At 54.3% G+C, this 50655-nt stretch carries 43 protein-coding genes and 2 tRNA genes (1 of these 45 cut by a window edge); 35 read left to right on the top strand and 10 right to left on the bottom strand.

From position 1 onward, the window contains the following. The 19 genes from Q8902_12430 to ftsZ form a co-directional block, all read left to right on the top strand. Nucleotides 1-400: hypothetical protein (locus tag Q8902_12430; GenBank protein MDP4200361.1), on the top strand; the 400-nt coding region annotated here is incomplete at its 5' end. 159 nt (nucleotides 401-559) lie between these two features. Further along, nucleotides 560-1234: a T9SS type A sorting domain-containing protein gene (locus tag Q8902_12425; GenBank protein MDP4200360.1), complete on the top strand. Its 675-nt coding sequence runs from the start codon at nucleotides 560-562 to the stop codon at nucleotides 1232-1234. 205 nt (nucleotides 1235-1439) lie between these two features. Further along, complete coding sequence (gene mraZ / locus Q8902_12420; GenBank protein MDP4200359.1) at nucleotides 1440-1889, top strand: division/cell wall cluster transcriptional repressor MraZ; 450 nt, start codon at nucleotides 1440-1442, stop codon at nucleotides 1887-1889. A 29-nt stretch (nucleotides 1890-1918) separates the two neighbouring features. Next, nucleotides 1919-2872 (top strand): 16S rRNA (cytosine(1402)-N(4))-methyltransferase RsmH, encoded by a 954-nt coding sequence (gene rsmH, locus Q8902_12415; GenBank protein MDP4200358.1) that lies wholly within the window; start codon nucleotides 1919-1921, stop codon nucleotides 2870-2872. 39 nt (nucleotides 2873-2911) lie between these two features. Continuing rightward, the gene (gene ftsL, locus Q8902_12410) at nucleotides 2912-3373 is read left to right on the top strand and encodes a cell division protein FtsL (GenBank protein MDP4200357.1); all 462 of its coding nucleotides are present in this window, start codon (nucleotides 2912-2914) and stop codon (nucleotides 3371-3373) included. A gap of 16 nt (nucleotides 3374-3389) precedes the next feature. Further along, on the top strand, nucleotides 3390-5771 hold the full coding sequence (locus Q8902_12405; protein ID MDP4200356.1) for a penicillin-binding transpeptidase domain-containing protein: 2382 nt from the start codon (nucleotides 3390-3392) through the stop codon (nucleotides 5769-5771). A 134-nt stretch (nucleotides 5772-5905) separates the two neighbouring features. After that, entirely contained in the window at nucleotides 5906-7423 is a 1518-nt protein-coding gene (locus Q8902_12400; protein ID MDP4200355.1) for a UDP-N-acetylmuramoyl-L-alanyl-D-glutamate--2,6-diaminopimelate ligase, read from the top strand. Between the two features lie 142 nt (nucleotides 7424-7565). Further along, nucleotides 7566-8984 (top strand): UDP-N-acetylmuramoyl-tripeptide--D-alanyl-D-alanine ligase, encoded by a 1419-nt coding sequence (gene murF, locus Q8902_12395; protein MDP4200354.1) that lies wholly within the window; start codon nucleotides 7566-7568, stop codon nucleotides 8982-8984. 15 nt (nucleotides 8985-8999) lie between these two features. Beyond that, nucleotides 9000-10127 (top strand): phospho-N-acetylmuramoyl-pentapeptide-transferase, encoded by a 1128-nt coding sequence (mraY, locus tag Q8902_12390; protein MDP4200353.1) that lies wholly within the window; start codon nucleotides 9000-9002, stop codon nucleotides 10125-10127. A 112-nt stretch (nucleotides 10128-10239) separates the two neighbouring features. Continuing rightward, a complete protein-coding gene (murD, locus tag Q8902_12385; GenBank protein ID MDP4200352.1) occupies nucleotides 10240-11589 on the top strand; it encodes a UDP-N-acetylmuramoyl-L-alanine--D-glutamate ligase in 1350 nt (449 codons plus the stop codon). A gap of 6 nt (nucleotides 11590-11595) precedes the next feature. Further along, entirely contained in the window at nucleotides 11596-12093 is a 498-nt protein-coding gene (locus Q8902_12380; protein ID MDP4200351.1) for a lysozyme inhibitor LprI family protein, read from the top strand. After that, nucleotides 12090-13268 carry a putative peptidoglycan glycosyltransferase FtsW gene (locus Q8902_12375; protein MDP4200350.1) on the top strand — a complete coding sequence of 393 codons (1179 nt, stop codon included), beginning with the start codon at nucleotides 12090-12092 and terminating at the stop codon, nucleotides 13266-13268. The genes Q8902_12380 and Q8902_12375 overlap by 4 nt, the downstream gene beginning before the upstream one ends. A 5-nt stretch (nucleotides 13269-13273) precedes the next feature. Further along, the gene (murG, locus tag Q8902_12370) at nucleotides 13274-14377 is read left to right on the top strand and encodes an undecaprenyldiphospho-muramoylpentapeptide beta-N-acetylglucosaminyltransferase (protein MDP4200349.1); all 1104 of its coding nucleotides are present in this window, start codon (nucleotides 13274-13276) and stop codon (nucleotides 14375-14377) included. Then, entirely contained in the window at nucleotides 14374-14889 is a 516-nt protein-coding gene (locus tag Q8902_12365) for a hypothetical protein (protein MDP4200348.1), read from the top strand. The genes murG and Q8902_12365 overlap by 4 nt, the downstream gene beginning before the upstream one ends. A 12-nt stretch (nucleotides 14890-14901) precedes the next feature. Further along, nucleotides 14902-16332 carry a UDP-N-acetylmuramate--L-alanine ligase gene (gene murC / locus Q8902_12360; protein ID MDP4200347.1) on the top strand — a complete coding sequence of 477 codons (1431 nt, stop codon included), beginning with the start codon at nucleotides 14902-14904 and terminating at the stop codon, nucleotides 16330-16332. Further along, entirely contained in the window at nucleotides 16329-17720 is a 1392-nt protein-coding gene (locus tag Q8902_12355) for a hypothetical protein (protein MDP4200346.1), read from the top strand. The genes murC and Q8902_12355 overlap by 4 nt, the downstream gene beginning before the upstream one ends. 148 nt (nucleotides 17721-17868) lie before the next feature. Beyond that, the gene (locus Q8902_12350; GenBank protein MDP4200345.1) at nucleotides 17869-19149 is read left to right on the top strand and encodes an FtsQ-type POTRA domain-containing protein; all 1281 of its coding nucleotides are present in this window, start codon (nucleotides 17869-17871) and stop codon (nucleotides 19147-19149) included. Next, on the top strand, nucleotides 19131-20558 hold the full coding sequence (gene ftsA / locus Q8902_12345) for a cell division protein FtsA (protein MDP4200344.1): 1428 nt from the start codon (nucleotides 19131-19133) through the stop codon (nucleotides 20556-20558). The genes Q8902_12350 and ftsA overlap by 19 nt, the downstream gene beginning before the upstream one ends. Nucleotides 20559-20648: 90 nt before the next feature. After that, nucleotides 20649-22133, top strand: coding sequence for a cell division protein FtsZ (gene ftsZ, locus Q8902_12340; GenBank protein ID MDP4200343.1), 1485 nt, complete (start codon nucleotides 20649-20651; stop codon nucleotides 22131-22133). Here ftsZ and Q8902_12335 read toward each other — a convergent pair. Beyond that, entirely contained in the window at nucleotides 22130-23536 is a 1407-nt protein-coding gene (locus tag Q8902_12335) for a TlpA disulfide reductase family protein (GenBank protein ID MDP4200342.1), read from the bottom strand. The genes ftsZ and Q8902_12335 overlap by 4 nt on opposite strands. Nucleotides 23537-23596: 60 nt before the next feature. Here Q8902_12335 and Q8902_12330 point away from each other — a divergent pair, with 60 nt between their 5' ends. Further along, the gene (locus Q8902_12330; GenBank protein ID MDP4200341.1) at nucleotides 23597-25132 is read left to right on the top strand and encodes a hypothetical protein; all 1536 of its coding nucleotides are present in this window, start codon (nucleotides 23597-23599) and stop codon (nucleotides 25130-25132) included. Nucleotides 25133-25162: 30 nt separating this feature from the next. Here Q8902_12330 and pyk read toward each other — a convergent pair whose 3' ends face one another. The 3 genes from pyk to Q8902_12315 all read right to left on the bottom strand — a co-directional run bounded on the left by pyk (nucleotide 25163) and on the right by Q8902_12315 (nucleotide 27182). Continuing rightward, the gene (gene pyk, locus Q8902_12325) at nucleotides 25163-26605 is read right to left on the bottom strand and encodes a pyruvate kinase (protein MDP4200340.1); all 1443 of its coding nucleotides are present in this window, start codon (nucleotides 26603-26605) and stop codon (nucleotides 25163-25165) included. Between the two features lie 85 nt (nucleotides 26606-26690). Beyond that, nucleotides 26691-26764: transfer RNA gene (locus Q8902_12320), tRNA-Val, on the bottom strand. A 112-nt stretch (nucleotides 26765-26876) separates the two neighbouring features. Beyond that, nucleotides 26877-27182, bottom strand: a complete 306-nt coding sequence (locus Q8902_12315) for a hypothetical protein (protein MDP4200339.1) — start codon at nucleotides 27180-27182, stop codon at nucleotides 26877-26879. 71 nt (nucleotides 27183-27253) lie between these two features. Here Q8902_12315 and Q8902_12310 point away from each other — a divergent pair, with 71 nt between their 5' ends. Next, on the top strand, nucleotides 27254-29599 hold the full coding sequence (locus Q8902_12310) for a hypothetical protein (GenBank protein ID MDP4200338.1): 2346 nt from the start codon (nucleotides 27254-27256) through the stop codon (nucleotides 29597-29599). On the opposite strand, the gene Q8902_12305 is transcribed toward Q8902_12310, so the two are convergent. Further along, nucleotides 29553-30173 (bottom strand): YigZ family protein, encoded by a 621-nt coding sequence (locus tag Q8902_12305; protein ID MDP4200337.1) that lies wholly within the window; start codon nucleotides 30171-30173, stop codon nucleotides 29553-29555. The genes Q8902_12310 and Q8902_12305 overlap by 47 nt on opposite strands. Before the next feature lie 65 nt (nucleotides 30174-30238). Between Q8902_12305 and bshA the strand changes: the two genes are divergently transcribed. From bshA to Q8902_12285, 4 genes are all read left to right on the top strand, one after another. Continuing rightward, nucleotides 30239-31387: an N-acetyl-alpha-D-glucosaminyl L-malate synthase BshA gene (gene bshA, locus Q8902_12300; protein MDP4200336.1), complete on the top strand. Its 1149-nt coding sequence runs from the start codon at nucleotides 30239-30241 to the stop codon at nucleotides 31385-31387. Between the two features lie 135 nt (nucleotides 31388-31522). After that, nucleotides 31523-32470, top strand: coding sequence for a hypothetical protein (locus Q8902_12295; protein MDP4200335.1), 948 nt, complete (start codon nucleotides 31523-31525; stop codon nucleotides 32468-32470). 15 nt (nucleotides 32471-32485) lie between these two features. Next, the gene (hemC, locus tag Q8902_12290; GenBank protein MDP4200334.1) at nucleotides 32486-33442 is read left to right on the top strand and encodes a hydroxymethylbilane synthase; all 957 of its coding nucleotides are present in this window, start codon (nucleotides 32486-32488) and stop codon (nucleotides 33440-33442) included. A gap of 3 nt (nucleotides 33443-33445) precedes the next feature. Beyond that, nucleotides 33446-34234, top strand: coding sequence for a uroporphyrinogen-III synthase (locus tag Q8902_12285; protein ID MDP4200333.1), 789 nt, complete (start codon nucleotides 33446-33448; stop codon nucleotides 34232-34234). Nucleotides 34235-34253: 19 nt separating this feature from the next. On the opposite strand, the gene Q8902_12280 is transcribed toward Q8902_12285, so the two are convergent. From Q8902_12280 to Q8902_12270, 3 genes are all read right to left on the bottom strand, one after another. After that, nucleotides 34254-35477, bottom strand: a complete 1224-nt coding sequence (locus tag Q8902_12280) for an amidohydrolase family protein (GenBank protein ID MDP4200332.1) — start codon at nucleotides 35475-35477, stop codon at nucleotides 34254-34256. A gap of 126 nt (nucleotides 35478-35603) precedes the next feature. Further along, nucleotides 35604-36350, bottom strand: a complete 747-nt coding sequence (locus Q8902_12275) for a YebC/PmpR family DNA-binding transcriptional regulator (GenBank protein ID MDP4200331.1) — start codon at nucleotides 36348-36350, stop codon at nucleotides 35604-35606. Between the two features lie 112 nt (nucleotides 36351-36462). After that, nucleotides 36463-36999, bottom strand: a complete 537-nt coding sequence (locus Q8902_12270; protein MDP4200330.1) for a lipocalin family protein — start codon at nucleotides 36997-36999, stop codon at nucleotides 36463-36465. A 217-nt stretch (nucleotides 37000-37216) separates the two neighbouring features. Between Q8902_12270 and Q8902_12265 the strand changes: the two genes are divergently transcribed. From Q8902_12265 to Q8902_12230, 8 genes are all read left to right on the top strand, one after another. Further along, nucleotides 37217-39100, top strand: coding sequence for an ABC-F family ATP-binding cassette domain-containing protein (locus Q8902_12265; GenBank protein ID MDP4200329.1), 1884 nt, complete (start codon nucleotides 37217-37219; stop codon nucleotides 39098-39100). A gap of 227 nt (nucleotides 39101-39327) precedes the next feature. After that, nucleotides 39328-40980: an SLBB domain-containing protein gene (locus Q8902_12260; GenBank protein ID MDP4200328.1), complete on the top strand. Its 1653-nt coding sequence runs from the start codon at nucleotides 39328-39330 to the stop codon at nucleotides 40978-40980. A 7-nt stretch (nucleotides 40981-40987) separates the two neighbouring features. After that, nucleotides 40988-42280, top strand: coding sequence for a Wzz/FepE/Etk N-terminal domain-containing protein (locus Q8902_12255; protein MDP4200327.1), 1293 nt, complete (start codon nucleotides 40988-40990; stop codon nucleotides 42278-42280). 17 nt (nucleotides 42281-42297) lie between these two features. Continuing rightward, nucleotides 42298-43488 carry a glycosyltransferase gene (locus tag Q8902_12250; protein ID MDP4200326.1) on the top strand — a complete coding sequence of 397 codons (1191 nt, stop codon included), beginning with the start codon at nucleotides 42298-42300 and terminating at the stop codon, nucleotides 43486-43488. Then, nucleotides 43485-45119, top strand: coding sequence for an oligosaccharide flippase family protein (locus Q8902_12245; GenBank protein ID MDP4200325.1), 1635 nt, complete (start codon nucleotides 43485-43487; stop codon nucleotides 45117-45119). The genes Q8902_12250 and Q8902_12245 overlap by 4 nt, the downstream gene beginning before the upstream one ends. 122 nt (nucleotides 45120-45241) lie before the next feature. Continuing rightward, on the top strand, nucleotides 45242-46285 hold the full coding sequence (locus tag Q8902_12240; protein MDP4200324.1) for a 3-oxoacyl-[acyl-carrier-protein] synthase III C-terminal domain-containing protein: 1044 nt from the start codon (nucleotides 45242-45244) through the stop codon (nucleotides 46283-46285). Next, on the top strand, nucleotides 46285-46797 hold the full coding sequence (locus tag Q8902_12235; protein MDP4200323.1) for an isoprenylcysteine carboxylmethyltransferase family protein: 513 nt from the start codon (nucleotides 46285-46287) through the stop codon (nucleotides 46795-46797). Before Q8902_12240 ends, Q8902_12235 begins: the two co-directional genes overlap by 1 nt. A 132-nt stretch (nucleotides 46798-46929) precedes the next feature. Next, nucleotides 46930-48375, top strand: coding sequence for a hypothetical protein (locus tag Q8902_12230; protein MDP4200322.1), 1446 nt, complete (start codon nucleotides 46930-46932; stop codon nucleotides 48373-48375). 47 nt (nucleotides 48376-48422) lie between these two features. Here Q8902_12230 and tadA read toward each other — a convergent pair whose 3' ends face one another. Then, nucleotides 48423-48890: a tRNA adenosine(34) deaminase TadA gene (gene tadA / locus Q8902_12225; protein MDP4200321.1), complete on the bottom strand. Its 468-nt coding sequence runs from the start codon at nucleotides 48888-48890 to the stop codon at nucleotides 48423-48425. A gap of 131 nt (nucleotides 48891-49021) precedes the next feature. Continuing rightward, nucleotides 49022-49095 (bottom strand) — tRNA-Ile (locus Q8902_12220). A gap of 129 nt (nucleotides 49096-49224) precedes the next feature. Here Q8902_12220 and mtaB point away from each other — a divergent pair. Together mtaB and Q8902_12210 are read left to right on the top strand one after the other, a co-directional pair. Next, nucleotides 49225-50550 (top strand): tRNA (N(6)-L-threonylcarbamoyladenosine(37)-C(2))-methylthiotransferase MtaB, encoded by a 1326-nt coding sequence (mtaB, locus tag Q8902_12215; protein ID MDP4200320.1) that lies wholly within the window; start codon nucleotides 49225-49227, stop codon nucleotides 50548-50550. 1 nt (nucleotide 50551) lies between these two features. Then, nucleotides 50552-50655: the 5' portion of a glycosyltransferase family 39 protein gene (locus Q8902_12210; protein MDP4200319.1), read on the top strand. The gene runs 1162 nt beyond the window's last position; 104 of the gene's 1266 nt are visible here — the first part of the coding sequence; its start codon is at nucleotides 50552-50554; its stop codon lies off the right edge, out of view.

The raw sequence follows: 50655 nt of genomic DNA, 5'->3' as shown, positions 1-50655 counted from the left end.
GTTTCCCCTAATTCGAAATGGGTTCAAAGCCATCTACGACAGTATCGGACCATTCTCGCTTAAGAAGAGAGATCCATCTGATACAGGCGACATTGGCTCACACGGGTTCTATTTGATTTTTCAAAACTACGTGCCGAATGACTCGGTCATTGCCCGGCTCAACGATATTTCTGGCCTCAGGTTTCATCTTGTGTATCATCCTGCCCTGATGTCCATTCCGAATGATAAGGGGCTGCTGGTGGGTTCAACAATCGACCAGATCCTGAAGACAAATCCCGGCGATTTTGTCCACCGAACTTTCATCGTCTCGGTTGGCAATGGAATCTCTATGCCATGCGCTGTCCGATGGCGTGGGAAATCACTCAGGGCGGTCATAAAACAGGCGACACGGAAGTCGTGATAGCTGATGCCGATGAGTGGAGTTCACTGGCTTTGGCATGCACCGATGTCTGGGAACGCACCAGTGCGACACCAGATGGCAATTTTCTTTATCTAACGTCTGGGCATACCGGAACGGGCGACCCCTCAAAATTCTGGAGATCGTAGCAAAATAGTTTCGGTGCCATTTACTGATTCGCACGGCGCTACGGTCATTGCTACGGCCATGGCCAAAGGGGATAACGATAACACGTCCACGACTTTCGCTCCTATGGCTGGGGTTGCGTATAATGCGGCTGGTATCGGCACTGGAGACGGTGCAAGTGGTGCTCTATTACTGGATATAGACGGCAAAATGGATAACGTCTGGACTCGGCCGGTCGTGCTAAACGAATCATACCGCTGGTATAAAGACAATGATAACAAGACTGCAATGAACGATGGGATTGTGGTCGTTGCTAGCGCCGTTAACGCTCGTGTCCAGCGCGCCTTGCTGGCGATGATCGACACGGTTTACGATACCACTGGTGGGGCGCACAATCCGTCGAATCCCTTCGCACATCCTGCCGAAACCATCGCCCAGATTGGCCCCTCCACGGTTCGGGTGCATCCGAATCCGGCAACGGGCAATCAGGTACTGATCTGCGTCGATTCGCTACCGGCGGGCGTGCCGTTCCTTGCGGAGGTCGTGGATGCCACGGGCGCTCACGTCGCAACGCTGTACGAAGCAACCCCCGACGCCGATCTCGGACTCTGCTACCGTTTGGATTGCACTTCGCTTCCGAATGGGACGTATTACGTGAGGGTATCTAACAAGACCCAGGGTGGCACGATGAAGTTCAGCGTGGTCCGGTAGATTGATCGGGTCACGAGCTAAGATTTTACGATTGAGTTAGTGTTGCCCCCTCCTTCGGGAAGGTTTTGTCCCGAGTTGAGTGTCTGGTAGAATGCTATTAATTTCTGCTATTCTTAGGAAATCAGGATGATTGTTCCAATTTTGTAGTTATATTTGTATGAAAGTGGGGAAAAGTGGGTAACCACTTCACCTCTTTAATCATACGATGTCATCCTTTAAAGGTAGCGACACATATACCGTCGATGCGAAGGGTCGCGTGAGCATTCCGTCGAAGATGCGTAAGAACATCGAGCCGGAAGCCCGCCAGACTTTCGTGATCACCCGTGGCCTGGAAAAATGCCTGCATGCATATCCGCTCGATGAGTGGAAGCGGCTCGAAGCAGCGATTCGCTCGTCGACGCAATCGAGCGAGAAGGATCGTTTTTTTGTCCGCATGCTCATGCAATGGAGCGAAGAAGTGCAGCTCGATTCGCAATTCCGGCTACTGATTCCGCGCTCGCTGATGGATTTTGCTCAGATCAAGAAGGAGGTATTTTTCATCGGCGTGCTCGATCACATCGAATTGTGGGATCCGGGGAATTTCAAGCAATATCTCGCATCCAAAAAGGAGACGTACGAAAAGGTAGCCGAGCATCTGATCGGCGGACAGCGATAAATCGTGGGCGTTCATTGAAAACCGATCCTTTGAGCGGTCGAACAACGGTATCTGGCGCATATCATCTGCCAGTCATGCTCGAAGAAGCGCTTCGCGAACTCGCGCTCCGCGAGTCGGGCGTTTATGTCGACGCGACGCTGGGTGGTGGAGGGTATTCGGAAGGGATCCTCGATCGCGCTCCGCACGCTGTTGTCTTTGGGTTCGACACCGACCCGGCGGCGCAGAACTTTGCGGCAGAGCGGCTCGCGAGATTTGGCGAGAGGTTTATCCTCGTGCCGGAGAACTTCGCCGAGCTAAGCAAGTCGCTCGGAGAGCGAGGCATATCCTTCGTGGACGGCATCGTATTCGATCTTGGTGTGAGCAGCCATCAGCTCGATACCGATGCGATTGGACTTAGCTACAGGATCAGCGCGCCGCTCGACATGCGGCTCGATCCGCGGTTGCAGCACTCAGCAGCAGACGTGATCGGAAACTACGATGTTGCTCAGCTTGCCCAAATATTTAGAATGTATGGCGAAGAGCGATTTGCCGGACGCATTGCGAGGAACATCGTGACTTCGAGAGCTCTGGCGCCGATTCGAACGACGACCGATTTAGCGACTATTGTGACGCGAGGAATTCGCGAGGACAAGAAGAATGAAACGCTCTCGCGGATTTTCCAGGCGCTGCGTATTGAAGTGAACGACGAGCTTGGGAATTTGGAGCGTGCGCTCGAGCAGGTCCCGGACGTGCTTGGCGCGGGTGGACGAATCGTGGTCGTGAGCTATCATTCGCTCGAGGATCGGATCGTCAAAGAATTTTTTCGGAGGGAGAGCGCCCCCCAGTTCGAGCCGGGCTCGCTCGGAGGATTGAAAGAGGCGATCGACAAATCGCGCGCGCGATTGCGCGTGCTGACTCGAAGGCCTTTGGCGCCATCGCCGGATGAAATTGCGCGGAACCTGCGTGCACGGAGCGCACGGCTACGCGCAGCCGAGCGTCTTTAGTGTGGGCGAGAATCAGTGATAGATAGGAGGAAGTAGAGTATGGCAACCATTGCAATTTCGGCTGGGACAATACGATCGAGAACCGGAGTATCCCCGGCAGGTAGTGGACTGATCGGTGTGACTGGCAGCGATCATACCCCGCACTCGCAACCTCGCATCGCTCCGGAAATTGCTGGACCGATGGAGCGTCCAAAGCCAATTCGCCAGGAGCCGAGTGAATTTGAGCGTGTCGTCAAGAAGATGCCCACGCTCTATGTCATCGTCTTTTTTGGTGTGATGGTTGGCTGCGCCGTGCTGATCATCTGGAATACGCTACAGGTCAATCGTCTGACTGCGGAGCGAACGAAGCTCGACCAGCAGATTGCACAGACCGAGCAGAGAATCCTGCGCATGCGAGCATCCGAAATGCAGCTTTCGGCTCCGAGCCGAATCGAGGATATTTCAAAAGCAAAACTGGGAATGATCGAGGCAACTGGGGATGACATCGTCATCGTAAAGTAGTCTTAGAGATAATGGTATGAAATGGCGGGAACAGGATGAGCTACCGTTCGGCGAGCCTACGCTGCAGGCCCCGCCGCGCGCGGCGCCGCCCGCAATGTTCGATTTCCGATCGGCGCAACCGCGCACCACCCCGGCCGGACCATCATTCAATGGAATTCGAACGAGCGCTGAACTGACGCCAGAGCAGGATCTGGCCAAATTGGATGAGCCGGAAACGCCGCTGATCAAGCGACTGCTTGCGACTCCCAAGCCCGCCAATGCGTTGACAAGCAATGGCCGTCTGTACGTCGTCCTTGCGTGCTTCATGCTCGCACTGTTCTTGGTTATTGGTAAGCTCTTCAAGCTTCAAGTTCTCGATCATGATGCATTTTCTCGTGAGGCGGCCGAGCAATATAAGACCGTGGCGGCAATTCCGGCGCGGCGCGGGGTGATTCGTGATCGGCACGGGATGATCCTTGCGACCAATGCTTTCGTTGTCAAGTACGCTGTCGATCCCAAGTCCATCCAACACAAGGAACAACTTGCGGCGCTGTTTGCAGAGGTATTTGGACGGCCTGCAAAGGCTTATCTTGCGGCGTTCAATGATACTTCGCGACGGTACATCGTCGTGGAAAAAGAAGTCCCGTTGGAAGTTGCTGCGAGGCTGGATTCCGTCAAGGATCGTGGGCTGATTCGCATGCTTGACTCCCGCCGAAACTATGCGTTCGGCGATCGAGCTTCGCATGTCATTGGTTTCGCGAGCAAAGATGGGCGTGGCCTTGCCGGCATCGAACTTCTGGCAAATCGAGATCTGGCTGGACATGTAGGCACGCAAATCATGCAGAAGGACGGACACGGCGCGCTACGACCCGATGTGGACTATGACCAAACGCCGGCAAAGGATGGCGAAGATCTGACGCTGACCATCGACGAAGGAATACAATCGGCGACAGAATCGGCGCTCAAGGCCGGCGTTGAGAAGGCAGGGGCGGAAGCAGGCATCGCAATCGTAATGCGCCCATCCACCGGCGAGATCCTCGCATTGGCGAACGTACCGGATTTCGATCCGAATCATTTCGGCAATGCCACGAATGATATGCTGCGCAATCGCGCGATCACGGATGCGTACGAGCCGGGTTCGACGATCAAAGTACTGGTGGCATCCGCAGCGTTGGAAGATGGAGCATGGAAACCGGACGACAAGATCGACGCCGAACATGGTCACTGGGCGCCCGAAAAGGGTGTCCGGATTACGGATACGCACGAGTATGGAATTCTCACGTTTCGACAGGCACTCGAAAAATCGAGCAACATTTCGTTCGCCAAGATTTCCGACAAGCTCGACCGGCGCAGGTTCTACAAGTATCTTCGTGATTTTGGGATTGGCAACTACACCGGCATCGATCTGCCCGGGGAAGTAAAGGGCGTTCTTCACACGCCCGCTTCGTGGCAAGCGAATTCAAAACGGTATATGGCCTTTGGATATGAGCTGACCGCAACGCCGATTCAGATGGCGGTTGCATACGCGACCGTTGCGAATTATGGACTTATGATGAAGCCATATATCATCGCAAAGCGAGACGGACCAAGTGGATCGATCGCAACACAACCGCAGGAAATTCGTCGCGTCGTCAGTGAAGCAACGTGCCGCACGCTGATCGGCCTCATGGAAGGCGTCGTCGACTCGGGTACGGCAACACTCGCACAGATTAAGGGTGTCCGCATTGCAGGCAAGACGGGTACAGCCCAGCAACTTGTCGATGGACATTGGTCGAAGCAACATTATACCTCCAGCTTTACAGGTTTTTTCCCGGCTCAAAAGCCTGAGTACCTCATCAGTGTGATTCTGCGATCGCCACATAATGGCTACTATGGCGGCACCGTCAGTGGTCCAATCTTTCGCGAGATTGCCATGCAGATCATGGACATGAATGGTACGCTCCCAGCCGAAGCGCGAACGCAGACTCGGCAGGAGAAGCCGGTTGTCGAGGAGGGCGTAGTGGATATCGATGGAACATTACTGGCGACGCGTTCCGAATCGCGGCAGATGCCGAATGTGCTCGGGCTGTCGGTCGATCAAGGGCGCTCGCTCCTTGCGAGCCAGGGATTTGTCGTGCTTGGAACGTCCTCGAGGGACGCGCAAGACGGCATTATCGATAACGTCGAAAAGTGTGGTGGGGATACAGTTCGTTTTCAGATCGTACGTCCAAATCCAAGGCAAGAAGATCGAGCCATCGTGGTCCCCACACTGGTGGGGCTACCGATGACACGGGCGATCAAATATGCCTCTGCAAAAGGACTGCGCGTGCATGCGAATGGGCTTGGGACCGTCCTGAGACAGGAACCAGGTCCGGGTGCACTGTTGACGCTGGAAGCGAGTGGTAGCCCAACCGTTACGCTCTTTGGTGACGAACAATAAGCATGGATGAATGTTGAGTGCTGAATCATTCAGAACTCATCATCCATCATTGCTGCTGTGATCACACCAGAGGACCATGTCCGAGAACCGCGTCACGACGCATCTCGCGGCACGAAAGCAGCGTTCTTTGAAAAATGAAATTTCGTGAGCTAACGCGGTTGGAGGAGATCGGCCTTCTTGAATACTATGCACCCAATGGGAACGTGCAAGGGGAGGCCGATCTCTCCAGCCCGCGTTATGATTCTCGTGATGTACGGTCCGGCGATGTCTTTTTCGCAATTCGCGGTTTTGAGACGGATGGTCACCGTTATATCCCGCAGGCGCTGGCCCGCGGAGCGCGAACGATCGTGCTCGATGATGCACACGCCTTCTCGAACGAAGATGCCGAGCATGCGGGTGCAACACGAATTCTTGTCGAGAATAGCCGACTCGCGCTTGCCGTGATCTCCGAGGAGGCCTTTGGCTCGCCCAGCGAGAAATTGCGACTCATTGGAGTCACTGGCACGAATGGCAAAACGACGACCACCAGCCTCATTAAGCAATTGCTGGAACAGCGTGGCGAACTTGTCGGACTTATGGGTACCGTCGGGATCCAAATCGCTGGTGTGGAGATCGAAGCGACGCATACGACACCGGAGTCGCGAGACATTTCCGAGCTGCTCGGCCGCATGGTCGCAAGCGGTGTCACAACGTGCGTGATCGAAGTCAGCTCGCATGCCGTTGTACTCGATCGTGTTGCTGCACTGGATTTTGATATCGCAGTCTTTACGAATCTTACGCAGGATCATCTCGACTTTCATCATACGATGGAAGAGTATTTTCTGGCTAAGCAAAAATTCTTCAATGGACTGAAAGATACTGCAATCGCAGTCACAAATGCCGATGATCCATATGGATACCGGATGGTCGAGCGGACCCGAGCAAATGCGCATACGTTTTCTATCGCGAGCGATCACCACTCCGCAGCCGGAGATCTCTTTGCGACGGATCTCGATCTTTCGATTGCCGGAAGCAACTTTCGCGTACAGAAAAGATATTCGGATGAATCGGCGCTGATACATTCCGGACTCGTGGGCGCGTTTAATGTGGAGAACCTGATGTCCGCAATCGGCGCGCTGTATTTCGGCGTCGAAGATTGTTCGCTCGCAACCATAGCGACGCTCACTCCCAGTCTTGGACCGGTGCGCGGCAGATTTGAAACGATATCGCTGGCTGGTGGCGCCACAGCGATCATCGATTATGCGCACACGCCAGACGCATTGGAGCACGTGCTCGATACCATTCGGCAACTCGAGCCGCAGGCACGTATAATCACGGTCTTTGGGTGCGGAGGAGATCGTGATCGGTCGAAACGCCCGCTCATGGGCCAGATTGCAGCGGAGCGATCGGATATCGTGATTATCACTTCCGATAACCCGCGATCGGAGTCACCTCAGGAAATCATTGATGAGATCTTTATCGGTATTCCATCCATTTCCAGAAAGAAAGTCGAAATGGAAATGGATCGGAGTCTGGCAATTAATAAAGCAGTGATCCGTGCGAAATCCGGGGATGTGATTCTTATTGCGGGAAAGGGACATGAACAGTATCAAATCATTGGTCAGGAACGACATCATTTCGACGACCGCGAAGAAGTGCTTCGAATGCGATGAAATACGCGGATTTCGCGAGCTGCGACGGGAGCCGGATCGACTATAGGTGCTGTTATGTCAACGTCCCGAGCGGCCCCGGGCAGTTGGAAGGTCCGCAGCAATCGATTCGCTTTGGCATACTCACCGCACCGGCACCTCGAAATTGAATCTTACCGTTCTTGACTTGCTCTCGGTCCCGTTCGTTCGAGAGATCGGACTCTCCGAACTCGATCCGAATCTGACCTTCCACGATGTCTCGACCGATTCGAGAACTGTGCGGCAGAACGATCTTTTTGTTGCGCTGAGAGGCCCAAATTTCGATGGACATAAGTTCTTGCCGGACGTCCAGCGCGAGCATGCGATCGCGGCAATCGTCTCTGAAGAGTGGTCTCGTGGGCATAAAAGTAAGCCGGGGCTTCCAATGCTTATCGTCAAGGATACGCTCGATGCATTAGGCGCGCTCGCAAATCGGTATCGCAAGAAATTCAATATTCCCGTGTTGGCCATTGCCGGTTCGAACGGCAAAACCACGACAAAGGAATTAGTGGCGCATGTGCTCTCCGATGCGTTCGATGTTCTAAAGACCGAGGCGAATTTCAACAACCAGATTGGCGTGCCACGAATGTTGTTTCAACTTCGCGATGGACACGGTCTGGCGGTGCTCGAAATCGGCACCAATCATCCTGGCGAGATTGCGTGGCTTTGCAGTGTCGCAGAGCCGACACATGTGCTCGTGACGAATATCGGCCGAGAGCATCTCGAATTTTTCAAAGATCTGAAAGGTGTCGCAACTGAGGAGGGGGCGGCATTCGAGCAGGTCAACGCCCGACGCGGCATCGCGTTTGTCAACATGGATGACCGCTACCTTCGGCCCGCCGCAAAAATGTTCGATGATCGGTGTTGGACTTTCGGTACCCACGATGAAGGACGCCCGAAACATGTGTTTGCCGAGAAGATCGCGACGACCAAAGACGGGCGAATGGAGCTCCGCATTGGATCTGGAGGCAAGTCGTTCAAGGTTCGCACGCATCTGATTGCGGATTACGCACCTAACATGGTCGCGGCGGCGATTGCAGTTGCGATGCATTTCGGACTTCGGCGGACCGAGATCAAGACGCAGATCGAACAATTTCGACCACACACAAAACGGCTCGAAGTAGTACATACCCCGGACGGTGTGACGATCCTCAACGATGCATACAATGCGAATCCGGACTCAATGGAAGCCGCACTCCGGACTCTGGAATCCTTTCCGGCAGACGGTCGAAAAATTGCTGTGCTCGGTGATATGTTCGAGCTCGGTGCGACATCGGAACGCGAACATCGTGCGCTTGGCCGATGGGTTGCGAACTGCAAACTCGATGATGTCTTCTTCACTGGGACCGACATGGAACTTGCATGGAAGGCGTATCATACCGCAGGCCGGCAACGAGATGGCGCAGCAGTAGATTCATACTTCAAAACTAAGAAGCAACTCGCTATGGCGCTCCGTGCGATTCTGAAACCTGGGGATGCAGTACTCATTAAAGGGTCGCGCGGCATGAAGATGGAAGAGTTGATCGAGATGCTGCAACGAGCTTAACGATCCATCACAACGATGTTCTATTATCTTTTCAATTGGATCAATCGAACGTTTAGCCCGCCCGGAGGAGACCTTTTCCGATACCTGACGTTCCGGAGTGCGCTGGCGGCAATCACGGCGCTGCTCATTAGTCTCTGGAGCGGTCCGAAGATCATTGCGCGATTGAAGGCATTGCAGATTGGCGAGCAAGGTAAAGTCGAGGCGCCAAAACAGCATCTCGCAAAAGCCGGAACGCCAACGATGGGTGGACTCATCGTTCTAATCTCAATCGTCATTCCGACCCTACTTTGGGCTGAGCTAAGTAACGTATTCATCATTCTGATTCTAGTTTCTACATTACTACTGGGCGGCGTCGGCTTCCTCGATGATTACCTGAAAGTCGTCAAGAAGAAGAAAAAGGGACTCGTTGGTCGATATAAGATCATGGGGCAGGTCGCGGTAGGGCTCATCGTTTCACTGACGATCATGTTCTCGACCAATCTGTTCAAATATGCCGGTGTCGATATTACTACCGCAACGACGGTTCCATTTTTCAAGAACCTCGTTTTCGAGTTCGGGCCGGTACTCTATGTGCTGTTCGTTATTTTCGTCATTACGGCAACCTCGAATGCCGTGAACCTGACGGATGGCTTGGATGGACTCGCTGCGGGAACGGTGGCAATCGCATTCATCCCGATCGCGGCAATCGTATATTTTTCCGGCAATCTGCAACTCAGCGATTACCTGAACATCCCATATCTTCGCGGCGCCGGTGAACTCAGCGTGTTTTCCGCATCGCTCGTCGGAGGGGTGCTTGGCTTCCTATGGTACAATGCGCATCCGGCTGAAGTATTCATGGGCGATACCGGCTCGCTCGCATTGGGCGGAGCGATGGGAACCATGATGGTGCTGTGCAAAAAGGAATTTGTACTTCCCATTGTCGGAGGTATCTTCTTTCTGGAATCGATCTCGGTCATCATGCAGACCGGATATTTCAAGGCGTCCCGCAAGATCTATGGCGAAGGACGGCGAATATTCCGAATGGCACCGCTGCATCATCATTTCGAACTCTGCGGCTGGGCCGAGTCGAAGATCGTGACCCGCGCGTATATCGCGGCGATCATTCTCGCTATCCTCGCGCTGACCACCTTTAAGGTACGGTAAGTAGTGGATAGTTGATAGAGGATAGTTGATAGTTAATTGGATCACCAATCCTCTTCACTATCAACTATCCTCTATCAACTATACCACTCTCCACTATCAACTATTTACCCCCATGCTTGTTCGTGGCAAACGTTTTTCGATCTTAGGAGCCGGGAAGTCCGGCCTCGCGGTCGCGCGCTTGCTCAAGACGCGCAGGGCCAAAGTGTTTCTATCCGAGAGCGGCAACCGGTCGAAGTTTGACGCTGCAGCCTATGAATTGGACGAGATCGGTGTCGAATATGAATTCGATGAGAATACACATCGGGTGCTCGAAGCGGATTATGTGGTGCTTAGTCCTGGCGTTCCTCGGGAAGCGCCGATTGTAAAGCTCGCACACGAAAAAGGCATCAAGATTTTGAGTGAGATCGAGATCGCGTTCGATCAATGCGAAGCGCCTGTGTTGGCCATTACCGGCACAAACGGGAAGACGACGACAACCACGCTCGTCGGTGAGATTTTCAAGCGTGCCGGTTGGAATACGCTGGTAGCCGGCAACATCGGCATCGCATTCTCTGAAGTTGTCGATCAGGCGAAAGGAGAGAAAGCCGTAGTTGTACTCGAAGTCTCGAGCTTCCAACTGGATACCATAGATACATTCCGCCCTAAAGTATCAGCCATTCTGAACATCACGCCGGATCATCTGGACCGCTACAAGAATTACGAAGCGTATATCCAGTCCAAGTTTCGAATCATCGAGAATCAGAAGGGACACGATGTCTTCGTCTATAATCACGATGACGAGACGGTGCGCAATGTTGCTGAGACAGTAAGCGTCCGCACGCTGGGATTTTCGCTGAAGGAGGAGCTAAAGCAAGGCGCCTACTTGCAAGGGGATGACATCATGCTTCGCATCGGTCGCGAAAGGGAAGTACTGATGAGCCGCGCGGAGATCGGCATTCCCGGTCCGCACAACCTGATGAATGCAATGGCAGCCGCGCTTATGGCCCGAACGATGGGAGTCGAGTTCGATGCCATCCGCGAGACACTACGAACATTTCAGGGCGTCGAACACCGCATCGAGTTCGTGCGCGAACTGAACGGCGTGAAGTATTACAACGACTCGAAGGCCACGAACGTCGATTCAGTCTATTACGCACTCGGCAGTTTCAAGGAGCCGATTATCCTCATTGCTGGCGGTAAGGATAAGGGCAACGATTACTCAAAGATCAAAGACTTGGTCGAGCAGCACGTGAAGGCGATCGTAACCGTCGGCAAAGGTGCTGAGAAAATAGAGAAGTTCTTCAAAGGGATGAAGCCGATTCACTCCGCCGGAATGTCAATGGAAGAGGCCGTGCGATTAGCGAAAGAAGCTGCAGCGCCCGGCGACATCGTGCTCCTATCCCCCGCCTGCGCGAGCTTCGATATGTTCGAAAACTACGAGCACCGAGGGAGAGTGTTTAAGGAGTTGGTTAATCAATTGTAGGGCAGTATGAGAATTGCGATTCAGATTCTTGTTGCTATGGTAATCGTGCACTTATCGCTTCCAGCATCCTCTCAATCGATGGTTGGGACCGAGCACGATCCGATCTACAGACAAACTTTTGAAAAGGTTGACAAAGACCTTAATAGGGTATACCATGAAGTATTGACCGCGATTAAGGACGGCGATTCCAGCGTCAATCGCTCTCCAGATTCGATCGGCGCAGCGCGGTTTCGTGATGCTGAAGTTGCCTGGGTTCGCTATAAAGATGCGCAAATCCTTGCACTTTGGCCGCTGATGAACAATGATAACGCGAAGCAGATTTATGGCTCTATGCTTCCAATGTGTGCTCTCATCACTAAGACGGCGCTCGAGCGTATTCGAATTGCTGAATTAAAGCTTTGGCTACAAGAAGTTACTGGTGAAATCTCAGGCGACCCATGCAATTCAGAAATATTTGAGGGAATTTCGAAAAAGCTGATACTTTCGAAAAACAGAGAACCATGAAACCCAAACGCACCGCCGACCTTAGCCTTTTCCTGGCCGTGACTGGCCTGTTGCTCGCGTCGTTGGCGTTCGTTTATACGGCGAGCGCGCACTTCAGCTCGGTCAAAATGGGCACGAGCGAGTCGATGCTGTTCAATCACGCGAAGAAAGTCTTCTTGTCCTTCGCGGCAATGCTCTTCTTCACGAAGATCGACTATCACAAGTTCGAAAAGCAGACGAAATGGATCATGCTCTCTTCGCTTCTGCTCCTGGTTGCTGTGCTTTTTATTGGTACGCGGGAGCTTGGCGCCCGCCGCTGGCTGGCGCTCGGGCCGCTCAGTTTCCAACCAGCGGAGTTTGCTAAGTTCGCGCTTGTGTTGCATGTCGCGGCACTTTGCGCGGCGAAGCAGGAGATCATCGGAGACTTTAAGAAAGCATTTCTTCCGATCATGGCATGGGCTATTGCCGCGGCAGCACTGATCGCGAAGCAACCGAATATGTCGACGGCGAGCGTGCTGGTGCTCATAACGTTCGGCATCATGTATGTGGCGCAAGTACCCATGAAGTACATGCTGAGTTCGGGCGCACTGGCTCTGTTCGGTGGCGGTATCTTCGCACTGACGGCAAGTTATCGCGTGCAACGAATGCTCGCATTCGTTGGGCATCACAATACGAGCACGGACAAAGTTACTTACCAGCTCGATCAGGCACTGCTTGCCTTTGGCAATGGCGGACTCTTCGGAGTGGGCATCGGTCAATCGCGGCAGAGTATGTTCTTCCTGCCCGAGTCGTATGGCGATTTCATCTATTCGGTGATTGGCGAGGAATATGGATTTATCGGGGCGGCATTGCTGATGATTCTCTTCGGCTTCATCATCGTTCGCGGCTTCCAGATAGCGAAGCACGCTCCGGACGCTTTTGGACGCTTCGTTGCGTTTGGTATTACAATGACGGTTGCGATTTACGTGATCGTCAACGCCTTCGTGAATGTCGGACTAATGCCGGTAACCGGACTGCCGATGCCATTCGTGAGTTATGGCGGGACCAGTATGATCTTTAGCGCAGCGGCGGTAGGGATTTTGTTGAATATTTCGAAGCACGTGGAAGTGCTTCCGCGAGCGCCGAGGCCCTCGATCTTCGAGCGGCTCGAAGGGTTGTTCCGGCCTCCGACGCGGGAGGGAGGAATGCCAGCCTGATGCGCATGCCGGAAAGAACCATTCTCATCGCTGCTGGCGGCACTGGCGGACATTTGTATCCGGCGCTCGCAGTGGCGGAAGAAATTCGCCGCGAGCGAACTGATGTGCGTGTGATATTTGTCGGTACTCACGATCGGATCGAATCGCGTGAGGTGCCGCGCGCTGGATTTCCATTCAATCCAATCGCGATCGAAGCGCCCCGCAAGTCCGCAACCGGCATGATCAAGTTTCCATTCGACTTGGCTCGCGCCACACTTGATTGTATGCGGTTGATGGCGCGAGAGCGGCCCGCTGTCATGCTCGGTGGGGGAGCATATCTTAGTGTGCCGGCCGGTGTCGCAGCCTGGACGATGCGCGTGCCCATCGCCCTGCTCGAAATCAACTCGATCGCCGGTTCAGCGAATAAATTTCTTGCGCCGTTTGCGGACCAGTTGTTTGCAGCCTACCATGAATCGCTCGCACAGTTTCCGAATCGGCTTGCACAGGCGGCAAGTGTCTGTGGCACTCCGGTTCGACTCGATCTTGGCGCGCTCGATCTTTCGAAAGAAGACGCACGCACAAGTTTTGGCCTCGATCCCACGCGAACAACTATTCTGGTGTTTGGCGGATCGCTTGGTGCTCGTCCGATCAATCAGGCCATGGAACTCGCGGCTTCGGAGCTTGCAACGAGCGGCTATAATGTGCTATGGCAGACCGGCAAGAGTTCGGAGGCGGAAATTTTACGCGAGAAGTTTCAGAATCAGCCGAACGTTCGTGCCACTGAGTACATTTATGAGATGGAGCGTGCGTATCGCGCCGCGGACCTTGTCGTCTGTCGTGCCGGCGCCTCCTCACTCGCCGAGCTTGCGCGTTTGGCGAAGCCGGCCGTGCTTGTACCATGGTCGGGCGCAATGGCGAACCATCAGGAGATGAATGCGCTTGCATTTGAACGCGATGGAGCGGCCGTTGTACTTCGGGATAATGAAGTGAAGGACCGATTGTTGGAGACGGTACGTGCATTGCTCTGCGATCCGGAGCAGTTGCGATCGATGGCCGCCGCCATGCGCCACCGAGACACACCAAACGCCGCGAACATCGTGGCGCAGTGGTTGTTGGAGAAAGTCGTATGACAGAAGGAATACCACACGTCTATCGGGCTCGGCTCGATTTCCTGTATCAATCTATCGCGGTATACGCGGTGGCACTGGTGTTGTACCTCATTGCACGCTCCTCGGTCGCTTCGGAGGCATTCCCCTCGCTATGGCAAGATCCATTTTTGTTGTTGCTCTCGGCGATCACGTTGATATCGGTGCTGGCTCTACTGTATAATGTATTCATGGGTCGTCAGATCGAAATCGCACCCGATGCCATCCGATTCAAGAGTCGCGCGCTTGAACGCGTGGTCGCGCGAACGGACGTCGCGTTTGTTCAATTCGGTCCACGATTTCGTCAGCCGCGCGGTAGAATCCGTGTGGTGCGACTGAAGATGAAAGGGAGCCGCCGGGCCGTGCGTATTCGTCTTTCGAATTTCGATCGACGCAAGCAGTTGCTTGCCGATCTGCGTGGCTGGGCCGGAACGCTCGCGCGAGGAGCCCGTCCGGATCCGCGTAAAGACCATCCACTCCGAAAGGAGCCTTCCTAACGCCGAGGCACCATGCGCCACGTTCATTTCATCGGGATCGGCGGAGCCGGCACAAGTGGGCTTGCGGAGATTTTGCTGCTCCGGGGCGTCGAAGTTTCTGGCAGCGACCTGGTGGAAAACCCAAAGACAACAGAACTTGCTTCGCTCGGTGCACGGATCTTTGAAGGTCACGCTGCCGGGCATATTGGAAATGCGGATGTGGTCGTCTATTCCTCTGCGGTCCATGCAGATAATCCGGAATATGCAGAGGCGTTGCGCCGAAATATCCGGACCGTTCGGCGTGCGGACTTCATGGCCGAGTTATTAGCGGATCGTAGCGTCATCGCCGTTGCTGGAACGCATGGGAAAACGACCGTGACAAGCATGATCGCCTCGATTCTTATCGAGGCGAAGCTCGATCCACTTGTTCTCGTTGGCGCGAGTGTAGCAGAATTGGGTGGCAAGAACTCGCGCGCCGGAACCGGGCGCATCGCCGTTGTGGAAGCCGACGAATACGATCGGAGCTTTCTGGCTTTGCGACCATTTGTGGCCGTAATGACCTCGCTCGAAGAGGAGCACCTGGATATTTATAAGGATTTGGACGATTTAAAGGACGCCTTTGTCCAGTTTGCGAATCAAGGACCGACATCACCGCAAACCGGATTTGCTGTCGTCTGCATCGACGAACCGGCGTTGCGAGCGATCACGCCACGGTTGGGAAAGCGCATCGTGAGTTACGGGTTACGCTCTCCTGAAGCGAAATATCGAGCGTCGAATCTCTCCTTTGCCGCGCATCGCACGCGCGCAATTATCATGCGAGGCAGTGAGTCGATCGGTGAGCTGGAATTGCACGTGCCCGGCGAACACAATGTGTATAACGCGCTGGCCGCCATTGCGGCGGGTGAAATCCTTTCCATTCCATTCGAGACCTCCTTGCGGGCTCTGAAGCGATTTTCTGGTGCGGAGCGGCGGTTCGAGCGGATCGGTGAGGCGGCCGGGATTATCCTCATCGATGATTACGCGCACCACCCGACGGAGGTACGGGAGACATTGCTGACCGCGCAAAAATGCTATCCTGGGCGGCGAATCGTGGCATGCTTTCAGCCGCATACGTATTCTCGGACCCGCGATTTTGCAGCGGGGTTTGGACAGGTCTTTGCTGAATTGGCCGGTGTGTTGGTACTGCTCGACGTCTATCCGGCGCGCGAACAGCCGATCGAAGGTGTTTCCAGCGATCTGATTTCTGAATCGGCAGCGAGTCTGGGTTTGGCGGCGGTACACCGGGTCGCAAGCCCGGAAATGCTGCCGGATGCACTGGCTGGTATTCTGCTCGAGGGAGATGTTGTCCTGACTATTGGGGCCGGGACGATAACGAACGCCGCGCGACCAATTTTCGAAATCATGAAGGATATGGAGCATTCCGGTGTTGGCATACCGGCCTCTGAATTTGATATTCCATCATGACCCAAGAAACTCCCCAGATCGAACCTACCGAAAACGAGCTTGTGTCCGAAATACTATCCTCGGCGGAAGCATCGACTATGTCCGAAATGGATGCCAGCTCAGCGGCTGATTCGGAAATTCCTGTCTCTGACGTAGTCGAGATTGCGCCAATCGAACGCGAGTCTAGATCTCGAGAACGTCGCGAGCGTAAGCCTGCACCACGGCGAGGGAGAAAATCAGGCTCCGCGATCTTTGAGCGATTTGTCGTGATTCGGTGGTCCGGCCGACGCGAGCCGGTGGACGATATGTACTGGGCCGAGGCGACGAAAGATGGCGATTGGATCGTCGTGACCGAATTGGCACAAGTCCGATCGCGCAAGGAGATCCTCACCCGGCTACTGGAATTGCCACCGGCACTCATCGCGATCGATGTTCCTTTGAGTTATCCGGCAGACTTTTTTGAAGTTCTCAAGACCGAAGGAATATCCGATTGGCGAGCGCTTATAAAGCACGTCCGAGAGGATTTGAAGAAGAATGCGGACGATGGGATCCGTCGTTGGATTGAACGCATTGGCGCCTATCGAGAGTCACAACTTGAAGACGAGGGACCATGGCGCGATCGTCAAAGTAATTTCCGCGATCGCCGGCCGCAGTTTCTACGAGAAGCGCCGCCTCCATACGAGCGCCGCTCGCTCGCCGAGCGATTCAGAAGAACGGATCATGCGCTGCGTCGCGTCGCGGATCGTCACTTGATCAGTCCCGTACAGATCGGATATAATCGCCTGACGAAGCGGTATGAGTTTACGGATCCTCAGTCGCAAGGACGTGCGGCATTGCTCGGCATGTCGATGCTCGATCAAGTTCTCGATACGCGTGATGATGTGGCCGTCTGGCCCATGATGACGCCAAAACCAGTAACGATTGTCGAGTTGCTCCCGTGGATCTTCACGGAGGGTGAACGCCTTCAACCCGAAAAACTTCGGGCCAGGATGGCGACGCTCGAAGATCGTGGATGGGACATCCCAAGTCAGGCCGTCGATCAGGCCGCTCGGAACACGGATGCGCAAATTGCATTACGGTGTTTGCTTGGTGTCATCATGACCGAGGGCCGTGAAGAGCGCCAACGCCGGCCGATCCGGGATTATCAACCCGGCTTTTACGACGATCCTCAGATCAAACTCGAAGGATGGTTCTATAGCGTCGGTTATCGCTCTCAGAACGAGCGAACGCAGGATGCACCGAATAAAGAGAATGGGTCAGAACCTCGCAATGCCTCAGAGGGGAGTCCACGCGAAAGCCGCACTGCTTCACAATCGGCGCCACAAGTCGAGCCGGCCCATTCCGCAGAGCCAAAGCTCGAACCGGAGGTTGCTGTGCAGGCTGCGATCGCGGAAGAACAGCCAGTTTAGGTTCGGTCCGTTGGCAGATTTCGATCGCTGATTCTTGATGGATTGCCTCATGCCGAGGCAATCCCAATCCACACGAAATTTCATTTTTCAGAGAACGCCGCTTTCGTGGCGCGGACGCAAATGGCGCGCGCTTACGAAAAGTTTTGGTATGCGATTTACGATCAATCCGCCGAAAGACGGCCGAAAAGAATTCACGAATCTCCCCGAGCGGGAGCCGGATGATCTCGTCCAGCAGCGGCTGAACGAGCGCCGTCTTCGCGAGCAACTCCTGAGCGAGCCGCATTTGGGAAATCAGCGAATTGGTGAGAATCCCGATCGTGAAAACAAGATCGAATCGCGCGATGGCATTATCCAAGACTATCTTGATCGCGTGGAATCTACCGATGCGCCGGCCACCGACGGCTTCGAGCACTTCCTCGATACCGAGAATGCCGAGGAGATTGCGGAACACGAAAATGCCGAACCATCATGGAGGCATTCACGATGGGCCCCAGTGCTCTTTGTTCTCGCGATTGCGGCGCTTGGCTCACTCTGGTACTTCGCTTCGCACTTCGACCGCTCGTTAACACTCGAGCGCATTAAAGTTGAAGGTGCAACTCTGGTTACAGAGCATGAAATCATCCGGCTTGCTGCAATCGACCCGAAGCAGGCATTCTATTCGATCGATCTTCGCCGGATCGAGTCGCGGGTCGCACAGCACTCGCTCGTCAAGTACGTGCACGTTCGTCGCGAACTGAGTCCGGCCACGATTGTGATATCGATCGACGAACGTCGGCCGGTGGCAATGCTGAAATCGGATTCGACGGGCGAGACATACCTCATCGATCGCGATGGTCACCTGCTTCGACCGAAGTTGCTGGCAGGGTTGAACGATCCGGCGCGTCTGATGGCCGTTCCGTTGCTGAGCGGTGTGAGCGAGCGTGATACCGTCGGATTCCAGGCAATGGCACACCTTGTGGCGACAATCGCCGCTCTGGATTCTGGCGCGCTCGGCAAATCCATCGGCGAACTTCGCCGGACTCCGGCCGGCTCGTATGTCATTTACACAACGGAGACGCAAACGCCGATCTTTATTGGATCGCCGTTCGATGCTCCGTTTACGACCGCGCTTGAAGAGGAGCGCGGTTCCAGCGTGCGGCCGACCACGGACCATTACTTTATGGGGCAACTCGGATTGCTGGCGAAAGTTTGGAAGGCAAAGCTCGAGACCTCGCTCCGAGCAGGAGATGCGCTCTATGTTGATGCGCGCTTTCAAGGACAAATAATTTTAAAGCGGCGAACTTCCGGCGCTGTCGGAAGCCCTTCGCTCGCACATCCAAAGATTTCTGGACTGAGTGTACCCAGTGGAGAGCGTGAACACACGCTGGCTGCTTTGTCCACACAACCCAATTCGACCACACTACTACTGCTATGCAACGAACGCGAATGAGCGATCCCAGGATGAGCGGTCATCCTGCTTATCCAGAACCCGCATACGGACCAGGCGGCTATTCCAATGCCCCGACGATCGGCGGCGCACCGATGGTCGGAGTCCCGGCTCAGCACGAGCCGGCGAAGATCATTGTCGGGCTCGATGTCGGCACGACGAAAGTCTGCGCGATTGTCGCCGCGATTTCACTTCGCGAACCGCATACGATGACCGTGCTGGGTGTCGGCCATGCACCGGCCGATGGTCTGTCTCGCGGTGTTGTTACGAACATTGAAAAGACCGTCCGATCGATCGAGCGGGCCATTGCGGAGGCCGAAGCGCAAAGTGGCGTGAAGATTCGCGAGGTCGTCGTCGGTATTGCCGGCGATCACATTCAATCCTTCCAATCGCGTGGCGTCGTGACGATCTCGAATGCCGAGCGAACAATCTCGCCAGAGGATGTCGAGCGTCTGATCGAGGATACGAAGAAAGTCCATTTGCCGATGGACCGCCGAATCCTTCACGTGATTCCGCAGGAGTTCATCGTCGATGGACAAGATGGCATATATGAGCCGATCGGCATGTCGGGTGTGCGGCTTGAAGCGAGCGTTCACATCATCAACGGCCTGGTAACAGCCGTTCAAAACATCTACAACTGCGTGGAGCGTGCAGGCCTCCGCGTTCGTGACATGGTTCTGGAACCGCTGGCATCGAGCTATGCCGTGCTGGATGATGAAGAGAAGGAAGTCGGCGTGGCGCTGGTCGATATCGGCGGCGGCACGACGGACATCGCTGTTTTCGAAGAGCGGACGATTCGACATACGGCCGTGGTTGGCATTGCAGGCCAAAAAGTTACGGATGATATTCGCAAAGGTCTCGGAATTCTCGGCGATCAAGCCGAGCGACTCAAGCGTGAGTATGGGTGCGCTGTGGTTTCGCATATTTTGCGGGATGAAGTGATCCAGCTTCCTGGTCTCGCGGGCCGAAAGCCACGTGAGATTCAGAAATCTGTGCTGGCTCGCGTGATCCAACCGAGAATCGAGGAGATCCTCGAGTTCGCGCTTTCGGAGATAAAGCGATCCGGGTATGCGCGGCATCTTTCGGCCGGCGTCGTGCTCACAGGCGGCGGTTCCATGACGAATGGCACGCGAGAACTCGCGGAAGAAGTCTTCCAGATGCCGGTAAAGATCGGCATGCCAATGGGCTTCGGAGCGGGCCTCGTCAAGGAAGTCGAATCCCCGGTATTTTCAACGGCGGTCGGACTGGTACTCTACGCATTCCGGAATCATGAGAAGAGCGGTCTCATGTCATACGTTGAATCGCCAGCAGAAGAAGAACCAGCGGCACCGATCGAAATGGCACAAGAGATGGAAGATGAGCAAAAAGGCTCCATCTTCTCGCGGATGAAAGAATGGTTTGAACAACTGTGAGTAACGAGTTACGCGTAACGGGTAGCAAGTGTGTTACCCGTTACCCAATACTCGCTACTCGTTACTCATAACTCGTTACTCGTTACTATCATGATTGAACTCGATACCAAACAGGAATACGGCGCGAAGATCCGAGTCGTCGGCGTGGGTGGCGGTGGCTCGAACGCCGTCAATGCGATGATCAACAAAGGTCTGGAGGGCGTGGAATTTTGCGTGCTCAACACCGATGTTCAGGCGCTTGAAAAAAGTACGGCGCCGATCAAACTTCAGATCGGGAAGAACCTGACGCGCGGACTTGGCGCAGGCGCGGATCCCGAAGTCGGTCGCAAGGCAGTCGAAGAAGATCGCGAGGAAATCATGCACATGATGGCCGGCAGCGATATGATCTTCGTTACAGCGGGCATGGGTGGTGGCACCGGAACGGGGGGTGTACCTGTCGTAGCTTCGATCGCAAAATCCATCGGTGCGCTCGTGGTCGGGATTGTCACGAAACCCTTCGCCTTCGAAGGCAAGCGCCGCTCGCGCCAGGCGGAGGACGGCATTGAAGAGCTAAGACGGAATGTCGATACACTTATCGTTATTCCGAATCAGAAGTTGCTCGCGCTAGTCGAGAACTCCACGTCGTTTCTCGATGGCTTTTCTCTCGCGAACCAGGTGCTGTACAACGCAACCCGTGGTATTAGCGAACTCATTATTCGACATGGTTACATCAACGTTGACTTCGCGGACGTTCGCACAGTCATGCGCGAAATGGGAGATGCCATTATGGGTTCAGGTGTCGGTCGCGGCGAGCACCGTGCGTCCGTCGCTGCCGAACATGCGATTTCATCGCCGCTGCTCGAAGGGGTGTCCATTCAGGGGGCTCAGGGCGTACTCGTGAACATCACGGGCGGTCGCTCGATGTCGCTGCTTGAAGTCAGCGAGGCAACGCAGATCATTCATGATGCGGCCGGTGACGATGCCAATATCATCTTTGGTGCCGTGCTCGATGAATCGATGGAAGAAGAGATCATGGTGACCGTGATCGCGACGGGCTTTAACTCACGGCCCAAATACAATGGGCTGAGTGTCGGAGGTGGCGGTGAATTACGTCCGGCTCGGGCATCGGAACATGCGGAGGAAATCGTACCTCGATTGCGAACGCAGCGAATTGTCCAAGCCACCCCGGAAGAGACCGTCGCAATTGCGCGTCCAGCAATCCGTGAGACGACGATGGCAGACCAGCAGTCGGTCCCACTTCCTCGCGTCGAGCGAATGTTCGTACCTCGCGGTACGCTTCGAGAAAAAGATCGTTCGCCATCATTCGATGGAGGAGCAGTGGAAGTATCCGAGCATCCGACGGCATCTTCAGTGTCGCGTCTTACGCCACGCTCGGACACCCGGCACGTGCCATCAGGTCCGCGCGACCTTAAGGACTTCGACCAGCCGGCGTATCTGCGTCGTGGTGTGCAGCTTCCGCCAATCGGCGAGGCGGAAGAGCCGCAAGCTGTCGCGCAAGAGACTCCGAAGCCCGAAGAACATCGCTCCCGCGATCACGACGATAAGCCGGCGTTCCTAAAGCGGATTATGGATTAGTCTCCTGACTTCGTAAGCGCATTGCGAATTGCGGCCTCGGCCTTGCCACTGCTTGGCCGGGGCGCTGCAGCATCGATGAAGGTGCCGTCGCGGTTGATGAGCATGTAGGTGGGGACGCCTTCGATACCATAAGCCCGAGCGGTCTCATTATGGAACTGACCTTCCGCATAAAGTTGGGTAGCGGGAAGCTTCTGGGTTTGTAAGAATTTCTTCCATGCCGCAAGCCGGCGATATTCAATCGCGATGCTGACAAAGGCAATAGACGTATCTCCGGCAAACTTCTCTTCGAGCTTTCTGAGTGCGGGAAGCTCTTGAACACATGGGTGACACCAAGTGCCCCAAAAATCGAGATAGATGACCTTTCCGCGAAAATCAGCGAGTGCATGAAGTCTTCCCGTTGAGTCCGGGAGCGAGAACGCTGGTGCCAACTTGCCTGGCAGGCGCGAGCGGATGGCATCCAAGCTCTTCTCACAGGCGATGAGATACGCTGTGTCCGAAGCAAGCGGACGGTATCGGGCGATCGCCCGTTCGCCAATCGCCACGGCCTTGCTTGGCGATAGCCATGTTAGCTCTTTCATTGCGGTCAGGATTGCGACATCCCGGGAGGGTGGCGGAAGCGTGAATGCTATCTCGATTCCCACTTCGTCTCGATCCTTTTCCGATGTCTCCGGGCCATGAATACCGGACCGCCAGCCGGCCAAGTTGAGCCATTCGCTAACCAAGCCATCCATGTCACTACTATGGACAAGATCTTGATGGCTCCATTGAATCGAATCGATAAACTTCAAGTGATTCGGGTCTTCGGACGCAATACCTTCGGAAGAGTCAAAGTAACGGTAAAAGTAGCGAAGCTGAGGCTCGTAGTACCAGCGCAGCGCGTCCGCGCGCAATGCCGATGCAAGACCGGGATGTTCCGGGAATTGAGCAAGCAGCCGTCCTGCCTCCGTTTCCATCTTTTGACGAATGGCAGTTACATACGATCTGGTGCTCGCCCAATTCCTGTCACCCATCGCACGATAGAAGAGCCATTGACTTTGTGGGCGGATCGCCGTATCTTGAGCGGCCTTGTTCGCTCCGATGCGATCGAACACAAGATCGAGATTCGATGGCGAATAATGATAGATAAGGCTGTCCCCAGCAGCAAGGTAGAGCTGGCAAACGTATTGACATCCAAGTCGAATCTCGTATGGCCGTATCGGGTCCGGTACAACCGTGAAGCGGACGGGTTGTCCGCTCACCTTGGCCGAGTCGATCCGGTCATACTCGAGACCCGGCGCATGGAACCGAGTGAGATAGAGCATCTGCCCATCGCTGCTATCGGCCTGAACGACGATTATCGCTTGCTGGCCAAACGAGATGGATGAAAGTAAGAAGATCGCTGGAAAAAAGATGAGTATTCTCATAAGCGCAATCAGTTCTGGGAGCGCCTATAGGGTGCCCGTGGTTATCATGCAAAGTTAAGCATGGATCAGCCCGAAGAAACAAAAAAAGGTGCGACCCTCCCTTTGTGGGCAGGAGTTTGCGCCTTGCTCCTCACCCTGATCCCACCGTGGATTATCGGGACTGATTCGAGCGCTCTCACTTTGCAGAGCATAGAACACTGGATGCAAGGATCGCCGGATCGATTCGAGGTCTTACGTATTCACTGGCTGTGGTTGCCGCGTCTCATCGCGTATGTGACCGGTGATGCGTTTGCGGCGCTTGTGATATTCCGGGCGATTATCTTCGGTCTCACGATCTTTCTCTTTGCGCGAGTTGTCGAGAGACTCAACAACGGAAATCGCACCTCGACAATTATTGCCGCAGCAATGCTGTCGTTGAATATAGTCGTACTGTACTTCGCACATACATTTGCCCCGCAATTGCTGACTCTGTTCGTTGCTGTGTGGTTGCTTTATCTATTCGCCAGTGATAAGACACGCAATCACCGGCTAGCGGCGCTGATCTTTGGACTGAGCCTCTCGATAGGCTTCTGGCCCTTTGTGCTGTTGCTTGCGGTAGTCACGATCGGATTGAATCTACATCACACAACGTACACGCCCCGATCTCGGAAAACGTATCAACTTGTCGGACTGGTTTTGATCGGAGCAATATCATACTTACTTCAAGAAATATTCTACCACGGTGCGACGCATGTTTGGGATATGATTTTGCCCACGTTCTATAAACCGCACGAAATCAGCCTGATTGCGCAAGGGATCATCATCGGGTTATTTTCTGTCAATGTACTGCTATTGCTTCCCTTTGTTAAAAAGTCTGGATTAGGTGTTGGTCTGGCACGCGAGGTCCAGCCTGCTTTTGTTATCCTAGCCGCGTTTTTGTTGCTGAATACTTTTTCGCGCGAGGATATGCTCCATGATGCGATGGTGCTCGCGCCATGTGTCATACTTGTTGCGCTGGACAGAGGAAGAATACAGGTGACAGGTCCCATCTATCTTGTGACCAATCTTGGACTATTCTTTCTACTTCCTGCATTCTTGCCTGACCCTCAAATTGCCATGCCAAGCCAACGCCGGAACGAGAGCTCGAGCGGTGTCTCGCTACATTACTACGCCAGCAATGATCTATTCAGCTTCGGAAAGGTGCGAGGGCAAGCCAATGGTGAAAATGAAGTAAAAGAATTGATCACAACCATTCGATTGGATTCGACCCTTGTTCTCATTACGCCAGGAACCGACTACTGGTTCGATGCCGCGACGCTTGGCGCGATGTATCCAAATGCCAAGTTCGGCTGGTTCTATGGTAGCCCGATCAACATGGTGCGAGTCAACGGGTTGATCGATACGGCCTTCATTCGCGCTCCATCCGATCGGCCCTATCTCGCCGGACTATTCGAGAAAAAGTACGCACGAATGTTTATCGATAGCACGCTTCCACCAAGTGTGAGCATCCATGAGTCGGAGCGATTTCAGCTTATTGATACCCGAGCAAATCCGGATGGGAGAAAGGCCCTTATCGACCAATTGATCGTGCTCCAGTATCAGAGTCTCCATCATTAGGATGTGAAGGCAAACTGGCGATTGCTTCGACTATCCGAGTAAATGGACCTTCACGATGTTCGTATGGCTGACCTGGAAAATCGGATGGCCTGCAGTAAGAACGACCCATCCAGTCGTCCCGATAAGTCCACGTGCCTGCGCATCGCTGATCATTCGGTCGAGCGTCTCATCGAACGTCCCGACCTGTTCGAGTTTCATCGGGATCACACCGTGATAGAATGCCATGCGTCGCAATGCTGAATCATCGGTGGACATGCCAATCACCATTTTCGAGTATCGGTATTTGGCCACATATCGGGCGCTACGTCCAGAGAGCGTTGCAGAGATGATGGCCTGCGCGTTTACCTCCTCGGCCAGCACACATGCCGCGCGAGCCACGGAATCGGTTGCATATTCGACTTCGTCCTGCGGCAGCACAAAATCTCGCTCGACGCGTACATAACCACTCCGCTCCGCAGCTAGAATAATTTCTCGCATGGTTGCTACGGATTCGACCGGGTAGGAACCAGCACCGGTTTCAGCGGAGAGCATCACGCAATCCGAACCATCGAACACCGCATTGGCTACATCACTGGCCTCGGCACGCGTTGGTCGCGGATGAGCAATCATGGATTCGAGCATCTGCGTAGCAGTAATCACAGGCACGCCCCGGGCATTGGCAAGATCGACGAGGCGCTTCTGTATCGGTGGGACACGTTCCAGGGGCATTTCTACGCCGAGATCACCGCGTGCCACCATGATCATGTCCGTCTCCGCGAGAATATCCTTGATATTCTCGACAGCTTCTGGCTTTTCGATTTTGGCGATTAACGGCGTTGAAGTATCGCCAAATTCGTCTTTCAGGAATTGGCGCAGTTCGCGAATGTCTTCAGCCTTTCGAACGAAGCTAAGGGCCAGCGCATCGACGCCAATCTTTTGAATCGCGAACCGGACGATTTCTTTATCATGGTCGGTCAGCGTGGGAATTCGAAGGATCGTTGAAGGAAAATTGATGCCTTTATGACTCTTCAGGATTCCACCGGTCTTAACGGTGCAGAGAATTTCCGTATCAGAAACGATGGAATGCACGACGAGTTCGATCGAACCATCATCGAGCAAGACCTGATGTCCAGGCCGTACATCGACACCAAGAAATTGATAGGATGTCGTTATCCGCTCAGGCGTCGTGTGTACTTCAGGATCATACGCCAGCCGGACATCGGTGCCAGCAATGAGAAGCACCCCATTGGGATCGGCAACATCGCCGGTTCGGATTTTTGGGCCAGGTAGATCCGCAAAAATCGCGATATGCCGGCCAAGCCGGTCGCTGACAGTACGGACTTTCGTGGCGACATCGAGATGAATTTCCGGAGTTCCATGCGAGAAGTTCAGCCGGGCAATATCCATCCCAGCCATGACAAGTCTCTCGATGATTTCTTCGGTCGCGCTCGAAGGACCTAACGTCGCGATTATCTTAGTCTTTGCCTGAAGCATGAGGAAGTGCTGTGCTGAGTGCTAAGTCCTGAGAGATGGCGATTTCCATACTCAGCACTGAGTATTCGAACTTAGCACCAAAAAGTGGGCAATACGGGATTCGAACCTGTGACCTCTTCCATGTCAAGGAAGCGCGCTAACCAACTGCGCCAATTGCCCCACGTGAGGAACGCCTAACCGGTAAGGTATCCGGGGCCGTTCCCAACATTCGAGTCGGACTTCCAGTGTGCTGCTTTCAGAGCATGGCTCTCCAACAGCTTACTGGTTGCCGCTACGAGAGCCGGCGCAAGGTCATGACGGCCTGTCGGGCTTCGGCGAAATCCGTCGCGATGCGCCGGATCAGCTGACTTGTTTCGTCGTCCAGACTGTCTTCGAGGGCATCATAGGCGGCGGTGGAGTCGCATTCATAAAGCTCGACATACATGCCGGGTGTGTCCTCGGCCTGATAAACCGAGAACCGGACGGATTGCTGGGAGCCGTTGATGCGGCTCTCAAGATCCCGAATGATGCCATCGAATTCTCTTCGTTTGGCCCCGGGCACCGAGTATGTGATGGTGACGAGTGTGTTCGCTGCCATTCTTCCGATATTAACGCTAAAAAAATGAGGTTGCTATTCTGAACTGCAAAGTTACGGTACTTTATTGGGCTTTGCAACAAAACCGACTGAAATTGCTCTATTTTCGTACCGTGATTAACAAGACCTTTTTGACTGGCTTCTGGCCATACCTCGTTCTCGTGGGGGCGATTTCGATGTGTGAGATCGCGATTTCGAGCCCGCTTTTTGCAACCCTTGGCTTCGAATATTCCACGCTCACGGCGCTTGCGCTCAGCTTTGTGTGCGGCATGCAAGCCAGTTTGAATGCGCAATCCTGGCGTAGAAACTTGGTCCGCACTCTTTGGCTTTGGTCAATCCCACTCGTGATTTCTTTCGCATCTCTCTTATGGTTTCGGAATTGCGCACTGTGGGATGGTGTCGTCTTTTATCTTGAAATAGCGTTGCCGAGTGCGCTTCTTGGTTGTGGGTTCGGTGCAGCGTTCTCGATGCTATTTCGAAAGAGACGAACGAGCTTTCTCATTTTTTTCGGCTTCTGGATTGTCACACTGATCCTCTCACTTCTGCCGGGCTATACGAATCCACAGCTTTTCACGTATGGCTGGCAGTATGGATACTTCCCGGGTTTCGTGTGGGATGAAGCGCTGGAGCTAACGAATGCGTATCTCCTGTTTCGATTAGAGAATCTGCTGTGGTTCATGCTCATTCTTTCCCTACCGCTAGCGATTCGCTCAAGGCGATCACTCCTTTTGCGTAATGGAATTCCGCTTGCGCTTTTTGTTACTGCATTCGGTCTGTTCACGCAAAATGATGCATTCCGTATTACGTCCTCCCACTTAAGCGTACAACAGAGACTTCCGAACATACTTCAGGTCGGCAGTAATTGTCAAATCCATTATGACTCTGCGAGTATGACTGTCGATGAATCTCGCGAGATTATCGACGAATTGCGGTGGTACCTGTTTGATGTCCGTCGCCGATTTGAGTTGCATGATACAATCAGCCCAACCAACATTTACATCTATCCTTCGGCGGAGGCACTCTTTTCCTCGATCGGCACTCGCGCCGCCTCGATTGCGAAGCCTTGGCTCGGCGAGGTGCATATCATGAAAAGCAATCTCCACTCGCTAAAGCACGAGTTGACGCACGTCCTCATGCGGGAGAAGGCAGATTGGCCGTTCTACGCAAGTTGGTCCACGGGACTGACAGAGGGTGCGGCAATGTCCGTCGAGCCGGAGTTCGATGGACTTTATACGCTGGATGAACACGCGGCGCGGATTCTTCAACTGCATTATGCCCCTGGTGTAAAATCCGTGATGGCATTTACCGGCTTTGCAGCAAATGCTTCGACCAAAAGCTATGTCCTCGCAGGCTCGTTTTCGCGGTATCTGCTCCGCACGTACGGCGCCAAGCACTTCGATCGAGTTTACTTGTGGCTCAATTTCGAGAAAGAGTATGGCAAATCGCTCGATTCATTGGAAGCAGAATGGAAGCGGTCATTGGCGCCACTTATGACCTCTTTGAATCCGGAGGACTCTGCCCATTTTCAATACTATTACGAGCGAGCATCGATCATATTCAATCCTTGCCTACGGCGCATCGGAAAACTCTCTCGCAGGGCGCGTGGCGCATTCGTGCAGAGTCATTACGCAGATGCCGAAAGACTGTATCATAGCGCCAAAGTAGAAGGCGGTGGAATGGAGTCACTCATTGGTGAATGCTATTCCATTCTCATGCAGGGTGATGCCAGCCGCGCGCTCACGTTATTGGATACGACTCGGTTCTCAGCGATCAACAAACAACGCGCAGTACTGTACCTGGAAAAAGGAGATCTAAGTGCAATGCTCAACAATGGACAGTCTGAATCGAATTACGATAGCGCCCAAAGAGTAAAGCTCAATACAACGCAATTTCTATCCGGGTATTTGCGTGCTGTTCTGGATACATCAGACATTGCGCCGATCTTTCATCGATATCTCTATTCGCTTTACCATAGTCGGTCCATGGCTGACTCGTCGCGCATGCCTATGCTTGATTCCATGGCATCGACACATCATCAAACCGAATACGTCGATCGAGTCACGTTTGCGATTCGGGTGCTACAGAGTCTAATCCTTCAGGAATCCGGTAAGCTTTCGAGGGCCGCGCAACTAAATCCTTTTCAAGGGGATGAACTTCAGCGAAGGGCGTCCGAAAACAGCTTTTTCCCTGACAAGAATATTTTGAGCAAAAGCGATTCGCTGGCGATTTCACAGGTGTATCTGCATCTTGCAGAGTTGCCGAATGCAGATCGGCTTACCCTCAGCAATTTGCTGCAGGCCGAGAACTATTGCCCGAGTCAATATTCACGCGCAATGCACGAAATTTCCGATGAGATCGACGGTCGCTGGCACTTTACGTATGGAATTCCGCCGCCACGCGGCCATGAAACGTATCCTTGACAGCATGACGGAACTCGGTGATTTTGGATCGCCGAATCGCGACGATCAGCGACACACTTTCGAGATATGTTGATTCCTGAATGACACCTTCGAACGCTTTGATCAGCCGCTCCATCGCGGGCAAATCCTCATAGAGCACTTGAAGGGCAACATTGCTCGTGAGATAAACCCGAATGATATGCGCCATCGAGACCGCTTGTTGCGCCGACTCGGCGTATGCTCGTGCGAGACCACCCGTGCCAAGTTTTGTGCCACCGAAGTAGCGCGTCACGACAAGAAGAACATTGGTCAGTTTTTGCGAGGTAAGAACAAGCAGGATCGGCTTGCCGGCAGTACCATTGGGCTCGCCATCATCCGCGGCACGGACCAGCTTGGCATCAGCCCCCAGACGATATGCAAAGCAATGATGTGTGGCATCGTGAAATTCCTTTCGAATGCTTGCCAACGCAGCATCAATCTCCTCCTTGGAGCCCATCGGCAGAAGGTCCGCGATGAAGCGCGAGCCTCTGACCTTCAGCTCGGGCGCGCGCAATGGCGCGGCAATGGTGTAATAAAAATCCTCCTCGTTCGTCATCTGTGTCACTACGCAACAGTTCGAAGCGGGACGAAGTGCGGACGCTCTCTGTTTTCCCAAACTGCATGAATATCGGAATCACTTGTTATCCTACCTACGGCGGCTCAGGTGTCGTCGCAACCGAACTGGGGAAATCGCTTGCCAGCCGTGGGCATCGTGTCCACTTTATCACCTACGCACTCCCGATGCGACTCACTGGCATCGGCCATACCGAGTCTGAATACATCGACAACATCTTTTACCATGAGGTCGAGATGTCCACCTATCCGCTTTTTGAGTTTCCGCTCTACTCGATGGCCCTCACGAGTAAGATGGTGGAAGTCGCGCGGTTCGAAAAACTCGACCTCATCCATGCGCACTATGCGATTCCACACGCTACGAGTGCCGTGCTCGCCAAACAGATCCTGCGAGATCGTGACATCAAAATCGTCACCACGCTTCACGGGACGGACATAACGCTGGTCGGTCTCGAACCGAGTTTCGAGCCGCTGATGAAGTTTTCGATCGAATCCTCCGACGGCGTGACAGCCGTTTCGCGCTACTTGCGCGATGAGACAATCGGTAATTATGGGGTCGGCAAGGAGATCGAAGTCATTCCAAACTTCATCGATACCGAAGTATTTCGACCGGTTGACGCCAAAAACCTTCGACGATTGCTTGCTCCGAATGGGGAAAAACTGTTGATCCATATCTCGAACTTTCGCGAAGTCAAACGGGTCAAAGATGCCATCCGCGCGCTCAAAATCATTCTGGAGTCCGGCGTCAAAGCCAAATTTCTGCTTGTCGGCGATGGTCCGGACCGTGGCGAATGTCAAGCACTCGCGCGCGATCTTGGAATCTGGCAGCAGACTCGCTTTCTTGGAAAGCAGAGTGAATTAGCTTCGATCCTCTCCGCAAGCGATGTCTTCCTGATCCCATCCGGCAACGAAAGCTTTGGACTTTCTGCGCTCGAAGCCATGGCCTGTGGAGTCCCGGTCGTCTCCAGCGATGTCGGCGGTTTGCCAGAGCTTAATATTGATGGCGAAACCGGTTTCGTCGTAGGAATGGGTGATGTCAATGGGATTGCCGATCGAACAATTCAAATGCTTCGCGATCCAGACCTTCATGCCAGTCTCTCGCGCGGCGCACTTCACCGTGCTGTTACAGTATTTTCGAAAGAAAGCATCGTCCCGATGTACGAAGCAGCTTATGAACGTGCTCTCTCCGGCACATAAACGCGTCCCAAAGACAAGCAATTGTCATTCTTCTGCAAGTATTCTTTGAAAGTCACTTGACTTTTGACTTTATATTATGTATTATGTAAGGTTACATCACGCTGGACAAAGGATTGCGAGAGGAGCGGTAAGATTATGGCGATCGCGATACATGTTGCCGATGGGAATGCTGTTATGGGTGGTATCCACGCCGCTTCTGGTGGCGCTCTATTCGAACACGGTGCTGAAATAGAACTTCCCGCGCATCGGCCGAGGGTCATTACGACCAGACCGCATGTCCCGATCAGTGATCAGGAACTACGCGCACGCGTGCAATGGGATCACCGCACCAGCCCCCATTTCGCACTCACATACGATCGAGTTGCTTTTGCCGATCGGTCAGCTTCGATTCTCGATACGCTTGAGACGGCTTACAACCAAATTTTCCATTTTACACACGAATCGTTTACCGATCGCTTTCACGTTTATGCAATCGATCAGCGCGCGGCAACACTTCTTGGTTGTACTGTAGAGCCGCACTTCAACCTGGATGAGCGAGCGATTTATTTGGTCGAGACCAGTCGCCACCGCGCCGAAAATGATATCGGGCGAAACGTGACACATGCGATGCGGATCGCCCGCGTGGCGCGTCACTACCATGACACGCCGGGTTGGGCGGCTCTCGAGGAAGGGTTTGGCATCTTCCTGAGCGAGCGATTGGCGATTACCAAGGAATGCTTTCCACTGTTCGGTGCGCACCCGGATGTCATTGCCCACCATCTTACCCTCACACATGGTGTCTCCCTCGGTCGATTCTGGCCCAGTGCCCCAGAGCGTCTTGCCGCCGATCAGTTGGCGCTGCTCGGTGCATTCTTTCTCTACCTGGGTGACACATTCAGCGACGATCGCGTTGTGGCGTTCTCAAAAAGCGAAGATCCCATTACGCCCGAAACGTTTCGATCCTGTTTTGGCGAAACGCTGGACGAACTGGAATTCGCATGGGTCCAACGATTGCCCGTATCCTTGGTGGCACTCACGCAGTCCGAAAAGGATGCGATGCTACAGAAGTGGGAACAGGCGATTGAAGGACAATGGCATTCATAATCAACCTCTACACACTTGATTATCGGCTCTCGAGGCAGCGATTTAGCGCTGTGGCAAGCGAACCATGTTCGTGACCTTCTGCTCGCTCGGTATCCCGGGCTCAAGATCGACATTGAAATCATCCATACGATGGGTGATAAGATCCTGGATTCATCGCTTTCCCAGATTGGCGGTAAAGGAGTCTTTACCAAGGAGATTGAAACCGCGCTGCTCGATCGAAGTATCGACATCGCTGTCCATAGCCTGAAGGATCTGCCGACTGCCATCGCGGAGGATCTCACCATCGCGGCGATTCCAGAACGTGCTCCGGTCGAAGATGCCTTCCTCGCCAAGGACCCGAACACGCGCCTCATGGATTTACCCGATGGAGCGAGAATTGCCACTGGAAGCCTTCGACGCAAAGCGCAACTCCTTTCGAAGCGGCCCGATTTTCAGATCATCGATATTCGCGGCAATGTTCCAACTCGTATTCGCAAGATGCTCGATTCCAATTGGGACGGTATGATCCTTGCGAGTGCCGGACTTCACCGCCTCGGACTCACCGAGCACATGGTCCATGCGATCTCCGTCGAATGGGTCTTACCGGCAGTGGGTCAGGGTGCGCTTGGCATTCAATGTCGCGCAGATGACCCGAAAACGATCGGCCTTCTCGCGGCGCTCGATCACGCTGCGACACGCTACGCCGTTACCGCCGAACGCGCACTACTATCAGAGATGGGCGGAGGGTGTCAGGTGCCGATTGGCGCCTTCGGCAGAGTTATCGGCGACACACTCGAACTGACTGCCTGCGTGGCCGCCCTTACTGGTGAGTCCGTGATCCGTGGCTCGCAATCTGGTCCCGTGACGGATGCCGCGCACATCGGTGCAGAGCTTGCGAGCATATTGCTCGGACAAGGTGGGCGCCAAATCCTGGACGAAGTGTTTCGTCTCGAGGCCAGGGAAACCCCGGTCAGCCCGCACCCCGAAGCGTAGGCAATGTCGAGCGTCCTATTAACGCGTCCTCAGCTTCGCTCCTCTGGCGAGGATGTCATTCATACGACGCTAAAGGGCGCCGGAGTGATCGTCCTCGAAATCCCGATGATCCGGTTCGAGTTGCCCCGCGAGACCGATGATCTCGATGCGGTGCTCGTGCGTGCATCGCACGGTGCTTATCATGCAATCGTACTATCGAGTCCGACTGCTGTCTATTTCTTCAATGAACGAGTGCGCGAACTTGGATTGCTCGATGCCATTCGCATCACGGCCCGATTTGGCGCCGTGGGGCGAGCAACCTCCGATGCGCTCGAATTGCTCGGCTTCGAAATCTCGCTACCGATTCCAATACATGCAGGTAGCCATCAATTGGCTGCAATGCTATCGGCGCGCGATCTAACCGGTAAGCCGATTTTGCTCCTGCAATCGCAGATTGGACTTGAAATCCTCGAGCACTCGCTCCGCGAACTTGGGGCTCAACCCGAACGTCAAACACTCTACTATACGAAAGGCCCATCACTCGGCGATGCGGCACGATTGCTCCACTTGCTCGAAGGTCCGTCGCGTCCGGACGTCATCGCCTTCTTCTCGCCATCGGCCGTTTCATATTTTGTCACGGCGCTCGCCGAAATGGGGGCCGAACATATCCGCAAGCTACCGGCCCTTGCCACCATCGGAGAGACGACGGCGAAAGCCGTCGAAGAAACCCTTCGCCGCCGACCCGAAATCGTTGCGCGTAAAGCCAATCAGCAAAGCCTGGCGGAGGACATCCTTGACTATCTGGCTCAGTAGCCGTGCCAAAAGGGCACGACTACCGCATACCTGTCGAATGGCGTTGCTCTGCGCACTTAGCAAGATACGCTGTTCGGTCCAGCATGTGCCCTCGCTTCCATACTCCGACGATACTCCGCGTGTCCGTTATGGTTGTAGTTGGATCGCCATTGACGAGCAACAGATCCGCACGAAAGCCAGTATGAATGTGACCGCGATCGCCAAGATGGAAGGCATCCGCAACAAATCCGGTGGCGGCCGCTAATGCGTGAACAGGAGTCATTCCTGCTTTTGCCAACAGCTCCATCTCGCGGTGCATGCTTACACCAAAGGCAGTCCCGGGATTCGGCGCGTCCGTGCCGGCTAAGACGTGAACGTGTGCAAGCTGCAAGGACTTGGTCGATCGCTCGGCGTCCGAATAATTAATCGCGGCGCCACCGCCGGGAAATGGTCTCGCAAGGTTGTTCGCGCTCGTTTGCGGCAGATAGGCCCTGATATTCGAGTCGAATGCAAGCTCTGCGTTGCTGCCGCCAGATTGCCAGAAGAGCGATGCCAGACTCGGGACGACAAAGACATTGTGCGCTCGGGCCAGCCGCATGACAGATGAATCCAATGCGGCGGGGTCGCAGATTAAGCCATCGATTCCCGCTTGAATACACTCTCGCGCATCACAAGTAAGGTGCGCAACGACAAGTCGTCCGCGCTTATGGGTCGCCTCTACAATTGCGAGAAGATTCCGTTTTAAGGCGCCAGTTGTTCCACAAACATCGTCGATATTGATATAGTCGGATCCATGTGCAAGACGCAGATCGACTGTATCCGACATCGTAGCCGGAGGAACGGGGCGAGCGTTGTTAGACAGATTGTTCGTATTGATCGACTGCCCGGCCCAAAAAATGTCGGCACGCGAGAGACCATCCTGCGGGATCGCACGATCCGAATCGCCTCCCATGTCGAGTACAGTCGTCACGCCGGCCATGATCGCATCTTCCAGCGCATTCCCACCGACATGCGCGTGCGCATCGATGAGTCCCGGCAGCAGTGTCTTGCCCATGCCATCGATCGTGTCCGTGCCAATCGGCACATCAAAGCCATGCCCCATTTTCGTGATCTTCTCGCCTTCGATGAGGACGTTTGTCTGCGGCAGCACATTGAGGCCATCGAAAACTCGGACGTCTTTGAAGAGTGTGGCATGCTGGCAAAATGTAATGGCAGGCGAGAGAACGACCCAAAAACAAACACTGAGTATTTTGTAGACCATCATCCTCGATAGAGTGTCATTGCGAGAAGCGACGCAGTAATCCCTTTCACGAAGTCAAACCGGACGGGATTGCTTCGTCGTGCTTCGCACTCCTCGCAATGACTAGTGTGAAAATATTCGTAATTGCCTTTATGCTTCGGCCAGTGCCGATTCATCGATGTCCGCATTCGAGAACACGTTCTGCACGTCGTCGTTGTCTTCGAGTGCTTCCATGAGGCTTACGAGTTTGGTTGCGTCCGCCCCGGAGATCGGCACGAGGTTCTCCGCAATCATGCTGACTTTTGCTTCCTCGATCGAGATATTCGCATTGACCAACGCATCGCGAACTTTGCCGAAATCAGAGGGCGCGGTACGGATCTCGAAGAAATCCGGATCGTCTGTTTTCAGATCTTCGGCACCGGCATCAAGCGCAAGTTCGAGCAGTTTGTCCTCGCTGGCAGCAGTCCGTGGCACCGTAATCGTACCTGCCTTGGTGAACATCCAACTGACAGAGCCAGATTCTCCGAGATTGCCGCCAAACTTGCTGAGGACGTGGCGGATCTCGCCAATCGTACGGTTTTTGTTGTCGGTCGCAGTCTCCACAATAATTGCGACACCCGCCGGACCATAGACCTCGTAGGCTCCTTCGACGAGCGCCGCGCCGCCTTCACCACCCGCGCCGCGCGCAATCGCCCGCTTGATATTATCAGCTGGCATGGAGTTCTTTCGTGCCTGCTCGATCGCGAATCGCAGACGCGGATTTCCCGTCGGATCGCCGCCGCCTTCACGCGCCGCAATCATAATCTCCCGGATAAACCGCGTGAAAAGTCGTCCACGATTGCGGTCGGTGATTGCTTTCTTCCGCTTAATCTGCGACCATTTGCTGTGTCCACTCATAGTAGAATGCTGTAATGCTAAGGTGCTTAAAGTACTCTTGAACCAATTTGTGTTCCGCGCTGCAATGTGCGTTCGCGACCAAGTGCGACGAAATCTCTCAGATGAGATCGTTCTAAGAACAGTCTTGGGCGATTTGCTCCAGTTTGGCAACATCAAATCCTTGGGCCTTCGCTTGAGCCCTCAGTGCGTCGATTGTCCGGGCAGGAAGCGATTTATCCCGAGCAAGTATCCAGAGATATTGTCTTTTCGGTTCGCCGATCATTACGTACTTATAGTCATCGTCCAAGGCGAGGATCCAATAGTTGCCATAGAATGGCCAAAAAAATCTGACTTTTAGTTTAGTGGGTTCATCACGGTTGGGGATCCACGCCGTTCCCGTCGCGGTCTTGATCGTTGCAGGTTCGTCAATCTTATGCCCGGAGTTTACGACTTTAATATCACCATTTTCCTTGAGCGAGTAGGTAGCAGAAACGCAAGTCAATCCGGACTCAAAGCTATTTGGCAACCGCATAATTTCATGCCATGTGCCTAAGTATTTTTGGAGGTCAATACTCTTGACAACCGGAAGGTCGGTCTTCGAGGCGGCACAGCCCAAAAGTCCGAACGCACATACCGCGGCGATTAGCTGAATATTTCCAAAATGCTGCATGCTTGTGTAGTTTTGGGGCCCGAGTAAGAGAGGAAGTCCTGGCTTTTGTTGGAATGGTCACGAGCTAGAACACTGCCCCCTGAATTTGCATTGCATCCCCATTGGCAAGGACGCTTTCGAGCCGAATCCATTGAGTTGATGGCTCAGGCTCGGAATGGGCCTGAGAACTGTTATTCGTGATCCCGATCAATGAACGCCATTCTACGTTAACGCTTCCATGCCCGTCCTCACCGCACTCAACCTCAGCAAAGACTTCCGCAATAAGCCGCTATTTTCAGCGGTTACATTTGGTATTGACTGGACAGACCGCGTTGGACTGATTGGGGTCAATGGCTCGGGCAAAACCACGCTAATTCGCGTCCTGGCTGGCGAGATGCCTTCGGATACCGGTGAGGTCATCGTTGCCGAAGGCGCGCAGATCGGCTACCTTCCGCAGGAGCCCAAGTTCGACTCCAAGCTCTCCGTTCTGGATGCGCTATTTTCGAAAAGCAGCGCCGCGATGCAGCTTATTCACGACTACGAAGCGGCGTGTGCCGCGCTGGCGCACGATCACGCGAACGAGAAGCTGCTCACGCAAATGACCGAACTCTCTCACCAGATCGATGCCGCCGGCGCGTGGGAGTTGGAGACAAACGCGAAGACAATTCTCGCGCAACTTGGCATCCACGATACCGAGCAAATTGTCGGCACACTTTCCGGTGGTCAGCGCAAGCGGGTCGCACTCGCGCATGCGCTCATCATTCGGCCGGACTTGCTGATACTCGATGAACCGACGAATCATCTCGATGCCGAGACGATCCAATGGCTCGAGGATTATCTGGCTCGGTATTCCGGTGCACTGTTTCTTGTAACGCACGATCGCTATTTCCTCGACCGCGTCACGAATCGGATTGTCGAGATCGATCGTGGCACGACACAGACGTTCTCCGGTAATTATTCCTACTATCTCGAAAAGAAAGAAGCGGAAGAGATGCGCCGCGGCATCGAGTATGAGAAGCGAAAGCAACTCATGAAGCAAGAGCTGGCATGGCTCCGGCGCGGTGCGAAAGCACGGACGACCAAGCAAAAGGCGCGCGTCGATCGGGCGGAAGAGATGCTTTCGGCGCCGCGCGAAAAACCGAAGCAGGAAATCGAGATCGGCGCCGTTGGCAGGAGGCTTGGGACCAAAGTGATCGAGTTTGAAAAAGTCTCGAAGCGCTATGGCCATCTCGTGCTTGTCAAGGATTTCACGTTCATTTTACAGCGCGGCGATCGCATCGGAATCATTGGTCCGAATGGGACCGGCAAAACGACTCTGCTCGACATGGTTATCGAACGGATCAAGCCGGACGCTGGTAAGATCAGTCTTGGCACTACGGTTCACGTCGGCTATTACGATCAGGAGAATCGCCGCATGAACGAGGACCAGCGTCTGATCGATTACGTCAAAGAAGCTGGTGAGAACCTACCGACCGCCGAGGGTATGACAATCAGTGCGAGCCAGATGGCCGAGCGATTCTTGTTTCCACCAGCGATGCAGTTCGCGCCGATCTCGAAACTTAGTGGTGGCGAGCGACGGCGGCTATACTTACTTCGCCTCCTGATGGAAGCACCGAACGTCCTGCTGCTTGATGAGCCGACGAACGATCTCGACATCCCGACGCTCGTCGCGCTCGAATCCTATCTTGATACGTTTGCAGGTAGTGTCATTGCTGTAAGCCACGATCGGTATTTCCTCGATCGTGTGGTCGATCGCGTGCTCCGCTTCGAAGGTGATGGCCGTATTCGGGAATATCCGGGCAACTACAGTGCCTTTCTGGATATTCGAGATAGAGAAGAACGCGAACGCCTTTCGGCCGAAACGCCGAAGAAGGTTTCGAAGCAAATAGAAAAGACGGTCGAGCCCAAGCAGCGAAAGCTCTCTTTCAAAGAGAAGAAAGAGCTGGACGCTCTCGAATCGCAGATTACCACCGACGAGAACAGAAAATCCGAGATCGAAGCCGCGCTGAACACGTCCGGATCCGACTATAAAGCGACAAGTGCACTCATCGCGGAGCTGACAGAATTGAGCGTGCGTCTCGACAAAGCTTTGGAGCGATGGGTGGAGTTAGGAAATGTCTAATGCGCGGTGACGAGCAGTTAAACGTCTTTCCAGGATTTCAGGCACTCATAAATGCCCTGTCCCAAGTCGCATGAATCGGAACTCAACGATTAGCTGATAACATAAAGGTCTGCTCGCCTGAACGAGCAGTCGGCCATCCAGCAAGGACTTGATCTTGCCGTGGTCCGGACGGCCGAAGCGGCACGGCCAGCGGGCGGTGCCAATCGCTATCATATTGCTATAATTCGTTGAATTCAAACCGCATTCGCCTTCTTCTCCTAATCCTGTTCGTGATGGTAGCCGGTTTGCCAGGAGCCGGGCACGCTCAGTTGAGCACGAGCGAAGTTTTCTCGTCATACCAAAATCGGCTTGGGGTCGCCGATACCACGACCGAGAAGTTGCTCGCTGGCCGCCGAGGTGGTTCGGCATTCGAATCCCAACCGCTTGAAGGGACGATCGACCCGAATACCTATATACTGGGTCCGGGTGATGGTCTGTACTTGAACGTGTATGCCATGCACTCGCTCGATCAGGACCTGACCGTGACGCCAGAGGGCAAAGTAATCATTCCACGCATCGGTGAGGCGCAGGTTGCGGGACTGACACTCACAGCGGCCCAAAAGCTGGTGGCAACCCTGCTATCGCGGGAATATAAGACGCCGGACGCAACGCTCTCCATGCGCCGCGTTCGACCGGTCAAAATATCATTGCTGGGTGAAGTGCTCCAGCCTGGAATCCAGACAGCGACAGTGCTTCAACGGGTCAGCGAGGTAATCGACCGGTCCGGTGGAATGCTGAAGACCTCGTCGCTTCGCGGCATCGAGATCCGTTCGGCGACCGGTGCCATCCGGGCGCGTGCCGATCTGTTGCGATATTACGCGCTCGGTGATCTGAGTGCCAACCCGACGATTGAAGGTGGCGATGTCATCATCGTCCCACCAGCAATGCAATCGGTAACAATCTATGGCGGCGTTGCGGAACCGCAACGGATGGAATTTGTCCAGGGCGATTCCCTTTCGACCGTGATCGCGCTTGCACGCGGATTACTCCCAGCGGCGATAACAGATTCGATCGAACTTGCGCGATTTAGTGCCAGCGATCCATCGCACGCGCAACGAACATATGTTGATTATCAGCATGGCCAAAATCCTGCGCTTCAGGATGGAGATCAAATCTTTATTCGGTCGCTGACTCAATATCATGTACAACGATATGCAAGTGTCAATGGCGAAGTGCCGTTTCCAGGCCGGTTTTCGATCGAGCCTGGCACGACACGCCTGAAGGACCTTCTCGACCGTGCCGGTGGAACATTGCCAACGGCCTCGCTCGATGAGGCAGTCCTGATTCGTCGTGTTGGGGTAGGCTCATGGGAGACCGATCCCGAATTTCGCCGCATCATGCAGATCGCACCACTGCGAAAGGAAGGCATGACCGAGCAGGAATACGGTTACTATACCGCGCGAGCCGATCAGTTCTTTCGCTCGACTATGGTCGTGAACTTCAAGTCGCTTATGACGAAGAACGATCAGTCCCAGAATATCTTATTGCGCGAGCAGGACTCGATCTATATTCCTCGCGCGCTTGGGTATGTCACCGTTTCCGGCAGTGTAAATCAGCAAGGAAATGTTGTCTACATCGAAGGTGGTGCATACGAAGACTACATTGCAAAGGCCGGCGGCTTTGCATCCAATGCCGACCGAGGCGCGGTCCGGGTCGTGAATCCGAAGACCGGTTCATACATCGATCCTCGGTCTTCGCGTGACTACAAAATAGCGCCGGGCGACATGATTATTGTACCGGCGGAGCATTCAGAATTTTGGAAAGACGTGGCGACCTTTACGGCACTGACGGCACAAGTCTTAACCCTCGTCGCCGGTATTTATCTCCTGCTTAAGAAGTAAATTCGCCATGTCATCTCATCCAAACGGTCAGACCACTACGCAATACGCCAAAGCGCGTCCAGATTTCTGGCTGCTGCTGGTTCGCCACGTAAAGCTCATAATCCTGGGAGCATTCCTTGGCGGATTGGTGCTGTTCGTATATGCCAAGTTCCTGCCTGAGACGTATCAAGCGACGGCGACGGTGCTGCCTCCGGAACGCTCGGGATCTGGCGGAATGCTTGCCTTCCTTGCGAATACTTCGTCCGCGTTCGACTTTCTGAAGAATGGCGCGGGCGCTGACAATCCCACCCTCGATCTGTTTAAGACCATCGTCGAATCTCGCACGATTGCCGAGGACGTGGCTCGTGATTCGATCGTTCACGATTATCTGAAGCGGAGCGATACCAGTTGGAAAGGGATTGTTGGTCAGTTGCAGGGAAGCCTTTCGAGCGAGGCCATGCGAACGGGAATGTTCACGGTGAGCATCAAACTTCGCACACCGCGATTTCCATCCGCGCATCAGCGGGACTCCGTGCGCATGATGACTGCCTATATCGCGAATACATTCGTTAGCGCGCTCGACCGGTTCAATCGAGACCGGTTGATGACCAGCGCTCGCAACACCCGAGTATTTATTGAGGCTGAACATCAACTCAAGATGGCACAGCTCGATAGCTCGTATGCACGGCTTCAACAATTTCAGGAAACGCATCAGGCTATTTCTCTTCCGGAGCAACTCGCGGCAACCGTCTCTGCCGCGGCGACCCTGACCGGCCAAATCCAGCAGACCGAGATGGAGTTAGGTGTCGAATCCCACGAACTCGAAGCATCATCGCCACGCGTCAAAGCACTGACGGCGCAACTCGATGCTTCGAAAGCGGCACTCGCAAAGTACGATGACGGTGGGGCCGGCGAATACGTGATCGCGCTGAAGAATGCTCCGGCGCTTGCTCGCGAACTTGCGGGTTACATGCGTGAAACGAAGGTGCTCGAGCAAGTCACTGGTTTCCTCCGGCAGGAGCTCGAAGAGCAACGGATCAACGAAGAACGCGACCTGCCCTCATTGCAGATTCTCGACCGCGCGCTGCCACCCACTGGACCCACAGCGCCAAATACAAAATTGTTTGGCATCGTGGGACTGATCCTTGGATTGTTTGGAACGATGGGGTTCGTCTGGGTGCGATCCTTTGTTCTGGATATTCGCGACCGGCCTGCGGTCCATTACCGGCTGGTCAATATCATGCGGACCGCTCGGCATGGCAAGCGCGCTACGCTGCTGGCCCCGACCGAGATCGTGGCCGAACAATCTCCGAGTGCGTAACCATTTAGCACAGCATCGTGCGCGTTCTCATCATCAACTCCATGTTTGCGAACCGCCTCTACCGACGGGCGGCTGACGAGTTGGGGGCCTTGCCAGAAACCGAGTTGACAATGCTCACGGTCGATGCCTGGCGCATGAATGGGCGGCCAATGCCATTTGAAGAGTTGCAAGCCGGATCGCCGTATGCCGCGGTGATAGGGAATGCTGGCTGGCGAGGTTATGAAAATCGCGGATTTTACCGGAGTGGAATCATACGCGCATTTCGACAGTCAAACCCGGAAGTCATATTCCTGATGGAAGAGCCATTCTCTGTGTTCGCAGCGGAAGTCCTTCTCATTAGATCCCTTCTGGCGCCCACCGTCCCGGTCGTGTTCTTTACCTGGAATAATCTTTCGCTGACGACTTTCGATTACCGGCCATCATCCTTTTATCGGAATGTTGCGCGCTGGACACTTCCTCGAATGGACTTTGGGTTAACCGCAAATACGGCTGGCATTCAAGTGCTGCGCGACTCCGGATTTCGAAAGCCGGTGCGCACGATTGGCTATGGGGTGGACTCCGTTGCATATAGTGCTCCACGACCTGGACGAGCACGCGAAGTTCGAGTGGCCCTTGGTATTGCTGACAGCGACCTCGTGATTGGGTATGTTGGACGCCTGATCGAGATGAAGGGTGTCGATCTTCTAATCGAAGCGTTCGCCAATCTGAAGCAGGAAATTCCGGACCGCGCGATGAAGTTACTGCTTGTTGGCAGCGGGGAGGCGGAGCAGGCCATTTTGCGACTCGTAGCGGTGCGAGGCATTGCTGCTGATTTTCGTCATGTACCTTCGGTCGCGCATGGGGAGGTACCGGATTACATGCATGCACTCGATATTCTTGTGTTGCCTAGCCGGCGTAAAGCGATGTGGGCCGAACAATTTGGTAGGGTGCTCGTCGAGGCCATGGCTGCCGGGAAGATTGTGATTGGGTCATCTTCGGGTGCGATCCCGGAAGTCATTGACGATGCTGGCTTTGTCTTTCAAGAGAATAACGCCGAGGATCTAGCTGCCAAGATTCGAATTGCCATCGATCTGAAACCCGAGAAACGGGAACAACTCGCCAATCGCGCTCGCGAACGAGCGACTGTGCATTATAGCTGGCATCGGTTTGCGTTGGATGCGCGCGATGCGATCGAAGAAGTGTTCGTCACTCATTCAACAGTACGATGAGCAGCCATCGGGTCACCCGCGGATTCGCGTGGAATCACCTGTATAAGATGGTCGAGTACGGCGGGATGAGCCTCTACTCCATTCTTGTCGTCCGCAAGTTCGGTCCCGAACTCGGAGGCAACTATGCCGTTTACTGTTCAATCTGCACCACGCTCGCGATCCTCGCCGCGTTTGCCGTCGATGGCGTGCTCTTGCGCTACTTACCGCGGATCGCGCGCGGCGAGTCACAATACGGCGAGAAGAAGATCGAGGGTGTCCGGCCGTTTCTGATAGAGATGCTGGCCTTCCGCCTCATGGTCACGCTCGTCATTTCCATTCTTGTCGCGGTCGCGCTTGGTGTCGTGCCGGAATATGTCCCATCGTTTGCGGCCTCTCTCGGAAACCTCCGCACGCTCTGGCCATACCTCATGATATTCCTATTCGGGCAGGTGGGCGTGGCGTTTTCCACCTTCACGCTGATTGGGCTGCTCGAAGTCAAATGGATCTTCTTCGCGAGCTTAGTCACGCGCGGGCTGATGCTTGCGGGCGGCGTCGTGATGGTCTTCACCAATCATCTGACACTCGAAGGCGCCGTTGCCCTCTTTGCGATCGCGCCGGTTTTGAATGCAGTATTGCTGCTGCCCTGGGTGCATCGACTGGTCGAGCCAACGAGCAGCCCCGGAATCGGGCGAGAACTCAAGCAGGTCATCTTACATCTGACGCGGCTCATCGGGCGGCCAAGCTATCTTCGCGTGTTCGTAGTGCTGCCGTTCATGCTCTATGGCATCACGACATGGGGCAACGACATGCTCACAACGCTTCTGGGTCGTCAACCCGACTTCCTCATGATGCGCGCCATGCTCGGAGAGAACGCGGCCGACATCGGGCTCTATGAGGCAGCAGCCCGCATTGTTCTCATGACGGAGTACATTTTTCTCTTCGGGCTCGGCCATACACTCATCGCCGTCTTCAGCGAACTGGCCCACACCGATGAGGAGGCACACGACGGAACTCCATCGCGCCCGTTTCCGCGGCTTTATCGCGCCCGGCGCGATATTGCGGGATTTCAGTCCGTCACGACTGCTCCGCTCATTTTCTTCATGCTGGCATTCGCTCCGCTGGGGGTGGAAGCGATTTACGGTCCGAAATTCGCGGGAGCCGTGCCGATGGTCACCTTTGGCCTCGGTGCCCTGGCCGTCACGGTCCTGGGCTTCGGCGGCGGCCTACACGTGACGTCATTAGTCACGATCGGCAAGGAGCGCGTTGTTTTTTTTAACCGTCTTGGGTGGGGCATTGCGAATCTTGTCGCGAATTATTTTCTGATCCGACACTGGGGAGGCTTGGGAGCGATGATCGGCACGCAACTCGCAAACTCCGGCGCGTGCGTTACTGAGAGTATGCTGGCCCAGCGCTGGATCGGTCCGAGTTTCCAACTTGGCCGGACGACGAGAATTGTGCTTATTGCATCGGCTGCCACTGCTGCAAGCTATTTGCTGACGGGCGCCTTGGCAAGTCAGGCTCCAATCTTGGCTCGATTTGCGATTGGAGCCGTGCTCACCGCCATATTCACACTTGTATTGTACTATCTATTCCGCGTTCCCGAAGCACAAAAGGTCATCGGAAGGCTTAAGGCGTTGATGGCTACTCAATGACCAATGACAAAAGACGACGCACAGCCCCAAATGTCGGATGGCATGAATTTCTATCCCTAATTTGGCCTTAGTCATTCGTCATTTGTCATTCTTCTTTCACCATTGGTGTCATTAAGTAGCACATGCCACGCATCGCAGGGGTTTCCATCGCCGTTCCTCCGAATGTACTCGAACAATCGGAGGCAAGGGCGCGCGTTCTGAAGATGTTCGGTCCGATTGCCGAGCGGCTCGCGCCGGTCTTCGATAACGCGAAGATCGATCGCCGCCATTTTGCGGCGGAGATCGAGTGGTTCGAGGTCCCGCACAGTTTTACCGAAACCAACGACCGCTATATCGCTGAGACGCTCGTACTCGCCGAGCGGGTCGTGTGCGATCTTGCCGAGCAATGCGGCATTTCTACGACGGATTTCGATGCGATCTTTTTCGTCTCGACCACGGGTCTTTCGACGCCATCTATCGATGCGCGGCTCTTCAATCGCATCCCTCTCAATCCTCACATCAAGCGAATTCCAATATGGGGGCTGGGATGTGCCGCCGGTGTTGGCGGCATTGCGCGGGCGTTCGATTATGTCAAGGCCTTTCCGCGCGAGCGAGCTTTGGTCGTTAGTGTCGAACTCTGCAGCTTTGCGTTTCAGCTTTCGGACCGTTCCAAGAGTAATGTGATCGCATCCGCCCTTTTCGGCGATGGTGCCGCCGCATGTCTTGTCGTTGGCGATGAAGTAGAGGTGGCTGGGCCTCGTGTGCTTGGCTCCCTCTCCACGACATATCGCGATACCCTCGATGTGATGGGCTGGCGAATTTCGAGTGAGGGTTTCCGCATTGTTCTCTCGCGTGATATTCCATCCATTGTGACATCTCTCGTTGCGGAGAACATACAGGAATTGCTCGCGAAGCACAAGCTCGATCTCAGTCAGATCACGCACTTCATCGCCCATCCGGGAGGAGTAAAGGTCATTGAGGCTTACGAACAGGCACTCGCGCCGTCACCCCACGCGATGCGGCATTCATACGATGTCCTACGAGCCAATGGTAATATGTCGAGCGCGACAGTTCTGTTTATTTTAAAGCGATTCTTGGAAGAGAATCACCCCGGTTCTGGCGAGTATGGCATCATCACTGCGCTCGGGCCGGGATTTAGCTCGGAGTTGGTTCTCGTTCAATGGTAATGGTCTCTGAGCTTTTTATCTTTCTGGTGGGCGGACTGATCATCGAGCGGCTCCTCGAACTGCGTGCGAGCCGACGTAATATGGCCAATCTGTTTGCCCGCGGTGGCCGTGAGCGCAGCGGCGGACACTATCCCGTTATCGTCGCCATGCATATCAGCTTCTTTTTTAGTATCATCACCGAATATCTCGTGCATGGTGGTCAATTGCCCGATTATTGGTGGGCGGCAGTGATCGTCTTCGTTCTGGCTCAACTGCTTCGACTCTGGTCGCGGCTGGTGCTGGGCGAACGGTGGACAGCTCGCATCGTGATCGTACCCGGCCAACCACTGATCGCGAGCGGACCGTATCGCTTCCTTCCACATCCAATCTATATCGCTGTCGCTTTGGAATTGCTTTCGCTGCCACTCATCTTTGGGCTGTGCTTCACAGCGATTGTCTTCACGGTTCTGAATGCCATGATGCTCCTTCTAGTGCGAATCCCAGCAGAACGGCGTGCGCTATTCGAGAAATAGTTCTGCAACTTCTGGAAGCGATCGGTCTCTATACCTGAGGGAAACATAAGTCGCCGCGGCGGCGTACTATCCTTTTAGCTTCGCGGCTTCTATTATGTGGTTGCTCGAGGCGTCTTCACACCTAATGAAACGATGATGCGTCGTACTTTTCCACTCTTGCTCCTGATCGCCGGAGCTTCGCTGATCTCCATCTCCGCGAGTGCGGGCATGCGATTGAATGTGCCGGCGCCGTTCGTTCTTCGTCCGTTCGCGATTGACACACCAAGCGTTGTCGATAGTCTGGACGAGATTGATTCGCTTATTGACTCTGCCTATTACTCTTTCGACATGCACGGGCTTTCTCACAAGCGGTGGCGAAGGCCACACGTCTTCGTGTTGAATGAGATCGACCGAAGTAAACAAGTACCGTATCGAGAAAATCCGACTTGGGTCGATTTCAATAGGGTCACTGGATTTTATCTTGGCGTTGCATCGTCCGGCATGTCGGATTTCGGTCCACACGATGAATTTGGCTTGAATGCAAGCGCCGGTTATGGATTTGCCGATAAGCGATGGGAATTTTTGTTCGGCCCGGAATTTCGTCTGCCACTGGTCAATTTTGAGAGAATGGGTCGCGACACCGTGCGGCACACGATCTTCGCGGTCCCCACGCTGGCCTTTGGTGGGGAGATACACAATGTCACATCGACCGACGATGCATGGCGCGCCGGCCGCATCGAAAATAGTGCATACGCTTTCTTCGCACGCGAGGATTTCCGCGATTATTATAAACTGGCTGGATGGAATGCCTACATTGCATTCCGGCCGAGGCGAAACAATGAGTTGCGCGTCGAATGGCGCAACGATCATTATCAGTCGCTGTCGCAGGAAGTATTCTATGGCCGCTGGGGCGGCAGCAAAGTGCTGCCGCCAAACCCGGCAGTCGCGGAAGGCGAGATGCACTCACTCGTAATCACCGACATCCGTGAAGAGGTCCATCCGCGAATTCGACGCATCGAGAATTTCTTCGGCGATCCGGTTTGGATCGAGCAACTCACGGGCGAGAGCAGTATCGTCCAGATGGAATTCGGACACATGCCGGGCTCCGATTTTGGATTCAATCGCTATCTACTCGATAGCCGCCGGTTTTTGCCCATTGCCAAAGGCCTGAGCTTCGATACTCGCCTCAGATGGGAAGCAACGACAGGTGATATCGTCGCTGCCGATGGCGCGCCACTCCGGCAAAAATTGGAGTTTCTCGGCGGGCCGAGTACGCTCCCGGCGCTCTACCGGAAGAGTCTTGTCGGAAACCGGCTCCTCTTGTTCAATACCGAAGTTCGGCTGAATCTGAATATGCTCTCTGGCATCTTCCATTCGCCGGATCTTACCCTTGTCGTCTTCAATGATTTCGGTAAAATCGGCGAGGCAGCGAACGGCGATGGTATTTTAAAAGGCTATGGCTTCAGCGGCGTTTCTTCCATTCTCTATAATGTGGGGTTCGGATTCGGCTGGACGCGAGGAATCCAGGTCGGAGCTACTTGGCCCACGAATGTCAAAGATGATCCGCGTTGGATCTTCCGCTTACAGCGAGCGTTTTAAATCAGGTCTTCCGGATTGAGGATGCTGCAACCATGGTTGCGCCAGACTTAATCGGTGGAATTCTGGTTGCGTTTGGTTCTAAAATAGCTCTGCATGATACCTGCGCACTCCGTATCCAGCGCTCCGCCGATGGTGTGGACCTGATGATTGAGTCGTGTGTCCTCCGTGAGGTGATATAGTGTCCCGCAAGCTCCAGCCTTCGGATCATAGGCGCCGAAAACAAGCTTCGGGATCCTTGCCAGGACAATCGCTCCGGCACACATCGCACAGGGTTCGATCGTGACGTACAGCGTGCACTCTGTCAGATAGCGCGATTCGAGCGCGGCGCTCGCAGCGGTGATCGCCATCATTTCCGCGTGAGCCGTTGCATCGCGGAGTTGCTCAGTCAGGTTATGGCCTTTCGCGATGACTGCATCATCGCGCACGATCACGCAGCCGATCGGCACCTCGTTCAACTCGAAGGCTTTCTCCGCCTCCCGAAGCGCCGCCTGCATCCAATACTCGTTCGAAAACACCTGCCTACGAATTACGAATTACGAATTACGAATTACGAATTACGAATTACGAATTACGAATTACGAATTCAAGGAAGCAGCGGCACTTACGTTCATTCGTAATTCTTCATTCGCCATTCGTAATTGATTTGTGGGCCCTGCAGGACTTGAACCTGCGACCAATCGATTATGAGTCGACTGCTCTAACCAACTGAGCTAAGGGCCCTATGGGTAGTTGATAGTGGAAAGTGGATAGCGGATAGTCTTAGTCTCTATCCGCTATCCACTTTCCACTATCAACTGCCCGTGAGAACTTCGCATTGCTCTGAAGGGTTGCTTCGTAATGCCTCTGAGTGTGACCGGAACCCGCGCCAGCTTGCATACGCTTGGCTGCAAGCTGAATTATGCCGAGACCTCGGCTCTGGCTCGCGGTCTTGCGGAGCAGGGGTTCTCGATTGTTCCGTTTGGCGAGCAAAGTGATGTCGTGGTGCTCAACACGTGCTCGGTCACCGAGAACGCCGAGAAGGAATGCCGCCAGTTGATTCGCCGTATCCGCCGGCAATCGCCCAAATCGAAAATCGTCGTTACGGGATGCTACGCTCAGCTTCGTCCTGAAGAAATCGCGAGTATCGATGGCGTCTCGCTCGTGCTCGGGGCCAGCGAGAAATTCAATATTTTCCAGCATCTTCCGAGTCTTACCTACAGCGCTCCGCCGCGCATTGCGGTCAGCGAAATCGAGGACGCCCACGAGTTTCACGCCGCGTCTTCGCTCGATGACCGGACCCGGGCCTTCCTGAAAATTCAGGATGGCTGCGATTACTCCTGCTCCTTCTGTACGATCCCAAAGGCCCGAGGCGCATCGCGCTCCGCTGAAGTGGAGGATATTCTCGCTCGTGCTATTGAGCTCTGTCATGATGGCTTTCACGAGATCATCCTCTCTGGCGTCAACGTTGGCGATTTTGGCCGCAAGACCGGTTCGAGTTTTCTCCAGTTGATCCGAGCGATGGACGCGGAATCCGAAATTACCGCTCGCATCCGCATTAGTTCCATCGAACCGAATTTGCTTTCGGATGAAATCATCGGCTTTGTGGCCGGCTCTGAAAAATTTTGTCCGCATTTTCACATCCCACTGCAGTCGGGCTCCTCGCGCATCTTGCGCCTCATGCAGCGCCGGTATCAACCGGATTTGTACCGTTCGCGTGTTGAAGTCATCAAGCGTCTGATGCCACACGCTGCAGTTGGCGCCGATGTCATCGTTGGATTTCCGGGTGAGACCGATCGCGATTTTATAGATACGATTCACTTCATCGAGTCGCTCGAACTCAGTTATCTTCACGTCTTCACGTATAGTGAACGGCCCGGCACCAATGCTGCCACGATGTCCGGTACCGTACCGATGCAGATTCGTCGCGATCGCAACCGAACGTTACGACTGCTCGGCGAAAAGATGAAACGATCGTTTCACGAATCGCAATGCGGCCGTGATGTAACCGTTGTGCTCGAGCCTTGCGGAGAAGGCTATAGCGAGAACTATGTTCGCGTTCGGCTGAACGATCGTGTCGCGCACGGCGCCGAGCTCGTGCGGGTCAGCCTGGATGAATGCCGAGGCGATCTCGTCCTTGCCGAACCGCTCGAAGTGCTGGCCCACCGGCGCGAGCCGCTCCTCTTGCCAATCCTCTGAAATGGCATTGCTCGATCGCCTTCGCGAGCCGCGCATCCATTTCTGGATGCTTGCTGCCATCGCGGTAATCTCTTTCATCGCCCAGCTTCTCGCGATGCACGCGCC

It is taken from the genome of Bacteroidota bacterium, from assembly GCA_030706745.1.
GTDB lineage: Bacteria > Bacteroidota > Ignavibacteria > Palsa-1295 > Palsa-1295 > PALSA-1295.
Note: the sequence above shows the minus strand (reverse complement) of the source record. Positions and strands in the feature narration are given on the sequence as shown.

Excerpts from the sequence above, each read along its gene's own strand:
- mraZ (MDP4200359.1), top strand. The coding sequence starts at position 1,440 with ATGTCATCCTTTAAAGGTAGCGACACATATACCGTCGATGCGAAGGGT.
- ftsL (MDP4200357.1), top strand. The coding sequence starts at position 2,912 with ATGGCAACCATTGCAATTTCGGCTGGGACAATACGATCGAGAACCGGA.
- Q8902_12405 (MDP4200356.1), top strand. The coding sequence starts at position 3,390 with ATGAAATGGCGGGAACAGGATGAGCTACCGTTCGGCGAGCCTACGCTG.
- Q8902_12400 (MDP4200355.1), top strand. The coding sequence starts at position 5,906 with ATGAAATTTCGTGAGCTAACGCGGTTGGAGGAGATCGGCCTTCTTGAA.
- mraY (MDP4200353.1), top strand. The coding sequence starts at position 9,000 with ATGTTCTATTATCTTTTCAATTGGATCAATCGAACGTTTAGCCCGCCC.
- murD (MDP4200352.1), top strand. The coding sequence starts at position 10,240 with ATGCTTGTTCGTGGCAAACGTTTTTCGATCTTAGGAGCCGGGAAGTCC.
- Q8902_12380 (MDP4200351.1), top strand. The coding sequence starts at position 11,596 with ATGAGAATTGCGATTCAGATTCTTGTTGCTATGGTAATCGTGCACTTA.
- Q8902_12375 (MDP4200350.1), top strand. The coding sequence starts at position 12,090 with ATGAAACCCAAACGCACCGCCGACCTTAGCCTTTTCCTGGCCGTGACT.
- murG (MDP4200349.1), top strand. The coding sequence starts at position 13,274 with ATGCCGGAAAGAACCATTCTCATCGCTGCTGGCGGCACTGGCGGACAT.
- Q8902_12365 (MDP4200348.1), top strand. The coding sequence starts at position 14,374 with ATGACAGAAGGAATACCACACGTCTATCGGGCTCGGCTCGATTTCCTG.
- murC (MDP4200347.1), top strand. The coding sequence starts at position 14,902 with ATGCGCCACGTTCATTTCATCGGGATCGGCGGAGCCGGCACAAGTGGG.
- Q8902_12355 (MDP4200346.1), top strand. The coding sequence starts at position 16,329 with ATGACCCAAGAAACTCCCCAGATCGAACCTACCGAAAACGAGCTTGTG.
- Q8902_12350 (MDP4200345.1), top strand. The coding sequence starts at position 17,869 with ATGCGATTTACGATCAATCCGCCGAAAGACGGCCGAAAAGAATTCACG.
- ftsA (MDP4200344.1), top strand. The coding sequence starts at position 19,131 with ATGCAACGAACGCGAATGAGCGATCCCAGGATGAGCGGTCATCCTGCT.
- ftsZ (MDP4200343.1), top strand. The coding sequence starts at position 20,649 with ATGATTGAACTCGATACCAAACAGGAATACGGCGCGAAGATCCGAGTC.
- Q8902_12335 (MDP4200342.1), bottom strand. The coding sequence starts at position 23,536 with ATGAGAATACTCATCTTTTTTCCAGCGATCTTCTTACTTTCATCCATC.
- Q8902_12330 (MDP4200341.1), top strand. The coding sequence starts at position 23,597 with ATGGATCAGCCCGAAGAAACAAAAAAAGGTGCGACCCTCCCTTTGTGG.
- pyk (MDP4200340.1), bottom strand. The coding sequence starts at position 26,605 with ATGCTTCAGGCAAAGACTAAGATAATCGCGACGTTAGGTCCTTCGAGC.
- Q8902_12315 (MDP4200339.1), bottom strand. The coding sequence starts at position 27,182 with ATGGCAGCGAACACACTCGTCACCATCACATACTCGGTGCCCGGGGCC.
- Q8902_12305 (MDP4200337.1), bottom strand. The coding sequence starts at position 30,173 with ATGACGAACGAGGAGGATTTTTATTACACCATTGCCGCGCCATTGCGC.
- bshA (MDP4200336.1), top strand. The coding sequence starts at position 30,239 with ATGAATATCGGAATCACTTGTTATCCTACCTACGGCGGCTCAGGTGTC.
- Q8902_12295 (MDP4200335.1), top strand. The coding sequence starts at position 31,523 with ATGGCGATCGCGATACATGTTGCCGATGGGAATGCTGTTATGGGTGGT.
- Q8902_12285 (MDP4200333.1), top strand. The coding sequence starts at position 33,446 with ATGTCGAGCGTCCTATTAACGCGTCCTCAGCTTCGCTCCTCTGGCGAG.
- Q8902_12280 (MDP4200332.1), bottom strand. The coding sequence starts at position 35,477 with ATGATGGTCTACAAAATACTCAGTGTTTGTTTTTGGGTCGTTCTCTCG.
- Q8902_12275 (MDP4200331.1), bottom strand. The coding sequence starts at position 36,350 with ATGAGTGGACACAGCAAATGGTCGCAGATTAAGCGGAAGAAAGCAATC.
- Q8902_12270 (MDP4200330.1), bottom strand. The coding sequence starts at position 36,999 with ATGCAGCATTTTGGAAATATTCAGCTAATCGCCGCGGTATGTGCGTTC.
- Q8902_12265 (MDP4200329.1), top strand. The coding sequence starts at position 37,217 with ATGCCCGTCCTCACCGCACTCAACCTCAGCAAAGACTTCCGCAATAAG.
- Q8902_12255 (MDP4200327.1), top strand. The coding sequence starts at position 40,988 with ATGTCATCTCATCCAAACGGTCAGACCACTACGCAATACGCCAAAGCG.
- Q8902_12245 (MDP4200325.1), top strand. The coding sequence starts at position 43,485 with ATGAGCAGCCATCGGGTCACCCGCGGATTCGCGTGGAATCACCTGTAT.
- Q8902_12240 (MDP4200324.1), top strand. The coding sequence starts at position 45,242 with ATGCCACGCATCGCAGGGGTTTCCATCGCCGTTCCTCCGAATGTACTC.
- Q8902_12235 (MDP4200323.1), top strand. The coding sequence starts at position 46,285 with ATGGTCTCTGAGCTTTTTATCTTTCTGGTGGGCGGACTGATCATCGAG.
- Q8902_12230 (MDP4200322.1), top strand. The coding sequence starts at position 46,930 with ATGATGCGTCGTACTTTTCCACTCTTGCTCCTGATCGCCGGAGCTTCG.